We start from the raw sequence: 57,671 nt of genomic DNA, 5'->3' as shown, positions 1-57,671 counted from the left end.
AGGCTTAACCTGGGGCGCAATACCTTTGGATGCCAATTATATTCGCGAAGGAACTTATACCATACGCGCCTACACCAACTGGATGCGCAATTTTGGTGATGATTACTTTTTCAGACAAAGTTTTTATGTGAATGATAAAGGCGAAAACACCTGGCTCATCAATTCGCGCCCAAGCCTTACTTCGGCAGGTGGTAAGGATAACGTTAAGCTCGATCTGAAATTTACCAGTATGGATAATACCAGCGCTGGCCTAAAGGATATCCAACTCAAAGTAATGAGTGGCAAAAAGGTATTACTACGCAATTCAGCCCAAACCGCGGCCGATGGCAGCATGAGTGTTGATTTTGCCTTACCCAACCAGGCACCGCTTAAAAACCTGAGTGTAGTTGCGCAGGATAAACTGAATAATAAACGTAAAGCATTGATACCTGTACCAATAAACCGCCAGCAAGATGTGGACGTGCAGTTTATGCCCGAAGGTGGCGCTTTAGTTACCGGCATACCATCGCACGTAGGTTTTAAAGCTATTGGGGAAAATGGTAAGGGTATCCCTATACAAGGCACTATTTATGATAATAACCATAACGAGGCCGCAACAATAAGTACGGTACGCTATGGTATTGGTACTTTTGATATTACCCCGCAACCTAATACTACCTATACTGCCGAGCTTACCTTACCCGGTGGGATTAAAAAAACAGTTGTTTTACCAACGCCGCTTAAAACAGGAACGGCCATAAAGGTTAGGAACGCGATGGATAGGGATACCATGACCGTATCTCTTTATAATACAAACGAAGAAGCTACAGCGGGCAAATATTATCTGATCGGTATGTCGCGCGGGGTGGTTTGCTATGGGGCCACGCTTAGTTTTGCCAATAATTATTTTACCACACGGATAGCTAAAAGTTTGTTTCCTACCGGCGTGGCACATTTTATACTGTTAAATGCCGCCCAGCAACCATTAAACGAAAGGGTAACATTTATTAATCATCATGACAATTTAAAGATCGATATTAAAACCGATTCCAAAACTTTTGGCGCAAGGGATAGTATACCGGTACACATTACCGTTAAAGATGCCGATGGCAAACCTGTTGTAGGTAGTTTTTCGATGGCTGTTACCGATGATAAACAGGTAAAGCCCGAGAATGCTTCATCGGATAACATCATGTCGCACCTGTTACTGGCTTCTGATCTGAAAGGATATGTAGAGAACCCCACTTATTATTTTGAGCACGATGATAATTCGTGGAAAGCGTTAGATGCTTTATTGCTCACACAAGGCTGGGTAGGGTACGATCTGAAAAAGATAGGCCAACCCATAAAAATACAATATGACCCAGAGCCTCAATTTATGGTAAAGGGTACAGTAACCAACCTGTTTAATAAACCCATGGCCAATTCAAAAGTATTGTTGCTGGCAAAAGGTAAACAATCTTTTGTTATGGATACAATAACTAACAAAGATGGCAGATTTACTTTTGACAGGTTCCCACCGATAGATAAATCAACATTTATAATCTCGGCCAGAAATGCAAGGGGCAAAGTTATTAATGGCGGTATATCTGTTGATGAAAAGAATCTATCGCCGGTTAATACCGGTAGCCCAATTATGCTTGACCCATGGAACGTTAATACCGACACAACGCTTTTAAACTTCGTAAAATCGAACAAAAGCTACCATATGGCGTTGGACAGGGCCGTAATGGGTGGCACAGGCAAATTGCTACGTGCTGTAAACATTAAGGATAGGGCGTATGTTAAAGGATCACAAAACTTAAACGGCCCCGATGGCGCCGATCAAACCCTTACCGAAGATATTTTGGTTAACGCCGGTAGGGTTAGCTTGCTGGATGTTCTTACCAGTAAAATAAAAGGTTTCCATACCAGCTTTTACAAAAGAAGCTCATTTGGTGCATCTGCAGCCAGGCGAGCGGCTTCCGCAAGCGCGAGTGACAGTGGTGGTGGTGGCGCAGGTAGCAACGGACCAAATCTGGAGTATTTTTTAAAGGACAAGCGCGTACATTTTGTGTTTGATGGTGTTGATCTGGAGCGTTTTTATGAGCCATTTGGTGGCTTACCTAATGAGCACTACGAGTATCAAAAACAATATCTTGATTATATTTCGGCCGAAGATATACTAGGTGTAGAAGTGAATTACACTAACAATGCGCGTTATAATGTTCGTAATCTGGATAATCTGGACGATTTGCTTGACGCGACGCCAACAGGCCCTTCCGGATCTGATTTTGCTTACATTGAAATAACAACACGTGCCGGTAATGGTCCGTTTATTCAAAGGGCTAACGGTATATACATTTACAAGCCTATACCTATTGCCGAGTACAAGCAATTTTACAGGCCTAAGTATCTAACCAAAGCTAACCCAACTAAATATGTTGACTTACGTTCAACCATTCACTGGGAGCCAAATGTAATAACCAGCAAAGCCGGCGAAGCTACAGTATCATTCTACGCTGCTGATAAAGCCACCAGCTATAGCATCATATTTGAAGGTTGCGATATGGCAGGCAAAGTAGGTTACCAAACTCAAAAGATCACCATAGGTGGTGGTGGAACACAGTAAACCGTCCATCATTACTAATACCAAAAGCCCTTGATCTGATGAAGATCAAGGGCTTTTGGTTTGTATCGTTATTGCGGGTGTTCTACCAAACCTTAACGCGGTCGGCTTCGGCACGGTAAAGCTTGTCGCCTGGCTTCACATCAAATGCCTTGTAAAACTCTGGCATGTTTGATAATGGGCCGTTTACACGATACATTTCGGGAGAGTGTGGATCAACACTGATACGCATTCTCAAACGCTCATCCCTGTTTTTAATACGCCATACCTGACCAAAAGACAGGAAGAAACGCTGATCTGGTGTAAAGCCATCAATCTTGGTATTGCCTTTCCCTTGTTCTGTGTTTTTGAATGCCTGGTAAGCAATAGCCAAACCACCAATATCGGCCAGATTTTCGCCTTGTGTAAGAGCTCCATTCACATGCAGATCATTCAGCACAGTGTATTTATTATACTGGTCAATAACCAACTGAACTTTGGTTTTAAACTTGGCAGCATCTTCTTTTGTCCACCAGTTTTTCAGGTTACCATCTTTATCATATTGGCTACCTTGATCATCAAAACCGTGGGTCATTTCGTGGCCAATTACAGCACCTATAGCGCCATAATTAATAGCATCATCGGCATCCTTATCAAAGAAAGGGAACTGCAAAATGCCCGCCGGGAAAACGATCTCGTTAAACGCAGGGTTGTAATAAGCATTAACCGTTGGCGGCGTCATTCCCCACTCTGTTTTATCAACCGGTTTGCCCATCTTTTCAACCATACGTTTGTAGTTGTGTATCGCTATCGATTCGTTGTTCTTGTAATAAGTGCCCTTATCAATAGTTACATCATCATAGTTTTTCCATTTATCAGGGTAACCTATCTTTTTAGTAAAAGCATCTAATTTGGCTATAGCTTTTGTTTTAGTTTCCGGACTCATCCAGTCTAATTTTTCGATACGTGAATGATAAACAACTTGCAGGTTGTTTACCAAATCAAGCATGCGTTTTTTGGCATCAGCGGTAAAATATTTGTCTACGTATAGTTTACCAAGCAATTCGCCTAAACCACCATCAACAGTAGTCACCATCTTTTTCCAGCGTTCTTTCTGTACTTTTTGGCCATTTAATGTTTTGCCAAAAAACTCAAAGTTGGCATCTCTAAACGCTTTGCTTAATGAGTTTGCCGAACCGTTCAACTGGTCAAACTTCAGTTTCTCTTTCCAGATAGCAATTGGCTCCGATTTAAGCAAACCATCCAATGCCTTAAAGTATTTAGGCTGACCAACCAGTACTGTATCGGTTTTAACATCCAAATTGCTCAACACTTTTTTCAGGTCAATATCAGGTACTTGCTTTTGAAAATCGGCTACCGTAAACTTGTTGTAATTGGCAACCGGGTCGCGCAATTCAACAGGTGTTAAATGCGATGCTGCTATGGTTGTTTCCAGTTTTAAAATATCATCGGCGTTTTTAGTGGCTGTAGCAGCATCAGCGCCAGTTAATGTGAATAGCTTGGCTATATACTTTACATACTCCTTACGGATAGTTTCGCTGGCAGCATCAGTCTTAAAGTAATAATCGCGATTAGGCAGGTTCAAACCATCCTGAGTAAAGTTAACCGCGTATTTGGTGCTTATTCTATCATCGGGAGCAATACCAAAGCCAAATAATTCGCCGTCACCTGTTTTGTAGCCACTACTAAGCATATCTACCATTTGCTTATAATCAGTTAAAGCATCAATTTTTGCCAACTGGGGCTTGATAGGATCAAAGCCTAATTTTTCAATGGCTACAGTATCCATACCGCTGGCATATAAATCGCCAACCTTTTGCTCTGCACTACCAGCCGGGTTACTTCCGGACGCTAATGCCTCAAGCGTGGTACGCAGGTTTTTCTGATTATCATTATACAGCGTGTAGAACGACCCCCAACCGGTTTCAGAAGCAGGGATCTCTGTTGTTTTCATCCAGTTGCCGCTGGCGTACTGGAAAAAGTTATCACCCGGTTTAACGGTGGTATCCATCCCGGTTTTATCAAAAAACACGGTACGTGCAGGTACATCCCCGGTTTTTGACTTGTTTGTGCACGACACAGCAATTACCGCAGGAATTGCAAGCCATACATAAGAATTTACTTTCATAGTAATTAATTGTTTTTAAAAGAGGGTCAGTGAAATTTAATACTGTTTCAGTTAACAGACTTTAAATCTACAAAAAAGAATCGCGTATTTACAAACGAGCCATGTAAAGCCTGCGTTACTGCCATAAGCCCAAAAATCTTTATCTTCGCCCTGTTCTGGTTAAACAGGTTAACATTATGCCCCAAAACTCATCTATACGTGGTTTTTTATCGCGACATGCCGATTCGCTCATCGCAGCCGCGCTTGGCTTTTTTGTGCTAACTTTTTATACCCGCTATAGCGGCATCGGCATCTCGCCCGATTCCATTATGTACATCAGCGGGGCGCGCAACCTTAACGCCCATAAAGGCTTTACCTATTTTGGCGATAAACCATTAGTCGCATTCCCGCTCTTCTTTCCAACATTCTTAGGCATCCTGTTATACATAACCGGTATTGACCCAGTAGTTATGGGGCCCGTATTAACCGGGCTCATCTTCGGCTGCGTTATTTTCCTTACGGGATTCATCCTCGAACGGTTTACCTTTCCATCCAAATGGTACAAGTGGTTCATTCTGCTGGCCATCGCGTTAAGCCCGTCCCTACTCGAGATCTACTCCATGCTTTGGTCCGAAACCCTGTTCATCCTCTGGACGCTCATTTTCGTCATTGCGTACCATCATTATATCAAGAGCCATACATTCGGTTCTTTAGCAATCGTAGCCATTATTACCGCCTTTGCCTGCGTAACACGTTATGCAGGTGTTACCCTGATCGGGACGGGTGGCATGCTCCTCTTATTCGATCCTCAGCTCAAGCTCAAAACCCGCATAGGGCACATTGCCATGTTCGTGGTAATAGCTTCCTCGCTGCTGGCAACCAATTTGATCCATAATGCCCTGGTAACAAATACCGGAACCGGGCCACGTTATAAATCGCTAACCTCACTTAGCGAAAACATGCACTACTTTGGCACTGTAATGGCCGATTGGTTTACCCTGTCGTCGCACCAATATAACCTGGCCTTTACCATAACTTTACTATTGGTACTGGGCTTTGTGGCGGGCTTCTTTTACCATGCCTTCCGCAAAAAAACGACCTATAAAACTTACGAGAATATCCTTATCGCCTTCTTCGTGGTGTATGCTCTGTTCATGATCATTTCCGCAACCATCTCCCGTTACGAGCGGCTCAACAACCGTTTACTTGCACCTCTGTTTATCCCCTTCCTCATCGGGTGTTCTTATTGGGTAGTACCGTTCATCCGCAAACAGCAGGTAAAAGTTAAACGGATGTTCTATGTACTCAGCCTGGGCATCGCCCTGCTCTTCCTTTACGGCGAATACCAGATCGACTACCAACGTTACGATGATCAATGCGATTACGGCACACCCGGCTATACTGATGACGACTGGAATAAATCCGAACTGATCAAGGTAATGAAAACCCACCCGCAGCTCTTCAATCCATCATACCCAATATATAATAACGCTTGCGAAGCCTTCTATTTTTTCACCGGCAAAAGCTCCGAGTACATCCCCAAACCAACCGAGCCAAAACAGCTCAGGCAATTTGATACCAAACCGCACGGCTACATCGTCATGTTCAACAACCTGCCCGATCCCGCCCTGCTCACCATACCGCAAATCCAGCAGCGTAAAAAGCAGTTAAAAGCCCTGTATCAGTTCGAAGATGGCGGCATCTACGAGTTTTAGATACGGCGATGTTATAATAACTCCATAAACCTTAACAACCTAACTAACTATTGGGGGGGATAAAGTAGGTTTTTTTATGTCTTGATTCCTGATTCTTACTTCTTGCATCTCTCAAGGGGGGATAAAGTAGGTTTTTCAATCACATCTTCCCTGTCTGCCTACATCTTCCATCAAAGCTTAGCTTTCCCTACAATATCGCGATTTTTCACCACATTTCCAAACCTAATCCCCGTAAACTAAACAATATAACAGTCTAAATTAAAACACGTTCAAAAATTCAGTTCCTACTAACTTGCGCCAATTCCAGTAATTTTATATCTTAACCACCCAATCCAGATCACACCCATGCAAGACCTCAACTCACTCAACCAGGTAGCCGAATTTCACCGTACCTTTAAACACCCCGCACCAGCCCAACCCGCTATCCCATCCAAAGAACGCTGTGCCCTGCGGGTATCATTACTGGCCGAAGAGTTGAAAGAGTTACAGCAAGCCATTGATGATAACAACATGGTTGAAATTGCCGATGCTTTGTGCGACATACAGTACGTACTATCAGGAGCCGTTTTAGAATTTGGCTTAGGCGAAAAGTTTAAAGAGCTGTTTGACGAAGTCCACCGCTCCAACATGAGCAAGGCCTGCAAAACTATAGAAGAAGCCAACCAAACTATGGACCATTATTTGGCAAAAGATAACACCGAATCGCATTATAAAGAAGAGGATGGCCTTTTCCTGGTTTACCGCACAGCCGATAATAAAACCCTTAAATCTATCGCTTATTCACCGGCATCGCTGCAAGCTGTTCTAAGTAAATAATATATCCTAAAAAGAGATTTATTGATTATATTAATTGAGCAACAAACATTAAATATCTGTTTGTTGTTCAATTAACATGGCGCCTTTACATTTCACTTTAAGTAACCGGCTTAAACTAATGGCTATCCCCGATACCCAGGCTCACCTGGACGGGCATACCATTATTACCTATACCTACAGTATTTTTTTAGATATTGATGCCGGCAATCCATTGGTTAGCCGCAGTAAAGAAAGTACCCTGCACCTCGAGAATATTGAAGACCCTAACTATTACGGCTACATCACCTTTGAAAGGCCCGGCAGTATTTTTAGCTACACGCCGGATGGTAAACAATTTTTAACCCGCGACGAGGTAGAAGAAGTAATAGAACACCTGAGCGACATTAGAGATAATCCCTCCTTATGGATAGAGCCAGGCAAAAATTAATCAATTACTTTACCGCCTCTACCCTAAACCAATCAAAATCGGCAAAGCCCGAATCATTGATCTGTGTAGCGCGCGTACAGAATATCCCAACTTTACACCCTATCCAACGGCCAACTTCGGCCTGGAACTCGTCGCCCGCGTCGGTAAACTTCACACCATCCAAACTATAGCTAAAGCGGCATTTAGTACCCGCCGTAACTTTTACCCTAAAATAAACAGTAGGGTCGGTAACCTTCATTAGCACATCTTCCTTTTCAGGCTTGCCTTTTTCAGCATTCTTACAGTTGATAGAAACCAGGCATATGCCATCTTTTTTACTCTTCAATGCCAACCCGGCGTAGCTAAAACCCATCACAACCAAACCCGCGCGCTCGTTTTCCAGCTTAGCATTCGGTTTAAAAGTAAACTTGGTGGTAGCCATAAACTCATCAGCAGGAGTTTTTTGCAGTAGTACATTGGGTGCGTCCCAAAGGTTTCTAATCGTATCAGGAGCCATATAGCTAAACAACCTTAAATAACCGGCATTGGTAGTAGCGTACCAGGTTGATTTAGGGTTAGCCATCCATTGCCATTGCAAACCCAATTTCACATCATTAAATTCGTCGCTTTCCGCGGGTGTCGTTATCGGGTAAACCTTGCCAACATTTGGCTTTTTATAAACCGATACAGGCTCTCCTTTGCCGGTATTTTTTGGGTCAAGCCCGATAACAGGCCAGTTGTTAACCCACTTCATGGGTTGCAAATGCGTTACACGCCCGTAAGGCCCTTTATCCTGAAAATGCAAAAACCAATCTTCGCCGGTTTGGGTATCAACCCAGGCACCCTGGTGCGGCCCGTTAGTGGCAGATTTGCCCTGGTCCATCACCACCTTGCGCTCATAAGGGCCATATATATTTTTAGATCTCAGCACCAATTGCCAACCTGTAGGTACGCCACCTGCTGGGGCAAAAATGTAATAGTATCCGTTACGCTTGTATATTTTGGGCCCTTCAACAGTAGGGTCGGTTTCGTGCCCATCAAAAACCATTACACCTTCGTCGGTTACCTTAGTGCCTTCGGTATTCATTTTATTAACCGTTATAATACTTTTGATACCCGCCCTGCTACCGGCCCATCCATGCACTAAATAAGCCGAGCCATCCTCCTCCCACAAAGGGCATGGGTCAATCAATCCAGCACCCGCGTAAACCATCACCGGGTTACTCCACGGCCCGGCAGCATTTTTGGCTTTGACAACATAGATCCCATAATCCGGATCAGGGTAATAAATATAAAACTCACCGTTATGGTAACGGATAGCAGGTGCCCAAACACCATCGCCATGGCGTGGCTTATTAAAATGATCAAACGGCGGCTGGCGCGTTAAAGCATGGCCAATAATGGTCCAGTTAACCAGATCGTTTGAATGCAGTATTGGTAATCCCGGTATATCCTCAAAACTTGATGAAACCAAATAAAAATCATTCCCAACCCTTATCGCATCCGGATCGCTGTAATCAGCATTTAATACCGGGTTCTTATAAGTACCATTCCCCAGGTCAGCCACCCAAACTTTAGATACATACTGAGGCCCGGCAGCAACCGGAGCAACAGTCTTCTTTTGGGCAAAAACGATGGATGATAGTAAGATGATGAGGGCGGTAAAATATAGCTTCATAGGTTTGTTATTGGGTAATCGGTTTATATTACAATAATACACCAAAATGCAACCGGTTGCTAGTTCATTCGTGCGCATTTCTTTTAATTTATGAATAAGAAGCGGCGGCCAAGTACAATTCAACTCTCGATAGGGAATAGCTTATAAAAAGACATCTGTATTTAAAAAGCAGGGTTTGTGCTATTCCTTCCCAACGGAAGGTTGTAGGAGGGGTTTGTGCGTTATGCATCCTAGAAACCCCTCTGCCATTGCACACAAGCCACCGCACCCATGCTCCAGAGTCAATCATGCTAATCAAAAGTTCCCCCTTTAGGGGGTTAGGGGGCTGTGCTGTTGCTTGGATTCCAGTTCCTTAAAATATTAGCCAGCGTATATTCTTTAACTTCCTTATCCGTTAACTGGTGGCTCCAGGCAACCCGTTTAGAAACATTGGCACCCGCGCCATAGCTTTTATATTCCGTATAAAAAGCGGTTTTATCCTTATCGGGAAACATATTATCCCCTTTCCAGGGGTTCCAGCCTTCCGGGATAATTTGCTTGCCAATTTCTGTACGGATGTAAACCGTTTTGGCGTAACTCCGCCACGGCCTGCCCAGATAGGCTTTATGTACCGATGTATCCGCGATCAGCTTGCAATCAAAAAACACATAGCCAAACTTTTGTCTTTGCGTGGTTGATGCGGCCGTAGTAAACGAAGCGGTCAAGTTTTTAATGGTACAGCTTTGAAAAACGCAGGTAGCCTCACCAAAAATAAAATCGGTAGTACCTTCAATATAACAGTTATTATAATACTGCCTGCTGGCTTCATTGCTGGTAAATAAAGTATCCTGATTGCCTAATATCCGGCAGTTTTCAACCACACACCTGTCCCCCTCAACATGCAGCGCAACAGCTTGGCCAACACGGCCGGCCGTGTTTTCAATGGTCAGGTTTTTAGCTGTAAAATCATTCCCCTGCACCAATACTGTGTACGATGTATAAGTAGTGAACGTAGGTTTCCCAAACATATCCTTACCACCCGGAACAGCCTTGCCCGAGTAATCGTCGTTGGTAATAATTGTATTTTCTTTATCCTCGCCCAACAGGGTTATTTTAGTTTTCCAGGTAGGCACAACCACTTTTTCGTGATAAACCCCCTTCTTGATATGGATAGTAACATACTGCCCAAAATCACGCACAGAGTTTACGGCTTCCTGTATGGTTTTGTAATTGCCGCTACCATCTAAAGCCACGGTAATATCCTTCGGATAAACCGGCCCATGCGCCATTAACCTTGCAGTACTTAAAAGCAAAAAGAAAACAAATAACCTTTTCATATTCTTATTTAATGGTCAGCATTTTTTCATTAGCGCCTGCGCTGAATTCAGCTTTGTTTTTGGCATTGGCAGTGTTGGTTTTTGTAACCTGTATATTGCCGCTACGTTCGCCCTTTACACTTAACAATTGCTCGGCATTGGCATACTTAATACCATCCAGGTTAATGTTAGTGCTGTTCTCGATATTGATGAGCGGTTTGGTATCCTTGCTTTCAATTGTAATATTTTTCAGGTTAATGTTATTGGCTTCAATCAGCTCAATACCTTTATCAGCTTTCAAAACCATATCGCTCAGGTTAATATTTTTGATGCTCATTTCAGGTAACCCCCTAACCAGAATAGCCCTGCCCGCGCCATTACAAACCACGTTATTCACATAAAAGTTTTTGAACTGAGGTGTGCTCTCATCTACTTTCGGGAAATCAGCAGACTTCATTCCTAACGTTGATCCTGCTTTACTCATATAATACATATCAAACAAAATAGCCTCGCCTAAAATATCGCGCATGGCAATGTTTTTAATGTAGATATTCTCAACCACCCCACCACGGCCGCGGGTTGTTTTAAAGCGCAAGCCAATGTCAGTACCAATAAAGGTACAATCGGTAACGAAAATATTTTTGGCTCCGCCGCTCATTTCGCTGCCAATTACAAAACCACCATGTGCGCGGTAAACAATGTTATTTCTCAAAGTCACATTCTCGGTAGGCATACCACGTTTGCGGCCATCCGCGTCACGGCCCGATTTAATGCACAAACCATCATCGCCCGCGTCAAAAGTGCTGTTTTCAACCAAAACGTTTTTACAGCTTTCAATATCTATCGCGTCGCCATTTTGCGCATTCCATGGGTTACGTACGTGCACATCGTTCAAAGTCAGGTCCTCGCACATCAAAATATGCAAACACCAGTTAGGTGAGTTTTGAAAAGTAGTAGCACTTAACAACACCTTTTTACAGCTGGTTAAAACCACCATATTAGGGCGGAAGAAATCTTTATATGCAGCATAATCATTCAAACTTTTGCCTGCCTGTATCGTGCTCACATCTTTAACCGCGTTACCTTTGGCATACCCTTCTGATGGGTACCAGCTTTTCCCATTCTCACTCACAATACCGCCCGATGCTACCAGCTTTTTCCACTCACCTTCAGTCAACCTGTCTTTACCAATAGCGCGCCATACATTGCCCGCGCCATCAACAATACCCCCACCTGTAATAGCTATATTTACCAGGTTACTACCCGATATTGGCGATTGGTTGCGCACCGCTGGTTTGCCTTCGTAATTACCTTCAACCAATGGGTATTGGCTTTTATCATCGGTAAACTGTACCATAGCGGCACGGCTTACATGTAAGTTCACGTTGCTTTTCAATACAATAGGGCCTGTCATCCATAAACCTTGCGGTATTAAAACCACGCCGCCGCCCTTAGCGCTGCACGCTACTATTGCCGAGTTAATGGCTTTAGTATTCAGCGTAATACCATCCGCAACAGCGCCATATTTTACAATATTGAAAGTGTCCTTTTTAAATACAGGCACTTCGGCCTTAGGCAAATTGCTCCACGAGTAAGGTTGGGTTTGCGCCTGTGCCCCCATCGCGAAAGCTGCTAAACAAAAAGAAACGGCCAATAATTTTTTCATGATCTATTTTATGTATGTGTTCAATTTTTAAGTTCGGGGTTCCAGTGATCCTTTCCGCCCAATACGTTTTTTATGGTTAGTTTTCCTGCCTCCGCGGTACTCATCTGGCGGCTCCATTCAACCCGGCCCGCTACTGCCGCGCCCGGCCCATAATTCTGAAATTCAAAATACCGGGCCGTTTTATAGCTTTCGGTTTTATTCCAGTTACTCCAGCCCTCTGCCTTTACCTGTTGCCCTATATAACAATGCATATAAATTACCCAGGCATACGGCCGCCAGGGCCTGCCCAACGATACCATGTGCAATGCACTATCGCCCGTTAAGCGGCAATCGTTAAAAACGTATCCAACATTATGACTTTGCGGGGTAGAAGCCGCCGTAACATGCGAATTTTTTTTGCTGTGGATATGGCATTGCTCAAACCAACAAGTTGCCGCGCCGAATATAAAATCGGTTGTACCTTCTATATAGCAATCTTTATAATACTGCCTGCTGCTTTCGTTATTGGTAAACAAAATATCCTGATTACCAATAAAACGGCAATTGGTAAATACGGCCCGGTCGCCATCACTCTCCACTGCCACAGCCTGCCCGGCAGTAAAACCTGCCGAATTTTCAAATGTAATATCGTGAGCGGTAAAGTTATCGGCCATTACTTTAAAGCTATATGATGTTGGTGTGCTGATCATTTTACCATCCGTCCCAATTTTACCCGTATGGTCATCATACGTCAAAACTGTATTGAATTTTGATTCCCCAACAAGCGTTACAAATGCCTTAGTCGAATCTAAATGAAGCTTTTCTTTATAAACACCATTCTTTACAAATACAAGTACAGGTTTTTTGTTTCCTTGCGGGATAGCATCAAAGGCCGCTTGCACAGTTTTATAATCACCACTACCATCAGCCGATACGGTAATTTGTTTCTTAGCCTGCCCCTTAACGGCGATGGCCGCAAACAACAGCCCGATGATAACCAATTGCTTTCTTATCATTTCGTGTCGGGCTTCCAGCCATTTAATATTAATGCCGGCGTGTATTTTGCAGCTTCCGCGTCGGTTAATTGATGGCTCCATGTGGCGCGCTCATCAGGTTTATATCCCGGGCCGGTATTTTTGTATTCAGCATAATAAGCTGTCTTTTCGTTTTCCGGATTACGCCAGTTATCCCAGCCCGCAGGCCTGATCATCGCACCCAGATCGCATTGCAGGTAAACTACTTTAGCATACGGCCTCCAGGGCCGGCCAAGCGCGTAACTGTTATCCGGCGCATTACCTGCAATTTTACATTGAATAAAAACATAACCATACGCCGTAGTATCTAATGTTGATGCCGCTGTTACATAAGCGCCGCCCTTTTTACAATAAATATTGCAGTTGGTAAACAGGCAGGTTCCGGCGCCAAAAATAAAATCGGTAGTGCCTTCTATATAACAATCCTTATAAAATTGCCTACTGCCCTTGCCATGCGTATAAATAGTATCCTGGTTACCTAAAAAACGACAATTTAAAAAGCACGATTTATCCCCGGCAACGTAAATGGCCAAAGCCTGACCAACCGGACCAGCAGAATTGTCGAACGTAATATTCTTAGCGGTAAACCCGGCTCCGTAAACGTAAAAACTTGCCGAGCGCGATGTACCTAACGGCTTCCCTAACGAGTCGAGCGTACCCGCGTAATTACCATAAGTAAGCACTGTATTTTTAACATCCGCGCCAATTAGCGTTACATTAATTTTAGAAACCGGCAATACAATGCGCTCTTTATAGGTTCCTCTTTTTACAAATATTTCGGTTGTTGCCTTGCTGTTATCAGGTACAGCGTTAATAGCCTCCTGAACGGTTTTATAATTCCCAGAGCCATCCAAGGCAACTATTATTCTTTTTTGAGCTTTCGCGGATATCGCAGAAGCAAATATCATTAACAATAAAACTAACTTTTTCATTATTTCACCTGTGGGTTAACACTTGCTTTGTTAGTTCCTTTACCTATCCTGGCGGCCAGGTCAAGGTTCTTCTCCTTAATATCATTCAACACAATCTCGGCCATTTTACGTGCGCCAAACTCGTTAAAATGTGTATTATCATGTCGTCCTAAAGGGTAATTAGGGTGCTCTGCCGAATCAAGTTCCATAAACAACAGCTTTGAATTAGCCTCGCCCAATTGCTGGTACAACTCGCGGCTCTTTTTATCCAGGTCAATTACCGGCACTTTGTATTGCTCGCCAACCTCAAATACGGCTTTGCTATATTCCACATGGGTTTCTTTAGCTTTACCATCCTTATCAAAACCGCGCCGGCTTACCGGTGTAACCAAAATAGGGATGGCATTTTTAGCCCGGGTTTCAGTAATAAATTTGATCAGGTTGGTTTTATAATCAGCCACAGGCGTATACCTTGCAGCAAACTGAGGTTCTTTAGCTTCGTCGTTATGGCCAAACTGAATAAATACATAATCGCCCGCGTTCAAACTATCGGCAACAGGTTTCCAACGGTTTTCCTCTAAAAAGGTACGGCTGCTCCTGCCTCCCTTCGCACGGTTATCAATGGTAACTGTTTTATCAAAATAATTGGCAAACGGCATCCCCCAGCCTGTAACGGGCCTTTGTAATTTAGGGTAGTTGCACATGGTTGAGTCGCCGATCAAATAAATTTTAATATTGTCCTGTGGTATTAAAAACGACATCAATATTAACGCGCACATCGCTGCTCCGTATTTTAGCAAATTCTTTTTCATTGTTGATCTTATTTGATGCCAAGATTGGAAACAACTATCCTGCTTGCCAACTCCAGCTTTAACAAACGGATATCGGCCAGTACAATCTCGGCCATTTTGCGGGCACCTAATTCACTAAAGTGAGTATCATCCTCCTTACCTCCCGGATAATTCGGATTTTCGCCCGGAGTTAAATAGTTATAAAGCAATTTAGAACTTTCAGGCCCCATTTTTTGTAATAAATCCTGACTTTCTTTATCCAGATCTATCAACGGCGCATTCTGCTCCGCGGCCACTGTACGTACTATAGCCGAATACACATCATGTGTTCCCTGAATTTTACCATCCTTATCAAACTTGCGCCTGGCCACCGGGGTGATCAGCACAGGTATAGCTTTTTTATTTCTCGATTCTGTTATAAATTTAATCAGGTTGGCTTTAAAACCTTCTTCGTTAATGTAGCTCCCCTTGGTAGGCACCTCATCATTATGTCCAAATTGAACCAGCACATAATCACCCTCTTTCAAATCACGCTCAACGGGTTCCCAAAGCTTTTCGTTTATAAAAGTTTTAGTACTGCGGCCATTTTGGGCACGGTTATCAACCGTTACTGTATTATCAAAAAAGTTATAAAATGGCATGCCCCAGCCCGTTTCCGGGAAAGCCTTTACCTGCTTGTTAGCCATAGTTGAATCGCCGATAAGATAAACCTTGATGGGGTTGCGCTGGGCAATTGTAAAACCCACTAAGGCAAATAGAACTATAACAGGTGCAGTTTTAAACAGATATTTATACATAAGCTGATGTGTAGGTTATAAGTGTTAAATATACGGTTCTACATTAAAAAGGCCACCTTTTACAGCGGCCTTTTATGTAACATTTATAATAGTTTAACGCCATCTCGGATCGCCGGTGGTACCTTTCCCGGCATAAGTGGCATCTTTGAATTTAAAGTTTCCATTGGCCGGATCTACCCAAAGATCAGTTGACAGCTTGGTGTAAGGAATGGTGTTGGAAAAACCTGTTGAACTGGTGGTCAATACAAAATCGGATGTTGAATAATTGTTTTGAGATAGATCAGTAATTGTACCACGTTTGCCGTTCACGGTATACACAGGTGGCGTGGCTGTTGATGGTTTACCAACACCAAAAATATTGTTTTTAATTGTTGTTGTACCCGTAATGCCCACACCATTATAATCTAAATAATAGCTACCACCACCAAGCGGCGATGCATAGAAGGTATTATCGTTAATAGTTACGTTAATTGAGTTTGATTTACTTACAAACAACTTCTCGCAGGTATTAATGGTGCTATTGCTTAAAATAATGTTATCAAAGTGCTCAATTGTAGCGTTACTTACCGTCATTAAACCATAATCAATAATATTACTTATCAAGCAATTATTCATAGATAGGGTTGTAATAACAATTGCCACGCTTTGTGTCCTGTTCACTCCGCGGAAAGTATTTATGGTACAACCCTCGTAACTTATGGTACCAATATTACATGCTGTATTAATATTAAACACATAATTACCTGTTGTGCCGGTAAGCGTAAGCCCCTCGAAAGCGATAGATGGAATAGTACTTGCCGCTACAATAGCAAACATAGAACCACCGCTGATATTAATAGTAGCATTAGTTGAAACGCTTAGATCGCTTCCGCTAATTATTTTGATACTCTTACTTAAATTAATAGCTACCGGCACATTATAAACAGCTCCACGTTGCAATACTACAGTTGCACCGTTAGCTATTAACGGAATAGTATCCGCAAGTATGGTTGTACGTTTGGTAAGATCAATACCGCGGAGGTCAATAATAACACCACTCAGTGGCGCCTGGGTAATGTAGTTATTCCAGCCGCGCAATTTAGCCCCGCTATATAACTGTACTATATAACCGGTAGACGAGGTTAAACCAGTAATATCATAATACTGGTTAGTTATGTTGGTAGATGTAAGTGTAATAATTTTAACTACGCTGCTATCTGTTTTTAACACTTTTATAGTGGTAACCGCGTCGCCGCTATTTGTCCAGCGCAATTTTATCGCACTTTCCGTAACATCGGCCAGGGTAGGTGTAGTTACAATAGTTGGAAACTTAGGTGTTTTAATACTACCTAAAATTGAGTATTTTGAGTTTTTGGTGGTATCCGTAGCTATTGCCCTTACTTGCACCTGGTATTGTTGCTCCCATTTCAGATTCGCAAACACAAACCTGCTACTGTCAATAGTAAGAGTTGCATCAATATGTTTAAATGTATCCCGGCTTAACTGAACAGTATAATGCGCCGCCCCGTCAATTTTTTGCCATTCTGCCGTAACCGAGTTATCGGGTGCCAATAAAGAGCTCCTTAAAACCGGGCGGAAAAGCCTGTCAGGTACGCCACTAAGCGAATCTGACTTTTTACATGCGGCCGCTAATAACATCATTGCAGCGCATATCGTTAAAATAAAATATCTTGTTTTCATGTTTTATGTTTTTAAACCGTCAATTAGTTTGTAAAACCATAACCATCGTTTTTCAATGTTCCGCGGCTATCGCTAATTATAGAGCTTGCAATAGGTAACATATAATTTAACGGGGTTAAGCCTGAATTATCTTTGTATCCTCTCCAGCTATAGGTGATATAGGTAGATGGGGCGCCCGAACTCTGTAATGATCTTAGCCAGTTAAGCGCTGTCCAGCCGGTTGGTGTACCACCTTGTACTTTCGCGTACCTGCTTAAAAAGCTAACCGTTTTATCACCATTTAATTTATAATACAATACATCCGGAAGGTTTGAATAGGTACCGGTTCCGGCATTGGCATCAATACCCATCTGGGTGGCGATATTCCTGGCTTCGGCAACTTTTTTACCGTAATAATTCCAGCGTATCAAATCATATTTACGTAAACACTCTGCTCCAAATTCCCATGCTCGTTCATTTACTATCGCGTCAAAAAACGTTTGTTTTGATGCGGATACTGTATTAATGTAAGCATCTACCTTGGTTGACCAGATAGCTGCCGGGAAAGCCCTTTGGCGAACCATTTTTAAAGCATTCTTAGCATCGCCTGTTGGTGATCCGTTGATCTCATTCTCTGTTTCGGCAAGCATTAACAATACATCGCTATAACGCATTAACGGCCAGTTAATACCGGTACCTTTTGACGAAGCTGTACCCAAAGCCACCGGAACCAATATCCTGTTCCATTTTGCAGGGGTAATAGATGTTGCCGATAAAGGCGTTTGTTGTAACGTAGCCGAATAATAATATATTGAGCATGTTGCCGGTAACCTAACATCCAAAGTATCAAACGAGTGATAGTAAGATGGGCTCATACCCAAATATGCCGATCCGGTTCCGTAAGGGTTGGCAGGTCCTGCATCAACACGCATACCGTTACACCATGCCACGTCTCCCGCATTTGGCCCAAAGGCAACTTCGTAAAGTACATCGCTATTTAACGGTTTAATGTACTTACACTCATTTAAAAACACATTCGAGTATGATGGATCAAGCGTATGGGGTTTTAAAGTCATCAACTTACGGCAATAATCGTTCGCTTTTTTATAATAAGAAAGATAATCTGCTTCATTACGTTTCATGGTCAAGTCAGGGTACAAAGCGTAACCACCACGTGTTAACGACAAACGCGCAATAAGGCCCATAACAAATTCGCGGTTAATACGCTCAATTCCGTAATCTAACTGGTCAGCCCATTTCATTTTAGGTTCCGCAGTTACCAAATCATTAATAATATTAGTCAAAATCAGATTCCTGTCTGTTTTGGGCAAGTAAAAATTATCACCATCACGGCTTGGAGTGGTTTTATAAGGCACATCACCCCAGTTTTCAACCAATAAATAGTACCAGTAGGCGCGTAACGTGAAACATTCGCCTTCTAAATGTAGCATCGCCGGATCGTTGGCTTTATACAAAGCGCTGGCTTCAATACCTGCAATACATTCATTCGCTTTATTAATAGCATTGTAAGCATTGTTCCATACGGCAAGTAGGTCAACCTGGGCCGAAGTAGCCTCGAACGACCATATATCCCGCCTTGAACCATCGGCGGAAGAACCAACACCTCCAATTTCGATATCGTTATTGCCTGTAAAATTGTTTGATACACGTGATGTGAACGCATCGGTGTTAAACAAAGCATAAACACCATTAACAGCTCTATTAGCATCACTAACAGTAGAAAAAATATAAGTCGAATCGTATACAGACGGAGCAGCGGGATCTAAAAATTTTTTGCAGGAAGCGATGATCGTTGAGATCAGCACTAACCCTATAATAATTCTTGTTTTCATTTTGTATTATATATTAATATAAATGTTAAAAAGTGAGGTTTAAGCCAAATGTAAACGTGCGGCTTTTAGGGTATCCCGAGTAATCCACACCTGGTGTTAACACGTTATATCCATCAGTGCTTCCGCTTGGTGCGGTGCTAACTTCCGGGTCGTAACCTGTGTATTTGGTAAACAGTAAAGCATTATAAACGGTTCCGTAAACGCGCAGTTTTGATATGCCTACACGCTTGGTTAGTGATAATGGTACGGTATAACCAAGCGTAACGTTGCTTAGCCTTAAAAAAGACCCGTCTTCTATCTCAAGCGACTGCGCAACAGGCGAAGCGTTACCGTATGAGTATGGTGAAGCAATTGTTGGATTCGGGTTTAAAGCACGTAAAGCTTCCAGGTCTGTTACCTGATTACCGGCCGCATCAATATAGTGGAATCTGCTGGCATAGTTTGATGTATTTAACATGTTGCCCCAGGTTGTACGATAGTACATATTAAACGATTGTTTACCGGTGTTATATACCTGGTTGCCATAGCTCCAGGTAAAAAAAGTATATAGGTCAAACCCTTTATAGCTGGCATTAAAACCAAAGCCACCTGTTGCCTTAGGTAAGGCGCTGCCTATCACCTGACGATCATAAGTAGCATCGATAACACCATCCGGTACACCGTTAGGGCCGCTTATGTCTTTCAATTTGGCCACACCAGGCCTAACCGATATGCCACCTGTTATATTTGTATTATCAGCAACTCCCGGTTTTAAAACGTATCTGCCTGTAGATGCATTATACGATGAAAAATCATCAACGCTGTAAAAACCATCACTAACATAGCCATATATCAAACCAATTGTTCCACCAACCCGGGCGCGGTAATCATCAATAGCTTTCAAGTCTGTACTTGCCCAACCTGAGTTTGATATAATCTCGGTAGCGCTGCCGTCCAGTTTGTCAACGCGCGCTCGGTTCATAGCAATATTAAATATACCATTTAACCTAAATCCCTTTTTATCAACAATAGCACCTGTTAAACCAAGTTCGATACCGCGGTTAGATGTTTGCCCTATATTTTGTTGTTGTGCAACAAAACCCGTACTGGTAGGGATATTGGAAGTTACCAGCAGGTCTTTTGTATAATTAGAATACAGATCTAAAGAGCCGGTCAGCCTGTCATGAAAGAATCCAAAATCCAAACCTGCATTCTGGGTAATTGTAGTTTCCCATTTCAAATTAGGATTAGGCAGCAAAGATGATGAATATGTATAGTATGGCTGGTTGGTATCACCAAAACCAATTGGTCTGTTAACAGCGATAGAAAAAGTTGGCCCTGTAAGGTATGGCGGTATCCTGTTATTACCAACGGCACCGTAGCTTAAACGTGCCTTAAGTTGAGATACAAAAGTTGCATTCTTCATAAACGGCTCGTCCATAATTTTCCAGGCAATCGCCGCGGCCGGGAAAAATCCCCATTGATGCCCTTCGGCAAATACACTCGATCCATCGGCCCTTGCCAATGCTGATAATATATATTTGTTTTTATAGATATACTCTACCCGTCCAAAAAACGACATCATATTTGCCGGTTGAACTTCTGTTGATAAGATTTGGTCGGGGGTTCCGGCCGCAAAATTTGCGAACAATTTTGCTGGTGGCAACGTTATATCAAAACCCTTTGCGCGGTTATAATTAGCACTTGCCAGCGCCGATTTTATTTCTTGCCCGCCTAAAACGTTAAATACATTTTTGGGGCCTAGTTTAAATTTATAAGTTAAAGTATTGGCCCAACGATAGGTTTGTGCCTGGGCAATCGTTATTTCGCCCAAAGGCAAGCCCCCGTTGTTCGATGCAAGCAAGGTTAGTGGCCCATAGTAGCGTTTACTGTTACCAAAACCCAGGTCCACGCCACCTTCTGTACGATAACTTAATCCATTAGTTACCTTCCAAGCCAAAGCAGTTTGTAAGGTAAATACCTTAGTAACAACGTTTCGATAATCCTGCGCGGCCAGTGTAGCCGGGTTAACTGTACTACTAATAAAATCTTCGTAATCCTGATCGTTGCCAGATACAGCGTTAGCACCGCTTAGGTCAATAAAATCGGCAAGGCCGTTAACTGGCTTAGTTGTAATACCGGTACCAACTTTTGCCGTTGCGCTGCCGCTCGTACCACCACCGTTAGATATAGTATTGCTAAAACGGGTTGTTAGGTCCAACGTTAACTTGTCGGATATCGTATGGTTCAATTTAAAGTCCATATAAATGCGCTCAAAATTTGAACCCACTTGTAAACCCTGGTTTTTGTTATCGCTGGCACTTAAGCTCATCTTTGTTTTTTCGGTACCACCTGTAATGCTTAAGCTATGTTGCTGGCTGGCGGTGGTATTACCAAACAATACTTTCTGCCAATTAGTGCCTTTTTGGTTTTTATAGAGTTCTAAATCACCATACGCACCAAAATATTTCGAAAAATTATCTACAGCGGTTTGGCTGGTTATACGGGCAAACTCGTATTGCGCCAATACATATTCGTAAGGCGAAAGAACCTGTAGCTCACGCGGGAAGGTTCTTAATTGCCCATAACCGTTGTATGATATGATGGTACGGCCCGCCTTAGGTTTTTTTGTAGTTACGATAATAATACCGTTAGCACCTTGAGAACCATATATTGCCGTAGCTGCCGCATCTTTTAATACGTCAACACTTTCAATATCATTAGGAGCAATATTACTCAGATCGGCCACGGGGAAACCGTCAACAATATATAACGGCGAGTTATCCTGTGTAACCGAGCCTCCACCACGTAAGCGAATTATCGGGTTACCATTAGGGCTACCATCGCTTGTGGTTACCTGTAAACCCGGAACACGCCCTTCAAGCGCTTCGGCAACGCTTGTAATAGGATTTATTTCGATATCTTTTCCGGATACTGATGATATGGCAACCGAAAGATCACCTCTTTTTTGAGTTCCGTAACCTACAACCACAATCTCGTTTAAAGAAGAGGATTCACTCTCTAAAGTTACTTTCAATTGGGTTTGGGTACCAACGGCAACTTCTTTGGTTTTATATCCAATAAACCTAAAAACCAGTATCGCGTTGGGAGCTACATTTAATTTAAAGTTACCGTTTACATCTGTAGCCACACCATTTGTGGTGCCTTTAACAGTTACACTCACACCAACAAGTTCCCCGGTGTTATCAACCACCTTGCCACTTATGGGCTTAGTTTGAGCCCATGCCATGCTATATATCAGCAAAAACATGAAAAATAAAAGTAATTGTTTCCTCATAATCATTTGTTTAAATTGGTTTATTTAGTTAGATATTCTATTTAATAATAATAACTGTTTAACAATTTTATTAATGCTCGATTGCAATCCGTGTCAACTAATAAACACACAGATTGCATATTTAAACCCTGTTAATAACCATTTACATGGTCCATACAGTTTAAATCAGCCTAAAAAAAATTGAACGATTAATAATTGGTATTCAGCAATATAAATTATAATATACAAGTATCAAAACACCTAACAGTGCTTCCCTCCTACAGATATATTTCCATAATGGGCAGTTTTTACTCGTAAAGCGTTTTTTTGTAAATTGGTTCTTTGGTTCTTTCTACTAAATTATGCTTAATCGGCTGAATAAAGCTGATTAAGCATAATAAATATTTGTGCAATCGTTGCCGGGAACGTTGCCGGGTTTATTTAAAATGGATTATTATATTTGCAATACATGAATTTTAAACTTTAAGCGTTTTATTCATATATTTCAATTGTAATCAAAAAGCATGTTTGAGCCTATAACTATTAAAGACATCGCCAAAGCCCTCGGACTATCAACGTCTACCGTTTCAAGGGCATTGCGAGGTGGTTATGAAATTAGCTCCGAAACCAAGAAACTGGTTTTAGAATATGCCGAAAAAATAAACTATCACCCCAATCCAATAGCGTTAAGCTTAAAAGAGCGCCGCAGCCACTCCATTGGCGTTGTGGTTTGCGAGGTTGCCAACAACTATTTCTCGCAAGCTATTAATGGGATAGAATCTATCGCTTACAATCGTGGTTACCACGTTATCATTACCCAAACGCACGAATCGTATGACCGGGAAGTTGTGAACGTACAACACTTGGCCTCGCGCTCAGTTGATGGCTTGCTGGTTTCGTTATCATCAGAAACTCAAGACTTATCACACCTTAAATATCTGCATGATAAAGGTTTGCCGATGGTGTTTTTTGATCGCGTTGCCGCGGAGATTGAAACGCACAAAGTAATTGCTAATAACTACAAAGGTGCTTACGATGCTACAGAGCATTTAATACGCTCAGGAATCAAAAAGATAGGCCATTTAACCAGCTCACCTTTTTTATCCATCAGTATTGAAAGGCTCGAAGGATATAAAGATGCATTAGCCAAATACAACATCCCTTTTAATCCAGATTATCTGCAACATTGCAGCCATGGTGGCATGATACAAGAAGAAGTTGAGGATGCCGTAAAACGCTTAATTGAAAACCCCTCAAGGCCCGAAGCTATTTTTGTTGCCGGCGACAGGTTGAGCACCGGTTGTTTGATCGCCTTAAAAAAATTGGGGTTAAAAGTTCCCCGAGATATTTCGATAGCTGGTTTTACCAATTCGGATTTTGCCGAACTGTTTAGTCCGCCATTAACTACCGTTCGCCAGCCCGCGTTTAAAATAGGCCAGATTGCTACCGAAATGCTGATACAATTAATTGAAAGCAAATACCCGGTAACCGAGTTTGAAACCAAAATGCTGGATACCGAATTGTTTATCCGCGAATCATCAGATTTTGCTGTGCCGATAGTGCAATAAGAGGGTCGGAAAGACCGAAAGTCGGAAAGACAAACCATACAGTTCATCACAAAATCATCTTCCGGACTTTCCGTCTTTCGGACTAATAATTACTTCTTCTTCACCGGTTCCCCGTCCCTGATCTCATCATTGCCAAAGTAATCAGTTCATGCCCTGCTTTTAGATTTCCGTAAACCTCAATTTTGCCATCAGCTTACCGATACCACCATTGACATGGGCGAAGCTAACTTAGTATTGGCATATGCCTGATTGGATAGTGAAGCCCTATCTAAAAAACCGGGATATTGTTGCCATACCGGTATCGCTTACTATCGATAGGCGCATGTGGTATGCCGCAACCATTAAACATACACCTGCTATTCAGAATTTTGTGGATTGTTTAAAACAGCATTTTGGTGCTGATACTAAGGTAAGTACCGGGGGCCACCGCGAAACAGAAATGTTAAAAAGAGAAGAACGCGATTTTTTTAAGATAAAAATTACGTTACCCAATATTTACCCACAATATTTTAGTTAAATAAATGTTTACAGCCATATAAGCATTTAAAACGATGAAAAGCACATGGAAAAACATAATGGCGATTGGTGCTTCCGCATTATGTTTACTGTTAATTGCAAGCACCAATGTTGATGCGCAAAGGCGCGGTGGTAGCGGCCGCGTATCAATCGGCATCCGCGGTGGCTTTGGCGGGCCGCGTTTTGGTTTCGGGTTTGGTTATCGCTCTTACCGACCGTATTATGGTGGTTTCAGGTATGGGTACCCGGGTATAGGTTTAAGTTTTGGCTATTTACCTTACGGATACTTCCCATTCTACTACGGGCCCGATATGTATTATGGGTTTGATGGCGTTTATTACCGCCAGAATAACGACAAGTACGAGGTTGTTGCGGCCCCGGTTGGTGCCGAAGTACCTAAATTACCATCGCATTCAAAATCTATCATGATCAATGGCGAGCAGTATTACGAGCTGAATGGCGTTTATTACAAAGAGGTTGTTCATCCAGACAACACCAAAGGTTACTTAATTGCCGGTAAAGATGGTGTTTTGAATACCGGGCAAGATGAGCAGCCTCAATTACCAAAGCTTGGTGATATTGTTGACCAGCTACCCCAGGACTGCCGTACGGTAACATTGAATGGCAAGAAATTCTTCGTATCGCCAGATGATATTTACTATGAAGAAACGGTAGATAATGGTGGCACTACAACTTATAAAGTAGCAGGCGTGCCTACCGAACAAAACAGGGAAGAAAAACAGATGCAAACACCTCCACCACCATCTGCCCAGCCGGAATAATAACCGGTAAATTTACATTGAACTTAAGGGATGCATATAAATGTATCCCTTTTTTATTGGCATGAGTTTATTAACAAGTTCTTTAAACTTTATGAGCCTACCCATGTTAAGTAAAATCACTATCTTGATAAAAAATCATTTTCGAGCCGAAACACTATTTTTAATTGTTTACGTATATTTTAAAATATATGCATTTTAAATGGTGAAAGATTGAAAATTTTTGTGCATTATTGAATAATTGCTTACTATTTTGTCGATGTTGACTTTATAAACGGCAATTGTTTAATAAACTGGCAATTTTATTACAGGAAAGGAGGGTTAATTAATGCAAGAATCGGCTTATTTTAAAAATTACAACCCAACGCCTGGCACTTGGGACGAAATGTATGGCTCGGATTCGAAGATTCGCGACCATTATCAAAAAGTTATACAGTATTTGAACAGGGAATCTATCGACGACCTGAATAAGAAAGAAGATCTGGCCAAACGCCTGTTCATGAGTCAGGGCATTACCTTCACCGTTTACAACAGTGGCGAGGGCATCGAAAAGATATTTCCCTTTGATATTATCCCCCGCATTATCACAGGTGATGAGTGGACCTTTGTTGAGAAAGGCATCAAACAACGCTTACATGTGCTTAATCTATTTTTGAAGGATGTTTATAGCAACCAGTTCATCATCAAAGACGGCATCGTCCCGATAGATATCATTTACTCGTGCCCGCACTTTTTGCGCGAAATGTGCAATGTTGAGGTACCCTATGATATTTATGTACACATAGCGGGGATTGATCTGATCCGTGATTTTGACGGTACTTTTTATGTATTGGAAGATAACCTGCGTACACCATCGGGCGTAAGCTATATGCTGGAGAACAGAGAGATCACCAAGCGTTTATTTCCTGATCTGTTACCACAATGCGGCGTTAGGAGCGTTACCGAATATCCTAACATCTTATACAAAAACCTACTATCCTTATCGCCAAGGCAAATACCACACCCGGTAATCGTATTATTGAGTCCGGGTATTTACAACTCAGCTTATTTTGAGCATACCACACTTGCCCGTTTAATGGGTGTTGAGCTGGTAGAGGGTCGCGACCTGGTGGTAAACAATAGCAAGGTGTACATGAAAACCACCACCGGCTTGCAGCAGGTTGATGTGATATACCGCCGAGTTGACGATGAGTTTTTAGATCCGCTGGAGTTTAACCCATCGAGCATTTTAGGTATATCGGGCATTATGGGCGCTTACCGTAAAGGTAACGTGGCCATTGTTAACGCGGTTGGTAATGGCGTTGCCGATGATAAGGCGATATACTCATACGTTCCGGATATGATCCGTTATTATTTGAACGAGGAGCCTATTCTAAAGAACGTACCAACTTTCCAATTGGGCAATCCCGAAGAAAAGGAATACGTTTTTGCCAACATCAACAAAATGGTGGTAAAGCGCACCAATGGCAGCGGTGGCTACGGTATGCTCATGGGCCACGCGGCAAGCGAAGCAGAAACTGAAGAATACAAAGCCGAGATACTCAAAAACCCGCGCGATTTTATAGCGCAGCCAACCATCAGCCTATCGGCAGCACCGTGTTATATGCAAGGCTTATTAACGCCAAGGCGGATAGATTTGAGGCCATACGCCTTATGCGGACCAGATGGTATTGAAATAGTGCCCGGCGGTTTAACCCGTGTTGCTTTGCGCGAAGGATCGCTGGTAGTAAACAGCTCACAGGGTGGGGGTAGTAAAGATACCTGGGTTTTACTTTAATTAATTAAGATATTGAATAACTATACATACACATGTTAAGCAGGGTTGCATCAAGTTTATATTGGATGAGCCGCTACATTGAACGTAGCGACGGCATTTTGCGGATGCTAAAGATCAACTACGCATCATCGCAGGATACGGTACAAAAATTTACCTGGGAACCTGTGGTGCGTATTTTTGCCGGTGTGCCGGATGAAGACGTTGAAGTGTTGGAGCACGATAGCCGGGCCGTTTTAAAATATATGGTGTTGGATAGGGAAAACCCCAATTCTATATTGAACATTATTACCCAGGCCCGTGAGAATGCCCGCAGCGTTCAGGAGCATATCCCGAAAGACCTTTGGCAATGCCTCAATGAATACTACCACGCTGTTCGCGACCCCAAACTGAACTACTGGCTTGAGAAAGACGACCCGATAACCGCATTGGATATCCTGATCAAACAAGGGATGCTTTACTATGGTACTGTTGAAATTACTATGGAGCGTGGCGAAGCCCGCAGTTATATGAATATAGGTCATGCGCTGGAGCGGAGCATCCAGTCTGTAGATATACTGGATACCAAGTTTGGCTCTATTGATGATAACCCCGATTTGCTAACCGATACTACTTACTGGAAACATCTGCTGCTTTCATTGGGCGGATACGAGATCTATTTAAAAACCTATCGCAGCAAAGGCTTTGAGGCCGAGAACGTTTTGGAGCAGGTTATTTTTAATACGGAGTTCCCGCGTTCGGTTATTTATTCGGTAAAACATATCGAGATCTATTTTGAGCGTTTAAAGAGCGAGAGCAATATGGATGAATTCAGAGAATTATCATTTTTGATAGGTCGCCTGCAAAGCAGTATCCGTTATAGCTCAGTAAAAACCATATATGAAGAAGGCCTGCACGAATATCTTACCAACATCCGCAGCGAATTGTTTAAAATTGGTAACAAGTTAAATGAACATTATTTTGCTTTTCAGTAAGCATAAACCTATCCTTGCAATCCTTTTATAATTTAATGTTGCAATAAAAAAAGCCCATGCCCGAGTTCAAAATACATCACGTTACCAGATATATTTACGAAAGTGCTGTACGTGATAGCGCCAACCAAATCATTCTTTATCCTATTCAGGATGAATTTCAGGAGGTGGTAAAACATCAGATCAAAATAAGCGGCGAACCGCATGTAGATACCCATATTGATTATTATGGAAACGAGATAGGCAGTTTTACGCATATTGAACCGCATATGCAGTTAGAAATATCATCAAAAATATGGGTGACCACCAAGCATCGCATGTTCCCGATAGATGATATGTTTGCCGATCAGCAATGGATAAGCTTACAGACATTACGTTATCAGGTGCCCTATATTGATTTCTTAAGGCAAGAATATTTTGAAGGCCTAACCGAAATGCAGGCACTGGTTACCGTCCACAAACAAAAAAACGAAACCCCTTACCAAACCGCAGTACGCTATTGCAAATATGTTTACGAAAACTTCGACTATATAAAAGGCGTAACCACCGTTGAAACTACTCTGGATGAGATCTGGAAAATAAAAGCGGGCGTTTGTCAGGATTTTGCCCATATTTTAATGGAGATGCTGCGCGTAGTAAGTATCCCGGCAAGGTATGTTAGCGGATACATTTGTACCACCAAAAGCACCAGTATGCGCGGCGAAGGTGCCACACATGCCTGGGTTGAAGCATATATCCCCAACTATGGCTGGTTAGGATTAGACCCTACCAATAACATTATCGCTAACGAAAATCATGTACGTTTAGCCGTGGGCCGTAATTTTACCGATTGTACCCCCGTTAAAGGTGTTTATAAAGGAGCGAGCGGCCATACGCTTGAGGTTACGGTATCCGTTGGAAGCGAATACGATGCCGAAGAGCACGACTACGAAAACATACATCACGACGTACCACCGGTAGTACAACCAGCCACCAAGCCGGTTGTAAGAAACAGCTACAGGGAATACCTGGAAATGATCCAGCAGCAACAACAGCAACAGCAGTAGTTGATCTAAAACTTATACTTGACCCTAACAGACGTGAGCTTATAAAAACCTTTCAGATGGCTAAAATCACTGGTTCGGTAACCATCCAGGTAATAGTTGTTTACATACGAGAACTGAAAGTTAGGATTAATACTGAACCGATCAGCACCACTACTTCCACGGATATTAATATTAGTACCCAAATTAAACGGGAAAGACCACATTTGCAATATAGGCATGGTATATTGAGGCGGCACCTGGCTGGGGTAAATGGTAAATGTATTGCTGGTGCGTAAACGGCCAACACCTGCGCCAATGTAAATGTTCTTTACAATATCCTGAAAGTTGTTTTTGGCATAAAAATCAGAAATTAAGCCTATCGCCACCCTAAAATTTATATTGGCATCTAAATATTGATTCTTACTGGTTTGATAATATAAATGCCCAAGCTTATCTACACCTTTTAAATATCCGCCCTGCGCCTCCAATCCGATAGAAAAATAGGGGTTAAAATCATAATCTAATGATCCTACGCCAACAATTTGGGCCGGGTTACTTTGGTAATGGGTATTAATTGTTGATAAACCAACGCCTATACCCAGCCTGAAACCCTTTTTGTTCAAACCGAAACTGTAATCAACCTGAGCCGAAGCCTGTTGCACCGTTAGTATGAGGATAATAAAGCAGCAAAGTTTGTATTTTATTTGAGATAGTTGTTTTGCTTTCATAAAATGTAATGGCATGTACATTTTTCACATTACAATTAGTGGGCCATTTTACTCGTTTTAGTTGTCAATAGTGGGGAATAAGGGAGATTGTTATGTATATTGTAAACTATTTGTTCAATAAAACGTAAACAATTGTTTATGTAATGCATAAATTTACCGTATTTGGTGTTTGCAACACTGAAGCAGTTTCAGCACACGTTCATTAATAAAGTATGAAGAGATTCTTTTTCTGTTTGTTCACTTTTGTAGCCACCCACACGCTTCTTATCTCTGCGAAAGCTTTAGCGGCACCCACGTATAAGCTATTTACAGCCAATAACAGAAATTTTCAATATACCGGCCGGATTGACTTCTCCGACCCCATGAAGCCACGATTCTGGTCGGCAGGTGTATATGTTAAAATGCGGTTTAAGGGTAAGGGCGCCGAAGTTATTGTGAACGATCAAATGCTGTATGGTAATTCGCACAACTATATTGATATTACCATCGACGATCAAAAACCATACCGCATACAAACCAGCGATTTTACCGACAATATAAAAATTGGTGGCGACCTTGAAAACAAGGCCCATACCGTTACCATTTGTAAAGATACCGAAGCCGGAATAGGCTACCTCGAATTTGTTGGCATCAAGTGCGAAAAGCTGCTTGATCCACCCGCTCGCCCAAAGCATAAAATGGAATTTATTGGCACCTCCATTACCGCTGGCGCCGATATGGACCGTTCACTATACCCCTGCAACTTTGGCGAATGGTACGGCCATCACAATGCCAACATGAGCTATGGCGCCTTAACCGCGAAGGCTTTGGATGCCGATTTTATGATCACCGCTATATCCGGCATTGGCTTAGCCAATAGCTGCTGTGGCATCCCAACCATGTTACAGGCGTTCGATAAGATCAATACCCGTACCGATAGCCTACAATGGAACTTTAGTACCTACCAGCCCGACGTAGTGAGCATTTGCTTAGGCGAAAGCGACGGCGCGGCAACAGCCGACTCGGCTAAGTTTTGTGGCGATTATGTGAACCTGATCGGTGTGATACGCCGATATTACCCCAAAGCCGATATTGTTTGTTTGAGCATCCCCACTGGCGATGTTAGGATGAATGGCGCGTTTAAACGCTACATGACAGGCGTCAGCGATTATATGAACGCCCATGGCGACACCAAAATTTATCCTTTCAGTATCTCTAAGGCCTACACTTCGGGCTGTAACGATCACCCCGATATGGGCGACCATGCCTTAATAGCTGCCGAGTTAACGGAGTATATCAGCAAGATCAAAAAGTGGAAATGATATAGAGCGGCACGAACCCGTTACCGCGACCGCAACTACACCGCGGCACAAACCGAACTGCGCTACCGCCTAAGCGACCGCTTTGGTATAGTAGGCTCTTAGGTACCGGCACCGTTTACCACCAAGCTTTGGACCTGAACTTGCTGAAACCCAACTACGGCGGCGGCCTCCGCTACTTTTTCGACGTGGAGAAAGGCCTGAGCGCCAGCTTTGATTATGGTGTTGGTGAGCAAAGGCCGGGCGAAGCACGGCAGAGTGGGTTTTATATTAGGTTGGGGGAAGCGTTTTAGTTAACCACGGAATAAATAGTCCAATACATAACTGGCAAACACAGCTGAAGTATTATAGAATAGATATAACGAAACTGTTGCTATTAATAGTAACCATAAGTACCCTAGCCAAATTCGTGCATAAATCAATCTTTTTTGATCAATAAATAGTAAGTCTGAATTAAATTCTTTGTCATTATTCAATATTCTCTGAATGTCTGCAGAATCTAAGAGATCTAAATATCTATCTTTTAAATTATTATAGCTATCAACAAATCTTTTTCTTTGTTCAATTACTTCCCATAATGACGCTCGAAAATATAAGTAAGAACATATTATAAAAACGATAGATAAAACTGTTGAATCAATTGTAAATACATTCGTTAGAGCAGTTTTGCTTAATAGTTTTAGTATAATGGCTGATATATAAAAACTTATTAACGCTAATGCACTTTTCTGAAAACCGGCAGCAAACGTTTCTATTATTTTGTTTGCCCGGTCATGAAAACTCAGTAATTGATCGGCTATCTTATTTCTAATTTCAATATACTGCTTTATGTTTTGTTTTTCATAGACTTTAAAACTGGATTGGATTGATTGATAGGGGTTACCATAAAATTTAATTTGGCTCTCTTTTTCAAAATGCAATGAAATTATATTTCTAGCTAATCCTATTTTATCGCTAAAGTTTCCACCATTATAACACCAATTATATATTTTAAAATATTCATCCACATCGGATTCGCTGATTTTAGAAAACTTTTCAGTTCCGTAAATAGATTTATATCCATTTAATTTATAGTCGATATCAGATTTTTCAATCGTGGTTATATCATATATGAATGCTATTGAGTATACTGTAGCAACTCTGTTGAACAATTTGGAATAATCTAAATCTGATAATTGTTCGGCAAAAAAATCACTTGGTGTAAACTTATATTGATTAAGTAAGTTAGAATTACAAACAGTTTTGGCTAAGTTAATTTGTTGTTCGTTTTCTGAAAAATTGTCATCTTTATTTAAAATAGTTCCTTTGTCTATAAAACTGATTGATTTGGTATTAAATCTTATATTATTAATTTGGGATTCAAGTAACAAATAGGAATTTTGACCAAAAGCCTTATTTATTGCAAATAACAATCCTGCAAAATCTAAATTACATAAGTACTTGAGCAATTCTGTTGGATAATAAACAGACAGAATTCCATTTTCTTTATTTTTCGTTATGGTAATTTGAATTTCTACCGTTTCGTTTTCCTCTATTGTTGAAATTCTAGTCGTTAGTTCCTTAATAAATTCGCCAGGGTTATTTCGAGAATAGTAGTCAATAGAGTCCTCGTCTTCTATTAAAATGGAAACTTTCAAAGTATCTCTCTTAATGGAAGAAGAAATCCCCGATAAATTTTCATTCGACGGCACCGAAATTAGGTTTGAACTTTTAAGCGTGATTTTAAGTTCGGAGAAAGATTCTTCTACACTAATTTCACCACTTTCACCAAATAGATTAATGATATCATTTAAACTATTGCTCATCCATTATTTTTGAGTTCATTATTGAAATGCTCATAACCTTGCTCAGATTTAATCATAACCCATTTTGATCCATCGAGCTCTTCATGTGGTTTTATAGTATTTTTCAAGTCACTTATGTCTTGTTTTAAAAGCAAATCAATTTGGTCTGTTAATTTGATTGAATTTTTAAAGCGTTTGTTTAATAAACCATGAACTATTTTAAAGCGATTATCGAAGCGACCTTTATTAGGTAAATTTCTAGCTTTTGACACTAAATCACCGACGTCAACTTTTGGGCTAAATGGCCTATAATTGACTATTACATCATTTATATATTGATCTAGCGAAAACTCTTCCTTCACTCTAAAATAATGAACAGTAGTATTCCATAAATTAAAATAATCGGCCTTAGCGTCCTTTTTTAAAGGAGATAAGATTTTGGAATTAATAACATTAAACGCACTTTCAGTATTATGTTCGTCGGTGTAAACTTCATCTAACTCTAAGAAATCGCGCCACCAGTAAACTGAAAATGTTGAGTTGGTGTCGTAAACAGATGTTCTAGTTACAATATTTTTATCATCAAATTCACAAATGAAGGCTTTGTATATTTTTTTGCGTAATGGTAAGCCTGACGTTTTTTTATAACTTGAAGAATCTATAAAATCATTATGGTCTGCTTTAGAAATAACAATTTTAGATGTACCCTTATCAAATTTAATTAATGACACCACTAAAACGCCTTTTAAAATTTCTACACCTAATTTTTCAACTTTAGCTTGCATGGAAACTTCGTTTGCGAGTAATCTTTTGGCGATATCTTCAACCAAATTATCATACTTGCTTTTGTCTTTCCTGTCGTTTAGTAATATTTTCCCTAAAATATTCCTTACCTGGGTAGTATCGCTTTTAAATTGATAGCCTTTTCTATCAGAATTATCTAAAATGTTTGTCACCAATTCTTTTACATATCCCTCAAGATCATTCCTATCTGACGAAAACGGCATAAGCGTAACGTCGTTAGTTTCGATATCAACTTTATATAAAGAGTTAAAAATTATATCCATGATTAAATTTAATATTTGTTAAGTAATGGACACTCAAAAATACTAAAAAAATTAGCATATTCAAGTGTTGAAATTTATTCGTTAATTCTTCTTATAAGGTGGTGACAACCGGGACCGAAAGGTATTGCAAGTAAATCTTTATTTCCAGGTTCCGGCCAATATCTTTTTCTGTGGTTATGATAAATGGATTCTATTTCGACTATTAATCCTTCATGTTCGGCGCAATCGCCTGGTTCCCATTTTGGAATTGCACCTCGATAAACTTCACAATGTGTTATCCCTTCATCTAATAGCTTTTTTGCTAATCCTTTCACATAGAAAGTGCTAAACTCTGTTAACGCTAATCTTTGGGCGGTTTGAGGTATATTTCTTTTCCTTTCTTTTTGTACACCTTGCGTTGTATAGGACTCTGTTGCCATCCAATAAGCTGGATCTAATATAGATTCATACAGAGTGTCTGGGGTGCCTCCGATTATGGCAACTTTTAATAAGTCAGGAAAAACCTCCAACCCTAAAGGTGATAGAGCTTTACTAAGGTAAGGATTGCCTGATTCGATTTCAAATATATACTCATTGAGCATATATTCTCTCGTACTGGGATTTAACTCTTCATAATTCATATTAATAGGGTTTAGGTATATCAAATCTATATTAAATAATTATAAAAATACTTATTGATGCTATTTTATTTGATTTAGCATAAATGTGTTACTAGATAAATCAGGTCGTGTATCTAATCATTTTATAATATAATTAGTTATTCCGATAATTTTGGTTATTATGTAATTTGAAATCAGATAGTTATCTTTGTAGTACGGAAAGGATTTTAACTTTTCGTGAGGCGTGGGTGTTTCTTCACCTGTACTGATTTGCCGTTGTGGTGATGGGTTGCAATGTTTGCGGCTTGTTATGTGATAACGGTTGTGTCTGGTGGGTCGCGTGGTGAAACACACCCCTCCGCCCCTCTCGAGAGGGGAATCGCACCTGGCCAACGCTTTTGGTTGGTGGCTTACCTTTCTTTTCGCTGTTCTCCGTGCGGTTGCTTCGTTCCTCGCAATGACACGGTTTTTTTCCTTTGTGTTGAGGCTTTTGTTTTGCCGTTCGGCTTTTTCTTTTCGTGAATTTTTTAACCAAATCAATTATATAAACCAATGATACAAGTTACCCCCAATTTGAACGATCAGCAGATACGTTTCTGCGATGAATATTTAGTGAGCTTTAACGCTTATAAGAGCGCTATCAGCGCCGGTTATAGTGACAACACCGCCCGTAAAGGCGAGATTTTACATACGCCGAAAATTCAGGAATATTTGCGGCTGAAAATGCAGCAACGGAGCGAACGGATGGAGATTACTCATGATATGATTTTACGCGAGTATGCCAAGATAGCTTTTAGCAGTATGGCTAATTATTATGATACGCAGGGGAACATCAAACCTGTTTGCGAGCTAACTGATACTGAAATGGCGGCGATCAGCTTTTTTGAAACGCGGAACATTGCGGAACCGGATGGGTATATTGTTGGGGCGGTTAGCCGGATAAAACTGCATAATAAGATGGCGGCTTTGGATAAGATTGCGAGGCACCTGGGGTTTTTTGGAAGTCAGAATCAAGAGGCCAGAATCAAGAATCAAGACGAAGTGCATGGGCAAGAAGTTTTGATGGAAGATGTGGAGGAGACTCAAGAAGCAAGAGGCGAGACTCAAGATGAAGTGCATGAGCAAGAAGTTTTGGTGGAGGATGCGGGTGAAAAAGTTCTTACTTTATCCCCCCTGTATGCGGTGAGTGATTGTGGTGAGGAGTATATTGCTGCAGGAGCCGATGTTGATGGGCTTATGGCGGAGTTGTTGTTGAGGGGGACTGACGATTAATTTCCTACTATTACCCCCCCCCGCGTCCACGCATGAATACAAACGATTGTGAGCGACCACGCTTACGTCACAAAAAAGAGCGATAAGTCACCTCATCGCTCTTCATATCAAGTATAAAACTCTTAAACCATATAATTCCAACCATACGGGTCGGCAGTTATCCCGTAACGTATCTCATCCAAAGTTTTCAATACCTTTTTGCTGAATTCGCGTTGAGTAGGATCTGGCAAAGTATAAACAACGCCCTCGTGCTCAATCACACCAATCGGCGCAATGGTAGCAGCGGTTCCGGCGCCAAAGGCATCGGTTAGCTTGCCATTTTTGGCGCCTTCTAATATCTCGGCAACGCTTACACGGCGTTCTTCAATTTCGTAACCCCATTCGGCGGCTAACTTTAAAACGGTATCGCGGGTAACGCCCTTCAAAATGGTATCACGGGTTGATGGGGTAATTAGTTTACCATCTAATATGAACATTACGTTGGCAGCGCCAAGCTCCTCTATGTATGCGTGTTCTTTGCTATCGGTCCATATTAATTGGTCGTAACCTTCTTCTACAGCTTTGCGGGCTGGCAACATGGCGCCACCATAGTTTCCGGCAGCTTTAGCATAACCAAAACCACCTTCGGTTGAGCGTGAATAATAGGTCTCTATCTTCACTTTTAGCGTTTTGGTAAAGTACGGACCAACCGGACCGGCTATCACCATAAACTTATAAGTTGTTGATGGAGTAACACCCAAAAACGGGTCGGTAGCAAACATAAACGGGCGGATATACAACGAGTGACCCGCTTTCGTCGGGATCCAGTTGCTATCGATATCAACCAAAGCAGCTATGCTTTGTACAAAAATATCCTCCGGCAAATCAGGCATACACAAACGCTCTGCCGATTTGTTGAACCTGGCGGCATTCATATACGGACGGAAAACCGAAACCTTTCCATCGGCATGTTTATAAGCTTTCAGCCCTTCAAAAAACGACTGGCCATAATGCAGTGAAGAAATTGCCGGACTCATACTAATTTCACCATAAGGGACGATCTGAAAGTTCTTCCATTCGCCATCGGCGTAATCAGCCACAAACATGTGGTCGGAAAACGTGCGCCCGAAAGGCAGGTTGTCAAAATCGGTTTCTGCTAAACGCGATGTTGGATTTTTAGTGATGCTGATGTCAAGTGTTTCTGTCATGGCCTGTACGTATTAAAATAGGAAAGCAAAATTACGGAATTAGTTTTGAATTGGTAAATTATACCCCTACAACAATTTGGCCGTAAGGTATTTATTCCACCCTCAAGAATAATAAATTATAAAATCAATATTAAGAAAAGCATAGGGCTTATGCGATTCCCTCCCAACGGGAGGGTGTAGGGAGGGGTTTCTACAACAACCCATAACCACATTCAAAATAAGCCCACCAATAATCACAACCGGTAAGGAACAGTCCGCTCAGCGTTCAATTACCATTTAAAACGTTTTCAACCCAGCTTTTACCCCATTCTTCAATCTGGTCCGGGTTCCATACAGAAGGATAGAAGATCCGTTTTTGAAAACGCGGGGGCAAATACTTTTGCCAATTTGTACCACCGGTAGCTTTAATTTCTTCAGGCTCTCGATGTAAATAACGCACTGCCGATTTATAATGCACCAGGGGCCAATTCACATTTACCTGAACATCAAAGCGGCGCAGCTCGGCTTCGAGCCCGGTGGTATCTGCTCTATTATTTTTCAATACCGCGAGCAGAGTATTAAAGTTCCGGTTAGCGCAATACTTTCCTAAATCAATAAATACTTTTGCATATTTTTTTTCGAACTGCCTTAGTGTAAGTGTTTTTTTACCTGTGGATAATTCGGTAGCGCCAAACTTCCAATAAATATATTCAAACTGTTCTTCTATACTTGCAGCGCGTAATTCCTCACGCTTATCCTTGGCAACCAAATTAATAAAATCAGTAGCGTAAATCTCTATCATCCTGTATTGGCCCGATTGAAACCCGCTCGCAGGCAGTAAAGACATCCTGAATTTCAAAAACTGCTCCTTCTCCATCCCATCAACCATAATACTGAACGAGTGGGTCAAGGCATCAAAATAGTTGTTAATGCGTTTCAATCGGGCAACAAAAAACTCAACCGTCAGCGCTTCGTGGTTTACTATTTGCTTGCACTCGTGCAAAACCAGCTTAAAATACAATTCGGTTATCTGGTGGTAAATAATAAATATCTCCTCATCCGGGAAAGGCGTTTTAGGGCTTTGCAGCGATAATAAAGTATCCAGATGGATATAATCCCAATAGGTCAAAAAATCAGCGTAAAGCAACCCATCCAGGTACGATGCCATATCCTGACCCATCGCTTCGTACTTTTCCTGCAAGCGTTTAATCCGGTCCTCAATTTCGGGTGTGATGTGCATATACCAAAGATAACAAAATGTGCAGACGGGTAAATGTGCCGGTGTGCAAATACCAATCAACTAATAAACCAACTAAATTACTTTCTTTGCAATCATATCCATAGTTTAAGCGTTACATCGTTATGAAAATCACATTCACCACATACATCAAAGGCATTGTATTGATCTCCGCGTTATTTATTTTAAGCAGCTGTAGTAAACCTAAAGATTTAAAATACGGCGCCATAACCGATGTATCCGTAAAAAACATGAGCCTGAGCAGTGTTGATGTAGAAGCTACCATCCCCATCGAAAACCCAAACGGCTACGCCATCAACGTTCAGGAAGCTTTGTTAGATCTTTCGGCCAATAATAACGTAATAGCTCACGTTACGCAATCATACCCGGTTACCATCGCCGGTAAATCAAAAGCCGAGTATAAATTTGGCGCGAGTATCAAATTAGCCAACGCCGGCGCTTTAATGTCACTTATCGGTTTAATGAATAACAGCAGCACCAACCTCAATTTAGATGGCACCCTAAAGGTAAAAGCCAGCCTGTTCACCAAAAACGTACAGGTGCACGAGCTTGGCATCCAAAATTATTTGAAGCCCGTAATGGATAAGATCAAACCATTTTAAAAATTCCTGCTATATTTGAATATACAAAGGTGATGGTGTACCACCTAATTGAACCGCTGCAAAGCTGATGACGCCTGCCAGATAAATTTATTTATTTAAGACAGGTATGCCCGTTTCAAAAATCTCCAACTATTTTTCCAGCTACAAAAACCTGCTATGGGTTAGTTTAATTACTGTACCGGTTTCGGCTGTAATAGGTAGCGCGGTAGCTTTATTTTTATGGCTGCTCTCCTGGGCTATCCACTACCGGTTTGCCCATACCTGGTTATTGTATCTGTTACCCTTAGCGGGGATAGCCATCCACTTTGCCTACAAGCTCTACGGCAAATCTTCCGAAAGGGGAAACAACCTCATTATCGACGAGATCCACCAACCCGGCGCAGGTGTGCCTAAACGCCTGGCGCCGCTTATCCTGGTCACCACAGTTATCACCCATTTATTCGGCGGCTCCGCAGGCCGCGAAGGTACGGCCGTACAAATAGGTGGCAGCATTGCCCATTGGTTTGGCAGTATGTTCAAATTAGATGCTACAGCCATGCGTTATTTACTAACCGCCGGTATAGCCGCGGGGTTCGGAGCCGTATTTGGCACACCCTTTACGGGGATGATATTCGCAGTAGAGGTATTAACCAATGGCCGTGTTAAGTACGATGCCTTACTGCCCTGTTTAATTGCCGGCTTCGTGGGCGATATCACCGTATCCCTATGGCATGTACACCACACCGCTTACCATATCAATTACATATCCGCGGGCCTCTCAAACGAAGGCTTATTGATCTTAAAGGTCATCCCCGCATCCATATTATTCGGCCTCGCAAGCCTCGCTTTCGCCGAAGCAACCCATCGCATCAAAAAATTATTCCTCGCCTGGTTTAAACACACCTGGATGATTCCCTTAGTCGGTGCTCTTATCATCATCGCCCTAACCTTCATCATCGGCAAACCCGATTACCTCAGCCTCGGCGTTGATCCGGAACATCCTGGTGCGGTAACCATCGTATCCGCCTTCAACCCCAACGGTGCCGATCCCTTCAGCTGGCTCTGGAAACTCATCTACACCGCCATTACCTTAGGCACAGGCTTTAAAGGCGGCGAGGTTACCCCCCTGTTTTATATCGGCGCAACCTTAGGCAATACCCTGGCCGGATTACTCAGCGCCCCCGTTAGCCTCTTTGCCGCATTAGGCTTCATCGCCGTATTCTCCGGAGCAACCAAAACCCCCATAGCCTGTACCATAATGGGTATAGAACTTTTCGGGCCACATTATACCCTCTTTTTCGCCCTCGCCTGCTTTGTAGCCTACCTGTTTAGTGGCCGCATGGGTATATACAACTCCCAACTACGCGATTTTACACATCTGAGCTACTTCAAAGAAAAACTCTTTAAGTACAAGCCATAAACCGCTAAGTATCTAAAAACAAATTGGCTTTAAATTGTTATCTATAATACATTTAAACCAATCCGGATCATGAAATTTCAAAAGATATTGATAGGTGTTGATGACAGCAAGTTTGCCGAAAACGCTACACAATACGGCTTCGAACTGGCATACCAGTTTAAGGCCGACGTTGCTTTGGTTCATATTGTAGAACCTGTGATCACTACACCCGCCAACGATACCAGCATGATGGGCAGTTTAATACCATCCTTAAACGTGGGAGCCGAACAAGTGGATATGATAAACGCCCAGCAAACATACTCGCAAAAGCTCATCAGTGATACCATTGAGCGCTACGGAAAAGGCTTAACCATAACCCAATACAACGAAATGGGCGACACCGCCGACACCATCATCAATTGCGCCGCGCAGTTTAAGGCCGACCTCATTGTGATAGGTACGCATAGCCGCACCGGTTTCGACAGGTTCTTAATGGGCAGCGTTGCCGAATCGGTAATACGCCATTCCCCGGTAGCCGTTTTAGTGGTGCCGATGAAAGAAGAAAAAAGTTAACGGTAAATATTAATACAATAACCTAAACCTGATCGTCTCTTCTATCTTCTTCAGTTCAGTTAATATTTGCTGATCGTAGCCCTTGTTCACATCGGTAATTACATAACCAATATGTTCGTTGGTTACCAAAAACTCACCCACAATATTAATATCGTGCTTGGCAAAAATATCATTGATCTGCACCAATATACCCGGTACGTTTTTGTGAATATGAATTAAACGGTGGGCGTTATTAATACGCGGCGGTTGCAACTCCGGGAAATTGCAGCTCATATGTGTTTTACCCTCGTTCATAAAATCAATCACCCTTTTGGGGATAAACTCAACGTTACGTGGGTTATGCTTAGGGTCGTCAAAAATAATAATACCATTTTCACAAGCCGTATCACCAATTCTTCTATTGCTTATCTTACCAAAACAACCAATAACCTTTAACCTTCCCGCTTGCGCTAACTGCTCTGGCGTTGGCTGGTGCTGCTCATCGCAAAACAAAATACCCGCTTCCTCCAAATACTTTTCTTCAATGCTTGAGCGTATCCGGATATTGTACCCTTCCTTGCGCATCCAAACCAAAGCTTCCTCTTCAATATCACCTACTACCAAACACTTAATGCGGTTTTTAGGGTACGATATCGCCCTCGGCATTTTGTTGAGGTATAAAAACTCATCAAAGCTTGGGGTAACAAAATCCGCTTTAGCGGTAACGCCTTTGCGCTCTACGTTTTCGGTAAAGGCATAAAAGGTATCCACCATGCCCGATTCCTTCAACTGATAGTCAGAATGACCATCACCAATGCCGAAGATCTTGCCATCAAGGTTCAATTCTTTTAACAGCTTTACCTTACCCCCTTCTTGCGATAGCGGATTGGTATCATCATAACCTGTTATATTGCCTTCGCTATCAAATGTGAAAGTATTGGCGTAAATGTTTTCTTTTTTAATATGATACTCGGTAACAACGGGGATGATAAAATCTTTAAACCCGCCCGAAACGATAAGCACCTTATCCGCGTTAGCGGCAAAAAACTCTTTATTGCGCGAAAATGATTCAGATACTTTTCTCTTCAAAAATTTAACCAGCTGGCGCAAATGAACCTGATCCGCTTGCAGCAAACGTACCCTCGCCTCCAAACTTTCGGCGAAAGACATGCGGCCTTCCATCGCGGCGTTAGTAAGGTTTTCTATCTGTTTGAATATCTTTTCTTTATCCAATCGGTCTTTTAACGATATCCGTGCTAACTCGTCTAAAGCTTCAACCTGGGTAAAAGTGCTGTCAAAATCTATGATATAATATTGGCTCATTCTGGGTAATGGGTAATGTGTCGCAAATGTGCATATTTTGCTTCAAAAGCGGGCTATCAAACTTGAGAAAGCCTATGGGTTTTATCTTATTCGGGTAATCGCCGAAGGATATAAGACCTCCTTTTATCTTTGCTCGATAGTGTTAACTCCATATATTCTTTCATTTGCTTAAAATCGATTTGATACGGAGGGTAAGTAAACGTGTGGTTAGCATTAATATCTAAAACAGCATTTTCAAGCATCTCCCATTTCATTTTTTCTTTACTGCCGTCAGGGTATACGATTTCTGCACTGTTATCAGGGTTAAAACTAATCTTCGGACAAACGTTATATAATATAGATGAGCCGTTAGCTATAGATACATAAATGCCCCATTTACCTATCAACTGTTGACGATAATATGGTGTAGAAACTATGGGTTGAGGTTTGTTTTGTGCTTTGGAACTACTGGGACAAAACGGTACAGAAATCATTAAAATCAAGAGTAACTTAGTCATACTTTTAAACTTAAAGTCGAGCATATTTCTTTTATAGATTGGCTTATCGGTTTAAACTCAATACCAATCGTTTTTATAATTTTAGCATTGCTGTAATCCAAATTTTTTGATGCCGCCTGCGCGGATACCTTATCAATCCCCACATGCCGCCCTGTTAAAAAACTCCAGACGGACGATAAGCGCCATGCCCAGTTCAGCATACCCGGTGTAGCTTCGGTTTGCGGCGCTTTAATGCCAAACCCCTGCGCGGTTTGGGCAAACAAATCTTTATAGTTCCAGTTTTCGGCATTAATAATAAAGCGTTCAGCCTGAATATCCGTGTTCATCAGCGCTATCATACTTTTGGCCACATCTTCCACATCAACAAAGCCAATGCTGCCTTTGGTATAATATTTAAAACCCGTGCGTACCTTTTCAAATATCTGCCCGGTGCCCTTAATACCCGTGTTTACGCCGATGATCATAGACGGGTTTACAATTACCGCGTTCAAGCCCTCGGCTATGCCCCGCCAAACTTCCATCTCACTTTCGTATTTTGATATGGCGTAAGCGTCTTTGGTGTGGGTATCTTCCAGGTGATTATTTTCGGTGATCAGCAACCCCGGTTTAGCTTCGCCAATAGCGGCTACCGAACTTACATGTAACAAGCGGATGTTCAATTCATCGCAAAGGTTAACCAAATTGGCCGTACCCTCCACATTATTTTTGATCATCGTTTTACCTTTGGCAGGATCAAAAGTTACCATCGCCGCGCAATGGTAAACCTGCGTAACGCCTTGCAAAGCTGTTTCTAAGGCAAAAACATCCAGCATATCGGCATCAAGCCAATTAATGCTGCCCGCAAAAGGTTTCAATACCTCCGGTATAACCGATGATGCGCGCTTAATGCAAACCGGCTTATCACCTTTGGCAACCAATTGTTTAGCCACTTCGCCGCCTAAGAAACCTGTTGCACCCGTAACCAGTATCATGCCTTCAATTTTTTTAAAAACGGTGCAATTTAACGCAAAATAAGTTGATATTTGAGCGATTTATTTGATGCTGTATGTCGTTAGTTGATTTTCTGAGCCCTATTGATCTTGAAAAAATAACTCCTAAAAGGGGATATTATACCAGTCACCTTGGCGTGAAGATAGATTGCTATACCGATACTTTTCCCGATCTGGACGAGGACAAACCAGATATCGCCATCATCGGCGTGATGGAAGACCGCAATGCCGTTAACAACTCAGGCTGTGCTTTGGCCCCCGATTATATCCGCGAGCGTTTATTTGAACTGAACGAAGGCGCTTACACTACCAAAATAGTTGATCTCGGAAATATCCGCCAGGGAGCCAGCATTACCGATACCTATATCGCCCTCAAAACCGTTATTAACGAACTCATCAAAAAAGACATTCTTCCCATCATCATCGGCGGCGGACAAGATCTTACCTTCGCCCAATACCTCGCTTACGAAGATCTCGAGCAAAAGGTAGATGTGGTGGTGGTCGATTCTAAATTCGATCTGAACGATGATAGCTATTACGAAAACATAGAAACCACATCCGAATCATACCTAAACCGCATATTCCTGCACGAACCTAACTACCTGTTCAACTACAGTAACTTAGGCTATCAAACCTACTTTGCCAGTCAGGATAGTTTACGGGTAATGGATAAGCTCTATTTTGATGTACACCGTTTGGGCGAATTATCCGGTCAGATCCAAATGGTGGAGCCCATCATTCGCAATGCCACTATGGTGAGTTTTGATATCAGCGCCATCCGCTCTTCAGATGCGGTGGCTAATGCCAATACCACCCCCAACGGCTTTTTTGGTCACGAAGCTTGCGCTATATGCCGCTACGCCGGTTTTAACGATAAGCTAACTTCCATAGGTTTTTACGAGTTTAACCCCGCTTATGATAATAACGGCCAAACCGCCATTTTGCTTGCGCAGATGATCTGGTATTTTATTGATGGCTTTTACAACCGCAAAAAAGATTTCCCTTTGCAACCACGCTCACAATATTTAATATACAAAACGAGTTTAAAGCATAACGATCACGAGTTGGTATTTGTAAAGAGCAAAAAGTCCGACAGGTGGTGGATGCAGGTACCTTATCCTACCAATGGCTCAAAAAACGAGCGGTCGCATTTGGTGCCCTGCCGCTACGAAGATTATAACATAGCGGTATCCGGCGAAATGCCCGATCTGTGGTGGCGCACCTATCAAAAATTGACGTAATTAATTAGTGTTAAAAATATAATGAAGAAAGTAGTATTGATGTTGTTGGCGGCTTTTCCCGCCCTGTTATTTGCCCAAACGCCCGATAATTTTACCATAACAGGTAAAGTTGGTACGCTGAATACTCCGGCCCGCGCCTACCTTATCTATCAAAAGGCTGGTAAAAACGTGATCGATTCAACCGCGATAGTTAACGGGGCATTTAAGTTTCATGGCAACATTGCCGATCCCGTTTCGGCCTTTGTAGCAATGGATCCATCGGGCGTAAACCTGAACGAGTTACAAAGAAGCAAAGATGTTATTGATGCCCTGAATATTTATATCGACAAGGGCGATGTCGCCATCACATCATCCGATTCGGTTTCCAAAGCGGTTATAACCGGATCAAAGGTGAATGATGATAATAAGAGGTTCAAAGCCGTGATTGCCCCATTCACAGTAAGGGCAAAAGCCATCGGCGACGAATATAGATCAGCAAGCGATGCGCAACAGATCAACCCAACCTTTCAGGATACCATACAAGCCCGGTATAAAGTGGTGCAAATGCAGCAAACCGCCGCGCTAAAAAAGTTCATTATGGATAATCCGCAAAGCTATATTAGCCTTGCCGCAATGCGCACATTGGTTACAGGCGGTATGGATGTGTTATCAATTGAGCCATATTATAACTCGCTTTCGCCGGCCCTCAAGCAAACAGAACTGGGTAAAGGTTTTGGAAGTGCCCTGCACGAATTAAAGTTTACAGCAATAGGTTCCCCAGCTCCCGATTTTACACAGAATGATGTGGACGACAAGCCGGTTAGTCTGTCCTCATTCAAAGGCAAATATGTTTTGCTTGATTTTTGGGCGTCATGGTGTGGCCCTTGCCGCCAGGAAAACCCGCATGTGGTTAGGGTTTTCAATAAATACAAGGATAAAAACTTCACCATATTGGGTGTGTCCTTAGATAAGCCAACGGATAAAGCCCTATGGTTAAAAGCTATAAAAGACGATGGTTTGGCCTGGACCCAGGTGTCCGATCTGCAAGAGTGGAATAACGCCGCGGCTAACTTGTACAAAATCAGCTTTATCCCTCAAAACTTTTTGATAGATCCAACTGGAAAGATCGTTGGTAAAAACTTAAAGGGCGAAGAACTGGATAAAAAGATGTTAGAGATATTTAAGATGTAAAGCTTTAACAAAGCATTGTTGAGAGCGATAGGTTATACCTGTCGCTCTTTTTTTGTTTCTGGGGACTGTGTGTGTATTTATAAACACCTGCCTTTGTGTTAAATAGCCTTAATTTTTGTTAATAAAATTGGCAGGTATAAATTATTTTTTATAACTTGACTAAAAATTTAGTTATGAAAAAACATGTCGCATTATTGGTAATGCCTGGAGTTATGGCATTGCAGGCTGCATTTGCACAGGCAGATGCACATTTGAAACTCGGCAACGAGCACCCCATGGCTGGCCAGAAAGTGAGTTTTGTTTACAATGCAACCGGAACGCCCGTTGATGGAAAAAAGATAACCACGGCCGAGGTACATTACCTTGATGGAAAAGATTACCCTGTTGATGATATCACGCTAACCGCTGATGGTAAGTTATTGAAAGGTACCATTACTATCCCGGCAACGGCCAAAGCTTTTTTTATTAAGCTTGCCAGCGATGAGGTGGTAGATAATAATGACGATAAAGGCTACATGTTCCCCATATATAAAGGTGCAAAACCCGTTGAAGGTGCTTATGCTGCCGAAGCTTATACCTTGTTTAGCGGTATGGGCCAGGCCCTGGCTAAGATAAAAACAGATAAAGCGGCTGCTTTAGCTTTGTACAAAGAGGAGTATTCCATGTATCCCGGTAACACTCAGGATGTGGCCAACTATGTTTCGTTACTGGTAGGTACAAAAGATGCTGCCGATATGGCTACAGCCAGGCAAAAAATTGCTGATCTGGCTAAAACCGGCGACGAAAAGAATATGTTAACAGCCAGCAACTTATATGCACGAATCAAAATGCAACCAGCCAGCGATTCACTCAAAGCTATTGTTACGGCTAAATTCCCCAATGGTGAATTAGCTAAGAACGCTTCCGGAATGGCTTTTGCACAGGAAAAAGACCTCGCTAAAAAAGAAGAATTGTACAATGCCTATATAGCCAAGTACCCCGAAGCTAACGAGAAAAAAACAGTTCAGGATAATTACAGGGTACAATTGGCAAACGCTTATCTGCAAAAAGGCGACATGGCCAACTATAAAAAATGGGCCGGGCTGGTTAAAGATAAACCTAGCCTTGCTGCCGGCTTAAATAACGTGGCTTACGACATGGCAAAAAAAGGCGAAAAACTGGACGAAGCCGCGGAATTGTCAAAGCAGTCGCTTGACTATACGACTATGAAAATGAACAGCGGTGGCATTCCGTATTACTCAGCTGCGTCAGCTAAAAAAATGTACCAGGGCACCTATGACAGTTACTCCGATACTTACGCTTTTATTTTATACAAACAAGGCAAAGCCGCCGAGGCCTTAAAAATTCAGCAACCGGTTATGGATAGGTCAAAAGAACCAAATGCCGAATTAACCGAGCACTACGCGCTTTATTTAAAAGCCACCGGCGATAACAAAAAGGCTACCTCGGTAATTGAAAACGCGGTTAAAAACGGTAATGGTACCGAAGCATTAACTACCGCTTTAAAAGAGATGTATGTTAAAGAAAAAGGCAGCGATAAAGATTACGACACCTATTTTGCCGGTTTAAAAAATGCATCAGCACAAAAATTAAGGGCCAGCCTGGCTAAAGAAATGGTAAACAAGCCCGCGCCCGCTTTTGCTCTGAAAGATTTTGATGGCAACACGGTTTCGCTCGCATCATTAAAAGGCAAGGTTGTTATTGTTGATTTTTGGGCAACCTGGTGTGGCCCTTGCAAAGCTTCGTTCCCGGGCATGCAACTGGCGGTTAACAAGTTTAAAGATAACCCTAACGTAAAGTTCCTTTTTGTTGATACCTGGGAAAACGGTACCGATTATGTACCCGGCGTTAAAAAGTTTATTGCCGATAACAAATACACTTTTAACGTACTGATAGACGAAAAAGGCGAAGATGGCCGCCAATCAAAAGTAGTGAGCCAGTTTAAAGTTGAAGGTATCCCAACCAAATTCATTATTGATGCCAATGGTAATATCCGTTTTAAACATGTAGGCTTCTCTGGCAGTGCCGAAGGTCTGCTTGATGAAGTATCAACCATGGTTGATATGACGGCCCACCCGGAAACGGTTACCGTAAGCGAAAAAGGCCAAAGCACTAAAATGTAATATATAAATATCCGGCGGGGGCTGCAGCAATAACCCCGCCGGATATTTATATATTTACAAGTACCTAAACTTGTAAAATGCCTATCACAACACCTCTATCCGCCGCCAGCGACCTGGTTACCTTTACCATATTGATCAACGGGCAACCAATAGATCAATCTTACCAGGTATTATCTTTAGTTAGCGTTCAAACAGTTAACAAAAATTCATATGCTAAAATTGAAATTCTTGATGGCAGCGCATCCGACCAAACTTTCAGCATAAGCGAGTCTGCGTATTTTGCACCAGGTAATACGATCAATATCAGCGCCGGATACCAATCAACCGAAACGAGCATATTTAGTGGCATTGTTGCCAAACAATCGTTACAAATAACACCCGTGCACGGTTCACTGTTAATTGTTGAATGCTATGGCGATGCCATTGAACCCACCGAATCAACCGAGCCTCAATTATTAATTGCCTACGGCGATTCAATACAAACCCTCGATATCGTATTAGATGGTAGCAATACCCCCGCCGCGATCACAGGCAAGGTAAGCTTCCTGGGCAACGCTTTAAAAGCGGGTGCAACTATTCAGCTTGCCGGGTTAGGGGACAGGTTTAACGGAAACAGGTACATATCATCGGTAACGCAAACCATTCAAAATGGCGATTGGATAACCGGAGCCGAGTTTGTATAAACCGTATGGCCTAAAATTGAATACCAAAGCTTGGATACAGGTTCTGACTATTCAACAACAAACCGCCATTGTACGTATTAACCGGCTGCAAATATCTAAGCCCGGCTGTCAGTTTAAGCCAGTGCTTTAACTCGTAAGTGGCATTAAACCCATACGAAAGGCTTTTTTGATTAAAATACTCCGTTTTGTTATCCGTTAAGGTTATCCTGTTAAAGCCAAACAGGGGCGATAACGTAACAGGATGATACTTTTTGTTAAACTTAAAACTATAACTTAACAGGTAATCGGTGCCGTTTTCTTTAATGCCGCCAATGCCAAAATTGGTATCACCGCCATATGTAAAGTAAAGCTGTTTATACAAGCGGAACCCCATGCTGAAATTCATAGTATAAACCGCCGCCGCGGCAATGTTTTTTGATAACACCGGCTGATAGTAAGCAATAGATAAAGGCACCTTCGAAAACTGAACACTTGTACGAATATTGCCCCCTGTAAGGTATCCAAAAATGCCGTTGGCCGTCTTTTGGCCACCGGTTAATTTTTTAGGTGTGGTGTCTATTTTAGGCACGGGTATGCTTACCATAACGCTGTCTTTCACGCTGTGGTCAAACAAGTCCCTATACTTCTGCCAATCGGCATCGGTACCCGGTTTGTTGATCTTAATATTTTCCGAATTGGGCTGCAACCAATCCTGGTACTTTATGGTTTCGGCTTTACCGGTATCTATCCCGGTGGTTTTATAACCCATCATATAATCGAGCGTTAAGCCACTGTGTTTACCCGTCATGCTGGATTTAACATCCTCAAGGTACCATTTACCATCGCGCTTTTTATAATTTATGGTGTAAGTAGCCTGATCAATAGGCACCTGGAAAAGCCGTTTGATACGGTACCTGGTGTATGATACGTTTACAAAAGCATAGCTGGCGGTATCAATATACAACGTTCCCGATATATTCTCCGCATAAAAGTTGATCTCATACACCCGGGTATTGTTCACACTGGTTTTACCCTGGTTGGTGTAGGTAAACTTCTTCATCTCCTTTAACGAAACAAAACCCGTACGGCTATGTACAATATCGTTGCGGGGCACCAGTAAATAACCATTCATCCAGCGTACGCTATCGGCATCATGAATGGAATTTTTAAGTCGGCTGAACCGGTTTTGAATTAAAGACACCTGTATATCTTCGGACTTGGTATACGCCGGATAATACATTTCAAGCACGGCATCGTTCTTATAATACAAATAAGCACCCACGGAATCTTTAGAAGTTTCCTGGATCCGTAAAATGCCCTGCATGGTAAAATCCTTATCGGGATAGTTTTGAGGTATCTTACGGATAGCTTTCCCGATGATGCTTTCGGCATTAGCCGCTATCTCAACTTCGTGCATTATATTGCTTGCTACTTCAAGTTTGATGTTATATACACCGCTTTGCTGGTAAGCAACGTGTTTGCTTTGATAGCCGATACAACTCACCATAATGCCATATTGAACAGCATCGGGCTGGTTAAGCACTATATTAAACTCGCCCAGGCTATTGGTACTGGTGGCTGATTTGGCAATACGCACCGATGCGCCAGGAATAGCCTTACCCGTTTTTGAATCGGCAACCTTCCCGTAAAGGCTGATTACCTGTGCATAGCAAATGGAACTAACAAAAAGGCATATCAGTAGTATTAAAAAGAGCTTGTTCAATTGCATAAAGTGTTAAGGTTGGCTTCAATGCAAAATATCAAATTAAAACTGCTATTGCAATTAATTCATAGGTTTTAACATCGGTATACAAAAAGAGCGACCCTGTTCCCAGCGCCGCTCTTAATTCACAGTTCAACTAAATATCATTCGGCAAGAGCAAAATTTATCGGCACGGTATATTGTACACGCACGGCTTTACCGTTTTGGATACCCGGTTTCCAGTGTGGCGATGTTTTGAGAACCCGTACCGCTTCCTCACCCAAACCACTGCCGGGGCTGCGTACAATTTGCATATCGGTTAAGCTGCCGTCCCGCTCAACAACAAACTGTATAAACGCCTTGCCTTGTACCCCATTTTCTTTAGCTACCGCAGGGTAACGGATATGATCATGCAAAAACTTCCCAAAAGCCGCCTCGCCACCCGGGTATTCCGGGTTAATTTCTACCGCTTTAAATACATCGTTGGTATTATCGCTTTCTGTAATGCCTTCTACATTCTTGTCGCCAACCTTTACGTCAATATCGGCAATTGGAGCATTAGGGTCACCCTTAATGTTGTCTTGCCCAACATCTGCCTTTGCAATTTGCGTTTCGGTAGGCGGGTCTTCGCGCACATCCCTATCGCGCCTTACAACCGGAGGTGGCCATTTTATAACGTCGTTATGTGCCTTAACCTGTCTCTCCTGAACTGGCGGCGGTTTTACAGGTTCGGCAGCAATTGGCGGTGGCGGGTGCAGTTCATACTCATGTACAATCACTTTAGGGTCGGCTTTGGGTATAAAGCCTTTTATGGCATTAATGATAGTTGGTGTTGCCAGCACCAAAACAAACGTACTTGCCGCTATAACCAGTGCCCAGTTGGTAGTTCGGGCATTATCCTTCCGTAGCTGATAAGCCCCATAAGCTTTATTGCGTCCCTTAAAAATAACATCCGTCCATTGCGGACTCATGATGTCTAAATTTGATCCTAACATGGTTTCTATATTTTAATATGATACGATTCTGTTTTATTCTGATAAAGCAAAGCTTACAGGCACGGTATATTGAACACGTACCTGCTGCCCGTTCTGGCTACCCGGTTTCCAATGTGGCGACATCTTTAGCACCCGTACCGCTTCTTCACCCAAACCACTTCCCGGGCCACCAACAATTTTCATATCGGTAAGGCTGCCATCCCGTTCCACAACAAACTGAATGAAAACCCGGCCTTGCACGCCGTTTTCTTTTGCGATATTAGGATACCGGATATGGCTCTGCAAAAACTTAGCGAACGCTGCCTCGCCACCCGGATATTCCGGATTAAACTCAGCCGCCTGGAAAATGATGTTTTTGTCGGTACCCTCATTGGTACCCGGCACAGCTTCTGTACCTTGTTTTTCGTCAATGGCAACTCCGGCGCCTTTTGTTCCGGTTATGGTAGCCGGTCCGGGGTCAGCAGTTTCAAATTGTTTGTTGGTGGGTGGTTCAACATGAGCCTGGTTATCCGGCGCAACAACCATGGGTTTAGATTGTACCATGTTTTTTTGTGCTACAACCTGTTTTTGTTGAGCAGCCGGTATCACCTTTTCGTGGAGTATTTTTATCGGAAGCAGTATAGTTACCTCGATCCGTTTTTCCGCCGACGCTGCCTTGGGTACAATGCCTTGTATCTTGTTAATAATAGTCGGTATCACCAATACAGCGGCAAAAAGGCTTGTCGCGATAAGTAATGCTCTTGCTGTATTGTGGTTGTTATCTTTCCGTAACTGATAAGCTCCGTAAGCCTGATTGCGGTCCTTAAAAATAACATCTGTCCACTGTGGGCTCATGATGTCTAAATTTGATCCTAACATGGTTTCTATATTTTATGTGCGATATTTCTGTTAAACAATTATGCAATTTCACCCCCGGCAGCATCTTAGTATTAAGTATCATTAATGTAAATGGCGGTTCTCATAATTTGCCGGTGTTTATAAGTATGATGCGGGCTCGAAAGGCATTTCCATAAACCATTAAAAAAATTTATTTTAAGCCCACTAAATGAAGTTTTTAAAAAGCTCGAAGAAACCGGTTGAAGCAGATGACGAAGAGCTGCTGGCTATCTATCGCAATACCGGCGACCTAAACGTGCTTGCCCGGCTCTACGAAAGGTACATGAGCCTGGTATATGGGGTTTGCCTTAAATATTTAAAGGATGAGGAGCAAAGCAAGGATGCCGTAATGCAGATCTTCGAACAACTTTTAGTCAAGGTTAACCGTTATGAGATAAAGCAGTTTAAAAGCTGGTTATATACCCTGAGCCGCAATTTTTGTTTAATGCAGCTCCGGGCTGATAAAAAATGGGAGCAAGAAAGTTTAGACGGAGTTATGGAATTGGCCGTAGATTTGCATCCTGAATATGAGGACTTACAAGAAGACATACAGGCACTTGAACGCTGCAAGGCAAAATTGCCCCAGGCGCAAAAAGTAACCATCAATATGTTTTACCTCGACGAAAAATGTTATAAAGAGATAGCCGAAACAACTGGCTACACCCTGAACGAGGTAAAAAGCGCCATTCAAAACGGCAAACGAAATTTGAAGATCTGTTTAGAAAAAACCCGTGAGCACTAACAAAGCTAACATATCGCAAATCCAAAAGTACCTTAACGGGGAGCTTGATGCCAAAGCTATGCACGCGCTCGAAAGGCAGGCTCAAAACGATCCCTTTTTGATGGACGCGATTGAAGGTTATCAAAATACCGGTACAGATCAGCAATCAAATTTTGAGGATGTTAAGCAACGTTTCAGCCAACGAGTAAAACAGGATACCAAACGCCCGCTGATTTTATGGCGTGTATTACCAATAGCCGCCACTTTATTGATCGCTTTGAGCATAGGCTTTTTCTGGCTCAAGCCGATAAGCAAACCAGAGCCATTAGCAACAAGCAGGCCGCCTCAATTAGAGAAAGTACTTACTCCATATAAAAACAATGCGCCACAGATAACAAATGCCAAATCGGCACTCGCCGATAAAAGTATCCATGGCATCATCATTGATGCAACGGGCCATACCTTAGCTGGTGTTAAAATTCATATCAAGGGCACCAAACTAAGCACTAAAACGGATACCGGCGGTCATTTTAGCATAGCAGCCAATACATCTAAAAAGGCTGTGCTAAACATTGCTGCAAATGGTTACGATGCTAAACAGGTTAAACTTGATGGCAAAAAAGATCTTAAAGTTATCCTCAGCGAAAGCACCAACGAGCTGGCTTCAGTATCAGTAACGGCTTATGTAGAAGATGATAAGCCCGCCAACAAAGCACACCCTTTGGATGGCTGGAAAGCCTTCCGCAATTACCTGCGCCAAAACGCCACCATGGACGACGGCACAACCGGATTGGTTAAACTCGCCTTCACCGTAGGCACCAACGGCATGATAGACGGTATCCGCGTTATCAAAGGCGACAACGAGGTAATGAACCAAAAAGCTATAGACCTGGTACTAAATGGCCCCGCCTGGAAAGGCATGAGCGAAACCAAACAAATGCGCCTCAAAATCGTCTTCCGCAAAGGCAAGGATAGTTAAAAGGTTTAATTATCCTTTGTGTTTGTCATTGCAATGACAACTTGATCAAGTTACCCCTCACAACCGCGGCGCAGCCGGTTTACTAGGCTCATCAAAAGTATTGGCGCCATGCACATGCAGTTTGCGCTTATAAACCTTATCGCCACAGGTAACATACAGCGTATCAAAATCAGCACCCCCAAAACACAGGTTCGAAGCCTGTCCCGATGGCATGGGTAATATACAAGCCACCTTACCAATCTGGTCCATTACCTGTATACCCAGGCGGGTAGCTACATAAACCATCCCATTACGGTCGCACTTAATACCATCCGCCCAGGCATTATCCGCCTTATCCGGCGAGTGCAGCCAGCCATAACGTTGCTTATAATTCAATGTTCCATCCGCTTTGATCTGGTAAATCCAAACCCAATGCGAGGCAGACTCAGCCACATACAACTGCGATTGATCTGGCGTTAAAGCCAAACCATTAGCATATTTCAATCCCTCATCAACCACCGTTTTTTTACCATCCGGAGTAATCAGGTATATTTTGCTGGGTTTTTCACTTCCGTTAGGCTCAGTCACATAAATATTGCCATTCTTAGCCACAATGATGTCGTTACCGGATATATTATCAGCAACAACCGCTTCCTTTCCGTTGGTGTCATAGCTCAATACCTGCTTAGTTGCTCCTGCAACCACATAGCGTTTACCATCCGGACCAAAAGCCATACCACTCGCCTTTTTTGCATCAAAATTTAGAGCCCCAGGTTTCCCGTTACCGGATATATGGTAAGTTTTAGAGTTAGGTATATCCTGGAAGAAAACCTCCCCGCTTTTATTAGCGATGATACCTTCTGTAAAGCCATACTTTTCACCAACCAATTCCCAGCCCTCATTCGGCACCAAAATATTCTTCAAAGCATAATTTTTAGATACCCCTGCCGAAACCGGTTTAGGGTAATCCTTCCATAACCAGCGCATGGCCTGCGGCAAAATAGCCGTAGCCTGATTGCCATTATGTGCGCCCTCTCCCCAAACATGGTTCACTTCATAACCGGCAAACTGCATAGCACGTTCCATCATCTGGTTCTCCATAAACCAATCGCCGGCATAACTGTTCTGGTCGTTACTGCCATCCTGCAAAAACACCCTGATCGGCTTAGGTTCATACTTGCGGATCAGTGTTGGGTAACTATCCCCACCTCGTAAACCCACATAAGTACCTATCGAACTAAACACCCTCGAAAACTCTTCCGGGCGCTCCCAGGCCGCCGTAAACGCCGCTATAGCGCCACTGCTCGATCCCGCTATCATCCGGTCGTTCCCGTTCTTAGATAGCCTGATAGCTCTTCCATCCGTAGCCTTCTGCTTTTCAACTTCGGGCAATATCTCGTTTAAAATAAAACGGGCATAAGCATCGCCCAAACCATCAAACTCAAAGCTGCGGTTAAACCGGTCCAGCGCGGTATTGGCATCAAGCGACTTAACCCGGCCGGGGCTCACAAACACCCCGATAGTAACCGGCATCTCCTTACTGTTAATCAGGTTATCAAACACAATGGGAGCCTTAAACTGCACATTATCCTGGTCAATATAAACACAGGCAGGCTTATCAGCCTTATATTGTGCCGGTATATATATCCAGTACTCGCGCGTAGTCCCGGGGAATATCTTGGAATCGGCATAAACAAATTTCAGCACCTCACCCTTTGGCACACCGGCATGGTACACCGAAGCAGAATCAACCGCGTAATGTTCCGCCGGAGCCTGTGCAAAAGCAGCACATCGCATTAAAATAAACAGGATAAACAGCTTAATTTTCATGGTTTTAAGGTTTGGATTATAGCAGGGAACTACAAAGGTTATCCAAATATATTAATTTATACCAATGGAGATACATAGGTAGATATTGATGTTAAATCACTACTCAACCCCATGCACCAACGTTGGCATCACATACACCGCTTCCGAAGCCGTAATAAACAATATCGATCTGTCCTTTCCGCCAAAGCAAATATTAGCCGTCCATTTAGCTGGAACAGGAATGTGTAAGATTTTTTCACCTTTTGGATTGTATATCGTTACACCATTACCGGCAAGGTATAAATTGCCACGGTTATCCAGTGTGATACCATCGGCTCCCTGGTTAGCAAATAGCTGTTTATCCGCCAATGTACCATCGGCATTAATATGATACTTATATATCTTATTACCTTTAATATCAGCCACGTATAAGTATTGCCCGTCGGGTGTGCCAACAATGCCATTCGGCTTAAGCAGATCAGCAGCAACAATTGCCAATTCCTTTTTCCCTTTAGGCAGATAATATACCTTCTCGCCATTTAATTCAGATGCCTTCCTTGCCCAATACGGGCGTTGGTAATAAGGATCGGTAATATAAATTCCACCTTTGTTATCAATCCACAAATCATTTGGCCCGTTCAAATGCTTCCCCTCATAAAGGTTTATCAATACGGTAACTTTCCCTTTCGGGGATATCGACCATAGCTGATCTTTCTCGTCCGCGCAAGCGATCAAATTACCTTTCTTATCAAAATAAGTCCCGTTACTACGCCCCGCCGAATCTAAAAACAGCGATAGCTTACCATCCGTGCTATACTTCCAGATCTTATTATTAGGCTGATCGGTAAAAAACACATTCCCTTTTTTATCAACCGCGGGCCCCTCGGTAAAGCTAAACTGGCTCGATACCAGTTGCGGAACCGCCCCTTTGGCTATAATAGTCGTATCGGCAACAGCCTGCCCAAAACAAGCCTGACTAATTAATCCAACAAGCAGCAAAGCGGGGTATTTAATGTATTTGATCATTTTAATAGGTGTTGGTTATAAACGCAGCACTAAAAATAGCATATTTATAGCACCAAACAATTAATACTATGGCTACTCCCGAAATACAAAAATGGAAGGTTTTAAAAGAAGAAGATGTTTCGCCAAGCCACTGGTTCCCGCTTTTACGCCACACCGTACAACTGCAAAACGGAAACATAATTGACGATTACTATTTTGCCCCCCTGGGCGATGTGGTGATCATATTGGCCCTAACCAAAAACCACGAGGTAGTACTGGTAAAACAATACAAACACGGCCTGAGCGATATTCTGCTCGAACTACCCGGCGGCATGCAGCAAACGAACAAAAGTGTCACCGAATCGGCCCTGAACGAACTGGAAGAAGAAACAGGCATCCGCACTTCCGCAGACCAATTGATATCGCTCGGCAAACTGGCCAACAACCCCACCAAAACCCGGCAGATAACCTACGGTTTTTTAGTATTTGATACCGAGTTCAACGCCATTCAAAAATTAGATAGCACCGAGCACATCGAAGTAATAACCATCCCTGCCCCTCAAGTATTCCAAATGGTAAAAGACGGCGATATCTGGACCATAGATAGCGCCGCTTTCATCCTGAAAGCGGCGTTAATATACCCGGAGATATTCAAGATATAATCTTTATAAAATAAAAAATGTCATTTCGAACGAGGAACGAGGAGAAATCTT

Annotated in this window: 47 protein-coding genes and 1 riboswitch (1 of these 48 running past the window's edge); of the genes, 22 read left to right on the top strand and 25 right to left on the bottom strand. The window is 42.3% G+C overall.

Translation table 11 applies throughout. The features are described 5' to 3' along the window. A protein-coding gene (locus ABIN91_RS08540) for a carboxypeptidase-like regulatory domain-containing protein (protein ID WP_348050525.1) crosses the window boundary here: on the top strand, positions 1 to 2,590 show its 3' portion. The gene continues 341 nt to the left of window position 1, outside the view; only the last 2,590 of its 2,931 coding nucleotides appear in the window; its start codon lies off the left edge, out of view; its stop codon occupies positions 2,588 to 2,590. 82 nt (positions 2,591 to 2,672) lie between these two features. Here ABIN91_RS08540 and ABIN91_RS08535 read toward each other — a convergent pair whose 3' ends face one another. After that, the gene (locus tag ABIN91_RS08535) at positions 2,673 to 4,715 is read right to left on the bottom strand and encodes a M13 family metallopeptidase (protein ID WP_348050523.1); all 2,043 of its coding nucleotides are present in this window, start codon (positions 4,713 to 4,715) and stop codon (positions 2,673 to 2,675) included. Between the two features lie 176 nt (positions 4,716 to 4,891). Here ABIN91_RS08535 and ABIN91_RS08530 point away from each other — a divergent pair, with 176 nt between their 5' ends. From ABIN91_RS08530 to ABIN91_RS08520, 3 genes are all read left to right on the top strand, one after another. After that, the gene (locus ABIN91_RS08530; RefSeq protein ID WP_348050521.1) at positions 4,892 to 6,409 is read left to right on the top strand and encodes a hypothetical protein; all 1,518 of its coding nucleotides are present in this window, start codon (positions 4,892 to 4,894) and stop codon (positions 6,407 to 6,409) included. Positions 6,410 to 6,754: 345 nt separating this feature from the next. Then, a complete protein-coding gene (locus ABIN91_RS08525) occupies positions 6,755 to 7,225 on the top strand; it encodes a nucleoside triphosphate pyrophosphohydrolase family protein (protein ID WP_348050519.1) in 471 nt (156 codons plus the stop codon). Between the two features lie 76 nt (positions 7,226 to 7,301). Further along, complete coding sequence (locus ABIN91_RS08520) at positions 7,302 to 7,652, top strand: hypothetical protein (RefSeq protein WP_348050517.1); 351 nt, start codon at positions 7,302 to 7,304, stop codon at positions 7,650 to 7,652. 4 nt (positions 7,653 to 7,656) lie between these two features. On the opposite strand, the gene ABIN91_RS08515 is transcribed toward ABIN91_RS08520, so the two are convergent. The 10 genes from ABIN91_RS08515 to ABIN91_RS08470 all read right to left on the bottom strand — a co-directional run bounded on the left by ABIN91_RS08515 (position 7,657) and on the right by ABIN91_RS08470 (position 22,571). Then, positions 7,657 to 9,309, bottom strand: a complete 1,653-nt coding sequence (locus ABIN91_RS08515) for a glycoside hydrolase 43 family protein (protein ID WP_348050515.1) — start codon at positions 9,307 to 9,309, stop codon at positions 7,657 to 7,659. Positions 9,310 to 9,626: 317 nt separating this feature from the next. Next, on the bottom strand, positions 9,627 to 10,625 hold the full coding sequence (locus tag ABIN91_RS08510; RefSeq protein ID WP_348050513.1) for a pectinesterase family protein: 999 nt from the start codon (positions 10,623 to 10,625) through the stop codon (positions 9,627 to 9,629). Between the two features lie 4 nt (positions 10,626 to 10,629). Continuing rightward, the gene (locus ABIN91_RS08505; RefSeq protein WP_348050511.1) at positions 10,630 to 12,270 is read right to left on the bottom strand and encodes a glycoside hydrolase family 28 protein; all 1,641 of its coding nucleotides are present in this window, start codon (positions 12,268 to 12,270) and stop codon (positions 10,630 to 10,632) included. 20 nt (positions 12,271 to 12,290) lie between these two features. Next, on the bottom strand, positions 12,291 to 13,265 hold the full coding sequence (locus ABIN91_RS08500) for a pectinesterase family protein (RefSeq protein ID WP_348050509.1): 975 nt from the start codon (positions 13,263 to 13,265) through the stop codon (positions 12,291 to 12,293). After that, the gene (locus tag ABIN91_RS08495; RefSeq protein WP_348050507.1) at positions 13,262 to 14,215 is read right to left on the bottom strand and encodes a pectinesterase family protein; all 954 of its coding nucleotides are present in this window, start codon (positions 14,213 to 14,215) and stop codon (positions 13,262 to 13,264) included. Before ABIN91_RS08495 ends, ABIN91_RS08500 begins: the two co-directional genes overlap by 4 nt. After that, the gene (locus tag ABIN91_RS08490) at positions 14,215 to 15,006 is read right to left on the bottom strand and encodes a rhamnogalacturonan acetylesterase (RefSeq protein ID WP_348050505.1); all 792 of its coding nucleotides are present in this window, start codon (positions 15,004 to 15,006) and stop codon (positions 14,215 to 14,217) included. Before ABIN91_RS08490 ends, ABIN91_RS08495 begins: the two co-directional genes overlap by 1 nt. 8 nt (positions 15,007 to 15,014) lie before the next feature. Further along, a complete protein-coding gene (locus tag ABIN91_RS08485; RefSeq protein WP_348050500.1) occupies positions 15,015 to 15,782 on the bottom strand; it encodes a rhamnogalacturonan acetylesterase in 768 nt (255 codons plus the stop codon). A gap of 93 nt (positions 15,783 to 15,875) precedes the next feature. After that, positions 15,876 to 17,462: a DUF5123 domain-containing protein gene (locus ABIN91_RS08480; RefSeq protein WP_348050497.1), complete on the bottom strand. Its 1,587-nt coding sequence runs from the start codon at positions 17,460 to 17,462 to the stop codon at positions 15,876 to 15,878. A gap of 23 nt (positions 17,463 to 17,485) precedes the next feature. Then, the gene (locus ABIN91_RS08475) at positions 17,486 to 19,294 is read right to left on the bottom strand and encodes a RagB/SusD family nutrient uptake outer membrane protein (RefSeq protein ID WP_348050495.1); all 1,809 of its coding nucleotides are present in this window, start codon (positions 19,292 to 19,294) and stop codon (positions 17,486 to 17,488) included. Positions 19,295 to 19,319: 25 nt separating this feature from the next. After that, the gene (locus ABIN91_RS08470) at positions 19,320 to 22,571 is read right to left on the bottom strand and encodes a TonB-dependent receptor (RefSeq protein WP_348050493.1); all 3,252 of its coding nucleotides are present in this window, start codon (positions 22,569 to 22,571) and stop codon (positions 19,320 to 19,322) included. A 503-nt stretch (positions 22,572 to 23,074) separates the two neighbouring features. On the opposite strand from ABIN91_RS08470, the gene ABIN91_RS08465 reads away from it, so the two are divergent. From ABIN91_RS08465 to ABIN91_RS08440, 6 genes are all read left to right on the top strand, one after another. Further along, entirely contained in the window at positions 23,075 to 24,118 is a 1,044-nt protein-coding gene (locus ABIN91_RS08465) for a LacI family DNA-binding transcriptional regulator (protein WP_348050491.1), read from the top strand. Between the two features lie 241 nt (positions 24,119 to 24,359). Next, positions 24,360 to 24,635, top strand: a complete 276-nt coding sequence (locus ABIN91_RS08460) for a hypothetical protein (RefSeq protein WP_348050489.1) — start codon at positions 24,360 to 24,362, stop codon at positions 24,633 to 24,635. A 34-nt stretch (positions 24,636 to 24,669) separates the two neighbouring features. Then, positions 24,670 to 25,416 (top strand): DUF6515 family protein, encoded by a 747-nt coding sequence (locus tag ABIN91_RS08455; RefSeq protein ID WP_348050484.1) that lies wholly within the window; start codon positions 24,670 to 24,672, stop codon positions 25,414 to 25,416. Between the two features lie 325 nt (positions 25,417 to 25,741). Next, positions 25,742 to 27,190 (top strand): circularly permuted type 2 ATP-grasp protein, encoded by a 1,449-nt coding sequence (locus tag ABIN91_RS08450; protein ID WP_348050482.1) that lies wholly within the window; start codon positions 25,742 to 25,744, stop codon positions 27,188 to 27,190. 32 nt (positions 27,191 to 27,222) lie between these two features. After that, complete coding sequence (locus tag ABIN91_RS08445; RefSeq protein WP_348050480.1) at positions 27,223 to 28,161, top strand: alpha-E domain-containing protein; 939 nt, start codon at positions 27,223 to 27,225, stop codon at positions 28,159 to 28,161. A gap of 56 nt (positions 28,162 to 28,217) precedes the next feature. After that, complete coding sequence (locus ABIN91_RS08440) at positions 28,218 to 29,204, top strand: transglutaminase family protein (RefSeq protein WP_348050478.1); 987 nt, start codon at positions 28,218 to 28,220, stop codon at positions 29,202 to 29,204. A gap of 5 nt (positions 29,205 to 29,209) precedes the next feature. Here the strand turns inward: ABIN91_RS08440 and ABIN91_RS08435 are convergent, their stop codons facing one another. Further along, positions 29,210 to 29,911: a hypothetical protein gene (locus ABIN91_RS08435; protein ID WP_348050476.1), complete on the bottom strand. Its 702-nt coding sequence runs from the start codon at positions 29,909 to 29,911 to the stop codon at positions 29,210 to 29,212. Between the two features lie 212 nt (positions 29,912 to 30,123). Between ABIN91_RS08435 and ABIN91_RS08430 the strand changes: the two genes are divergently transcribed. Next, positions 30,124 to 31,212 carry an SGNH/GDSL hydrolase family protein gene (locus ABIN91_RS08430; RefSeq protein ID WP_348050474.1) on the top strand — a complete coding sequence of 363 codons (1,089 nt, stop codon included), beginning with the start codon at positions 30,124 to 30,126 and terminating at the stop codon, positions 31,210 to 31,212. Positions 31,213 to 31,502: 290 nt separating this feature from the next. Here the strand turns inward: ABIN91_RS08430 and ABIN91_RS08425 are convergent, their stop codons facing one another. From ABIN91_RS08425 to ABIN91_RS08415, 3 genes are all read right to left on the bottom strand, one after another. Then, the gene (locus ABIN91_RS08425; RefSeq protein WP_348050472.1) at positions 31,503 to 33,014 is read right to left on the bottom strand and encodes a hypothetical protein; all 1,512 of its coding nucleotides are present in this window, start codon (positions 33,012 to 33,014) and stop codon (positions 31,503 to 31,505) included. Beyond that, positions 33,011 to 34,060 carry a hypothetical protein gene (locus tag ABIN91_RS08420; RefSeq protein ID WP_348050470.1) on the bottom strand — a complete coding sequence of 350 codons (1,050 nt, stop codon included), beginning with the start codon at positions 34,058 to 34,060 and terminating at the stop codon, positions 33,011 to 33,013. The genes ABIN91_RS08425 and ABIN91_RS08420 overlap by 4 nt, the downstream gene beginning before the upstream one ends. A gap of 74 nt (positions 34,061 to 34,134) precedes the next feature. Beyond that, positions 34,135 to 34,680, bottom strand: a complete 546-nt coding sequence (locus tag ABIN91_RS08415; protein WP_348050468.1) for a hypothetical protein — start codon at positions 34,678 to 34,680, stop codon at positions 34,135 to 34,137. A 531-nt stretch (positions 34,681 to 35,211) separates the two neighbouring features. Between ABIN91_RS08415 and ABIN91_RS08410 the strand changes: the two genes are divergently transcribed. Then, positions 35,212 to 35,931, top strand: coding sequence for a terminase small subunit (locus ABIN91_RS08410; protein ID WP_348050466.1), 720 nt, complete (start codon positions 35,212 to 35,214; stop codon positions 35,929 to 35,931). Positions 35,932 to 36,053: 122 nt separating this feature from the next. On the opposite strand, the gene ABIN91_RS08405 is transcribed toward ABIN91_RS08410, so the two are convergent. After that, complete coding sequence (locus tag ABIN91_RS08405) at positions 36,054 to 37,118, bottom strand: branched-chain amino acid aminotransferase (protein WP_348050464.1); 1,065 nt, start codon at positions 37,116 to 37,118, stop codon at positions 36,054 to 36,056. Positions 37,119 to 37,383: 265 nt separating this feature from the next. Then, positions 37,384 to 38,337, bottom strand: a complete 954-nt coding sequence (locus ABIN91_RS08400; protein ID WP_348050462.1) for a tryptophan 2,3-dioxygenase family protein — start codon at positions 38,335 to 38,337, stop codon at positions 37,384 to 37,386. Between the two features lie 122 nt (positions 38,338 to 38,459). On the opposite strand from ABIN91_RS08400, the gene ABIN91_RS08395 reads away from it, so the two are divergent. The 3 genes from ABIN91_RS08395 to ABIN91_RS08385 all read left to right on the top strand — a co-directional run bounded on the left by ABIN91_RS08395 (position 38,460) and on the right by ABIN91_RS08385 (position 40,908). Continuing rightward, positions 38,460 to 38,957 (top strand): LEA type 2 family protein, encoded by a 498-nt coding sequence (locus ABIN91_RS08395; RefSeq protein ID WP_348050460.1) that lies wholly within the window; start codon positions 38,460 to 38,462, stop codon positions 38,955 to 38,957. Positions 38,958 to 38,976: 19 nt separating this feature from the next. After that, positions 38,977 to 39,041, top strand: a riboswitch (Fluoride riboswitch). A 22-nt stretch (positions 39,042 to 39,063) separates the two neighbouring features. Continuing rightward, on the top strand, positions 39,064 to 40,356 hold the full coding sequence (locus ABIN91_RS08390; RefSeq protein ID WP_348050458.1) for a voltage-gated chloride channel family protein: 1,293 nt from the start codon (positions 39,064 to 39,066) through the stop codon (positions 40,354 to 40,356). A 69-nt stretch (positions 40,357 to 40,425) separates the two neighbouring features. Then, positions 40,426 to 40,908: a universal stress protein gene (locus tag ABIN91_RS08385; protein WP_348050456.1), complete on the top strand. Its 483-nt coding sequence runs from the start codon at positions 40,426 to 40,428 to the stop codon at positions 40,906 to 40,908. A gap of 9 nt (positions 40,909 to 40,917) precedes the next feature. On the opposite strand, the gene ABIN91_RS08380 is transcribed toward ABIN91_RS08385, so the two are convergent. The 3 genes from ABIN91_RS08380 to ABIN91_RS08370 all read right to left on the bottom strand — a co-directional run bounded on the left by ABIN91_RS08380 (position 40,918) and on the right by ABIN91_RS08370 (position 43,678). Beyond that, positions 40,918 to 42,210, bottom strand: coding sequence for an HAD-IB family phosphatase (locus tag ABIN91_RS08380; RefSeq protein ID WP_348050454.1), 1,293 nt, complete (start codon positions 42,208 to 42,210; stop codon positions 40,918 to 40,920). Between the two features lie 86 nt (positions 42,211 to 42,296). Next, the gene (locus ABIN91_RS08375) at positions 42,297 to 42,707 is read right to left on the bottom strand and encodes a hypothetical protein (RefSeq protein WP_348050452.1); all 411 of its coding nucleotides are present in this window, start codon (positions 42,705 to 42,707) and stop codon (positions 42,297 to 42,299) included. Further along, positions 42,704 to 43,678, bottom strand: a complete 975-nt coding sequence (locus ABIN91_RS08370) for an NAD-dependent epimerase/dehydratase family protein (RefSeq protein ID WP_348050450.1) — start codon at positions 43,676 to 43,678, stop codon at positions 42,704 to 42,706. Before ABIN91_RS08370 ends, ABIN91_RS08375 begins: the two co-directional genes overlap by 4 nt. Positions 43,679 to 43,752: 74 nt before the next feature. Between ABIN91_RS08370 and ABIN91_RS08365 the strand changes: the two genes are divergently transcribed. The 4 genes from ABIN91_RS08365 to ABIN91_RS08350 all read left to right on the top strand — a co-directional run bounded on the left by ABIN91_RS08365 (position 43,753) and on the right by ABIN91_RS08350 (position 48,913). After that, a complete protein-coding gene (locus ABIN91_RS08365; protein ID WP_348050448.1) occupies positions 43,753 to 44,937 on the top strand; it encodes a formimidoylglutamase in 1,185 nt (394 codons plus the stop codon). 21 nt (positions 44,938 to 44,958) lie between these two features. Continuing rightward, positions 44,959 to 46,107, top strand: coding sequence for a TlpA disulfide reductase family protein (locus ABIN91_RS08360; protein ID WP_348050446.1), 1,149 nt, complete (start codon positions 44,959 to 44,961; stop codon positions 46,105 to 46,107). A gap of 173 nt (positions 46,108 to 46,280) precedes the next feature. Then, complete coding sequence (locus ABIN91_RS08355; protein ID WP_348050444.1) at positions 46,281 to 48,230, top strand: redoxin domain-containing protein; 1,950 nt, start codon at positions 46,281 to 46,283, stop codon at positions 48,228 to 48,230. Positions 48,231 to 48,307: 77 nt separating this feature from the next. Beyond that, positions 48,308 to 48,913 (top strand): hypothetical protein, encoded by a 606-nt coding sequence (locus ABIN91_RS08350; RefSeq protein WP_348050442.1) that lies wholly within the window; start codon positions 48,308 to 48,310, stop codon positions 48,911 to 48,913. A 10-nt stretch (positions 48,914 to 48,923) separates the two neighbouring features. Here the strand turns inward: ABIN91_RS08350 and ABIN91_RS08345 are convergent, their stop codons facing one another. The 3 genes from ABIN91_RS08345 to ABIN91_RS08335 form a co-directional block, all read right to left on the bottom strand. Continuing rightward, on the bottom strand, positions 48,924 to 50,621 hold the full coding sequence (locus ABIN91_RS08345; protein WP_348050440.1) for a carboxypeptidase-like regulatory domain-containing protein: 1,698 nt from the start codon (positions 50,619 to 50,621) through the stop codon (positions 48,924 to 48,926). 137 nt (positions 50,622 to 50,758) lie between these two features. Continuing rightward, on the bottom strand, positions 50,759 to 51,589 hold the full coding sequence (locus tag ABIN91_RS08340; RefSeq protein WP_348050438.1) for a TonB family protein: 831 nt from the start codon (positions 51,587 to 51,589) through the stop codon (positions 50,759 to 50,761). 33 nt (positions 51,590 to 51,622) lie between these two features. Beyond that, positions 51,623 to 52,447, bottom strand: coding sequence for a TonB family protein (locus ABIN91_RS08335; RefSeq protein ID WP_348050436.1), 825 nt, complete (start codon positions 52,445 to 52,447; stop codon positions 51,623 to 51,625). Positions 52,448 to 52,634: 187 nt separating this feature from the next. Here ABIN91_RS08335 and ABIN91_RS08330 point away from each other — a divergent pair, with 187 nt between their 5' ends. Both ABIN91_RS08330 and ABIN91_RS08325 read left to right on the top strand, forming a co-directional pair. After that, positions 52,635 to 53,207, top strand: coding sequence for a sigma-70 family RNA polymerase sigma factor (locus ABIN91_RS08330; protein WP_348050434.1), 573 nt, complete (start codon positions 52,635 to 52,637; stop codon positions 53,205 to 53,207). After that, positions 53,197 to 54,165, top strand: a complete 969-nt coding sequence (locus ABIN91_RS08325) for a carboxypeptidase-like regulatory domain-containing protein (RefSeq protein WP_348050432.1) — start codon at positions 53,197 to 53,199, stop codon at positions 54,163 to 54,165. Before ABIN91_RS08330 ends, ABIN91_RS08325 begins: the two co-directional genes overlap by 11 nt. Before the next feature lie 57 nt (positions 54,166 to 54,222). Here ABIN91_RS08325 and ABIN91_RS08320 read toward each other — a convergent pair whose 3' ends face one another. Both ABIN91_RS08320 and ABIN91_RS08315 read right to left on the bottom strand, forming a co-directional pair. Then, the gene (locus ABIN91_RS08320; RefSeq protein WP_348050430.1) at positions 54,223 to 55,974 is read right to left on the bottom strand and encodes an SMP-30/gluconolactonase/LRE family protein; all 1,752 of its coding nucleotides are present in this window, start codon (positions 55,972 to 55,974) and stop codon (positions 54,223 to 54,225) included. Positions 55,975 to 56,073: 99 nt separating this feature from the next. Further along, a complete protein-coding gene (locus ABIN91_RS08315; protein WP_348050428.1) occupies positions 56,074 to 56,979 on the bottom strand; it encodes an SMP-30/gluconolactonase/LRE family protein in 906 nt (301 codons plus the stop codon). Between the two features lie 68 nt (positions 56,980 to 57,047). On the opposite strand from ABIN91_RS08315, the gene ABIN91_RS08310 reads away from it, so the two are divergent. Continuing rightward, complete coding sequence (locus ABIN91_RS08310) at positions 57,048 to 57,620, top strand: NUDIX hydrolase (RefSeq protein WP_348050426.1); 573 nt, start codon at positions 57,048 to 57,050, stop codon at positions 57,618 to 57,620. Positions 57,621 to 57,671 lie beyond the last annotated feature (51 nt).

The sequence above is a fragment of the Mucilaginibacter sp. genome (genome assembly GCF_039921305.1).
In the GTDB taxonomy this organism is placed as follows: domain Bacteria; phylum Bacteroidota; class Bacteroidia; order Sphingobacteriales; family Sphingobacteriaceae; genus Mucilaginibacter.
Note: the sequence above shows the minus strand (reverse complement) of the source record. Positions and strands in the feature narration are given on the sequence as shown.

Coding starts and splice junctions, on each gene's coding strand:
- ABIN91_RS08355 (WP_348050444.1), top strand. CDS start 46,281: ATGAAAAAACATGTCGCATTATTGGTAATGCCTGGAGTTATGGCATTG.
- ABIN91_RS08390 (WP_348050458.1), top strand. CDS start 39,064: ATGCCCGTTTCAAAAATCTCCAACTATTTTTCCAGCTACAAAAACCTG.
- ABIN91_RS08330 (WP_348050434.1), top strand. CDS start 52,635: ATGAAGTTTTTAAAAAGCTCGAAGAAACCGGTTGAAGCAGATGACGAA.
- ABIN91_RS08320 (WP_348050430.1), bottom strand. CDS start 55,974: ATGAAAATTAAGCTGTTTATCCTGTTTATTTTAATGCGATGTGCTGCT.
- ABIN91_RS08525 (WP_348050519.1), top strand. CDS start 6,755: ATGCAAGACCTCAACTCACTCAACCAGGTAGCCGAATTTCACCGTACC.
- ABIN91_RS08365 (WP_348050448.1), top strand. CDS start 43,753: ATGTCGTTAGTTGATTTTCTGAGCCCTATTGATCTTGAAAAAATAACT.
- ABIN91_RS08445 (WP_348050480.1), top strand. CDS start 27,223: ATGTTAAGCAGGGTTGCATCAAGTTTATATTGGATGAGCCGCTACATT.
- ABIN91_RS08440 (WP_348050478.1), top strand. CDS start 28,218: ATGCCCGAGTTCAAAATACATCACGTTACCAGATATATTTACGAAAGT.
- ABIN91_RS08490 (WP_348050505.1), bottom strand. CDS start 15,006: ATGAAAAAGAATTTGCTAAAATACGGAGCAGCGATGTGCGCGTTAATA.
- ABIN91_RS08410 (WP_348050466.1), top strand. CDS start 35,212: ATGATACAAGTTACCCCCAATTTGAACGATCAGCAGATACGTTTCTGC.
- ABIN91_RS08400 (WP_348050462.1), bottom strand. CDS start 38,337: ATGCACATCACACCCGAAATTGAGGACCGGATTAAACGCTTGCAGGAA.
- ABIN91_RS08395 (WP_348050460.1), top strand. CDS start 38,460: ATGAAAATCACATTCACCACATACATCAAAGGCATTGTATTGATCTCC.
- ABIN91_RS08505 (WP_348050511.1), bottom strand. CDS start 12,270: ATGAAAAAATTATTGGCCGTTTCTTTTTGTTTAGCAGCTTTCGCGATG.
- ABIN91_RS08425 (WP_348050472.1), bottom strand. CDS start 33,014: ATGAGCAATAGTTTAAATGATATCATTAATCTATTTGGTGAAAGTGGT.
- ABIN91_RS08380 (WP_348050454.1), bottom strand. CDS start 42,210: ATGAGCCAATATTATATCATAGATTTTGACAGCACTTTTACCCAGGTT.
- ABIN91_RS08340 (WP_348050438.1), bottom strand. CDS start 51,589: ATGTTAGGATCAAATTTAGACATCATGAGTCCGCAATGGACGGATGTT.
- ABIN91_RS08520 (WP_348050517.1), top strand. CDS start 7,302: ATGGCGCCTTTACATTTCACTTTAAGTAACCGGCTTAAACTAATGGCT.
- ABIN91_RS08500 (WP_348050509.1), bottom strand. CDS start 13,265: ATGATAAGAAAGCAATTGGTTATCATCGGGCTGTTGTTTGCGGCCATC.
- ABIN91_RS08470 (WP_348050493.1), bottom strand. CDS start 22,571: ATGAGGAAACAATTACTTTTATTTTTCATGTTTTTGCTGATATATAGC.
- ABIN91_RS08465 (WP_348050491.1), top strand. CDS start 23,075: ATGTTTGAGCCTATAACTATTAAAGACATCGCCAAAGCCCTCGGACTA.
- ABIN91_RS08335 (WP_348050436.1), bottom strand. CDS start 52,447: ATGTTAGGATCAAATTTAGACATCATGAGCCCACAGTGGACAGATGTT.
- ABIN91_RS08310 (WP_348050426.1), top strand. CDS start 57,048: ATGGCTACTCCCGAAATACAAAAATGGAAGGTTTTAAAAGAAGAAGAT.
- ABIN91_RS08530 (WP_348050521.1), top strand. CDS start 4,892: ATGCCCCAAAACTCATCTATACGTGGTTTTTTATCGCGACATGCCGAT.
- ABIN91_RS08375 (WP_348050452.1), bottom strand. CDS start 42,707: ATGACTAAGTTACTCTTGATTTTAATGATTTCTGTACCGTTTTGTCCC.
- ABIN91_RS08345 (WP_348050440.1), bottom strand. CDS start 50,621: ATGCAATTGAACAAGCTCTTTTTAATACTACTGATATGCCTTTTTGTT.
- ABIN91_RS08475 (WP_348050495.1), bottom strand. CDS start 19,294: ATGAAAACAAGAATTATTATAGGGTTAGTGCTGATCTCAACGATCATC.
- ABIN91_RS08405 (WP_348050464.1), bottom strand. CDS start 37,118: ATGACAGAAACACTTGACATCAGCATCACTAAAAATCCAACATCGCGT.
- ABIN91_RS08450 (WP_348050482.1), top strand. CDS start 25,742: ATGCAAGAATCGGCTTATTTTAAAAATTACAACCCAACGCCTGGCACT.
- ABIN91_RS08415 (WP_348050468.1), bottom strand. CDS start 34,680: ATGAATTATGAAGAGTTAAATCCCAGTACGAGAGAATATATGCTCAAT.
- ABIN91_RS08535 (WP_348050523.1), bottom strand. CDS start 4,715: ATGAAAGTAAATTCTTATGTATGGCTTGCAATTCCTGCGGTAATTGCT.
- ABIN91_RS08350 (WP_348050442.1), top strand. CDS start 48,308: ATGCCTATCACAACACCTCTATCCGCCGCCAGCGACCTGGTTACCTTT.
- ABIN91_RS08435 (WP_348050476.1), bottom strand. CDS start 29,911: ATGAAAGCAAAACAACTATCTCAAATAAAATACAAACTTTGCTGCTTT.
- ABIN91_RS08485 (WP_348050500.1), bottom strand. CDS start 15,782: ATGTATAAATATCTGTTTAAAACTGCACCTGTTATAGTTCTATTTGCC.
- ABIN91_RS08455 (WP_348050484.1), top strand. CDS start 24,670: ATGAAAAGCACATGGAAAAACATAATGGCGATTGGTGCTTCCGCATTA.
- ABIN91_RS08385 (WP_348050456.1), top strand. CDS start 40,426: ATGAAATTTCAAAAGATATTGATAGGTGTTGATGACAGCAAGTTTGCC.
- ABIN91_RS08515 (WP_348050515.1), bottom strand. CDS start 9,309: ATGAAGCTATATTTTACCGCCCTCATCATCTTACTATCATCCATCGTT.
- ABIN91_RS08360 (WP_348050446.1), top strand. CDS start 44,959: ATGAAGAAAGTAGTATTGATGTTGTTGGCGGCTTTTCCCGCCCTGTTA.
- ABIN91_RS08430 (WP_348050474.1), top strand. CDS start 30,124: ATGAAGAGATTCTTTTTCTGTTTGTTCACTTTTGTAGCCACCCACACG.
- ABIN91_RS08495 (WP_348050507.1), bottom strand. CDS start 14,215: ATGAAAAAGTTAGTTTTATTGTTAATGATATTTGCTTCTGCGATATCC.
- ABIN91_RS08420 (WP_348050470.1), bottom strand. CDS start 34,060: ATGGATATAATTTTTAACTCTTTATATAAAGTTGATATCGAAACTAAC.
- ABIN91_RS08480 (WP_348050497.1), bottom strand. CDS start 17,462: ATGAAAACAAGATATTTTATTTTAACGATATGCGCTGCAATGATGTTA.
- ABIN91_RS08370 (WP_348050450.1), bottom strand. CDS start 43,678: ATGATACTGGTTACGGGTGCAACAGGTTTCTTAGGCGGCGAAGTGGCT.
- ABIN91_RS08510 (WP_348050513.1), bottom strand. CDS start 10,625: ATGAAAAGGTTATTTGTTTTCTTTTTGCTTTTAAGTACTGCAAGGTTA.
- ABIN91_RS08460 (WP_348050489.1), top strand. CDS start 24,360: ATGCCTGATTGGATAGTGAAGCCCTATCTAAAAAACCGGGATATTGTT.
- ABIN91_RS08315 (WP_348050428.1), bottom strand. CDS start 56,979: ATGATCAAATACATTAAATACCCCGCTTTGCTGCTTGTTGGATTAATT.